General features: G+C 66.1%; 48 protein-coding genes and 5 pseudogenes (2 of these 53 running past the window's edge). 28 read left to right on the forward strand and 25 right to left on the reverse strand.

Annotated features, from left to right (window positions below; all coding sequences use genetic code 11):
• The 5 genes from KY49_RS14580 to KY49_RS14600 form a co-directional block, all read left to right on the forward strand.
• Window positions 1–1,904 carry the 3' portion of an efflux RND transporter permease subunit gene (locus KY49_RS14580; RefSeq protein WP_042585376.1) on the forward strand. Its footprint begins 1,297 nt before the window's first position, so 1,904 of the gene's 3,201 nt are visible here — the last part of the coding sequence; its start codon lies beyond the left edge, outside the window; it ends in the stop codon at window positions 1,902–1,904.
• Window positions 1,904–3,442 carry an efflux transporter outer membrane subunit gene (locus KY49_RS14585; protein WP_042585377.1) on the forward strand — a complete coding sequence of 513 codons (1,539 nt, stop codon included), beginning with the start codon at window positions 1,904–1,906 and terminating at the stop codon, window positions 3,440–3,442. The genes KY49_RS14580 and KY49_RS14585 overlap by 1 nt, the downstream gene beginning before the upstream one ends.
• 222 nt (window positions 3,443–3,664) lie before the next feature.
• Window positions 3,665–4,609, forward strand: a complete 945-nt coding sequence (gene panE / locus KY49_RS14590; protein WP_042585378.1) for a 2-dehydropantoate 2-reductase — start codon at window positions 3,665–3,667, stop codon at window positions 4,607–4,609.
• Between the two features lie 269 nt (window positions 4,610–4,878).
• The gene (locus tag KY49_RS14595) at window positions 4,879–5,292 is read left to right on the forward strand and encodes a DoxX family protein (RefSeq protein WP_042585379.1); all 414 of its coding nucleotides are present in this window, start codon (window positions 4,879–4,881) and stop codon (window positions 5,290–5,292) included.
• Window positions 5,293–5,623: 331 nt separating this feature from the next.
• Window positions 5,624–6,883, forward strand: a complete 1,260-nt coding sequence (locus KY49_RS14600; protein ID WP_442854623.1) for a porin — start codon at window positions 5,624–5,626, stop codon at window positions 6,881–6,883.
• 54 nt (window positions 6,884–6,937) lie between these two features.
• On the opposite strand, the gene KY49_RS14605 is transcribed toward KY49_RS14600, so the two are convergent.
• Window positions 6,938–8,125, reverse strand: coding sequence for a TIGR03118 family protein (locus tag KY49_RS14605; RefSeq protein WP_042585381.1), 1,188 nt, complete (start codon window positions 8,123–8,125; stop codon window positions 6,938–6,940).
• 235 nt (window positions 8,126–8,360) lie between these two features.
• Between KY49_RS14605 and KY49_RS14610 the strand changes: the two genes are divergently transcribed.
• Window positions 8,361–9,287: an ATP adenylyltransferase family protein gene (locus KY49_RS14610; protein WP_042585382.1), complete on the forward strand. Its 927-nt coding sequence runs from the start codon at window positions 8,361–8,363 to the stop codon at window positions 9,285–9,287.
• Window positions 9,288–9,843: 556 nt separating this feature from the next.
• Window positions 9,844–10,140: pseudogene (locus tag KY49_RS35695) on the forward strand (class I tRNA ligase family protein); the annotation flags it as partial.
• Window positions 10,141–10,167: 27 nt separating this feature from the next.
• Here KY49_RS35695 and KY49_RS14615 read toward each other — a convergent pair.
• Together KY49_RS14615 and KY49_RS14620 are read right to left on the reverse strand one after the other, a co-directional pair.
• Window positions 10,168–10,638 carry a YbhB/YbcL family Raf kinase inhibitor-like protein gene (locus KY49_RS14615; RefSeq protein WP_042585795.1) on the reverse strand — a complete coding sequence of 157 codons (471 nt, stop codon included), beginning with the start codon at window positions 10,636–10,638 and terminating at the stop codon, window positions 10,168–10,170.
• A gap of 331 nt (window positions 10,639–10,969) precedes the next feature.
• Window positions 10,970–11,443, reverse strand: a complete 474-nt coding sequence (locus tag KY49_RS14620) for a hypothetical protein (RefSeq protein WP_042585383.1) — start codon at window positions 11,441–11,443, stop codon at window positions 10,970–10,972.
• Window positions 11,444–11,602: 159 nt separating this feature from the next.
• Between KY49_RS14620 and KY49_RS14625 the strand changes: the two genes are divergently transcribed.
• Genes KY49_RS14625 through KY49_RS14635 form a run of 3 tightly spaced genes read left to right on the forward strand, consistent with a single transcriptional unit; the run spans window position 11,603 to window position 14,607 of the window.
• Window positions 11,603–13,261, forward strand: a complete 1,659-nt coding sequence (locus tag KY49_RS14625; RefSeq protein WP_042585384.1) for a site-specific integrase — start codon at window positions 11,603–11,605, stop codon at window positions 13,259–13,261.
• A 59-nt stretch (window positions 13,262–13,320) separates the two neighbouring features.
• Window positions 13,321–13,644 (forward strand): TfoX/Sxy family protein, encoded by a 324-nt coding sequence (locus tag KY49_RS14630; RefSeq protein WP_042585385.1) that lies wholly within the window; start codon window positions 13,321–13,323, stop codon window positions 13,642–13,644.
• A 51-nt stretch (window positions 13,645–13,695) separates the two neighbouring features.
• Window positions 13,696–14,607 (forward strand): hypothetical protein, encoded by a 912-nt coding sequence (locus KY49_RS14635; RefSeq protein WP_042585386.1) that lies wholly within the window; start codon window positions 13,696–13,698, stop codon window positions 14,605–14,607.
• 18 nt (window positions 14,608–14,625) lie between these two features.
• Here the strand turns inward: KY49_RS14635 and KY49_RS14640 are convergent, their stop codons facing one another.
• The 7 genes and pseudogenes from KY49_RS14640 to KY49_RS14670 form a co-directional block, all read right to left on the reverse strand.
• Complete coding sequence (locus KY49_RS14640; protein WP_080340697.1) at window positions 14,626–15,306, reverse strand: MarR family winged helix-turn-helix transcriptional regulator; 681 nt, start codon at window positions 15,304–15,306, stop codon at window positions 14,626–14,628.
• 177 nt (window positions 15,307–15,483) lie between these two features.
• Entirely contained in the window at window positions 15,484–16,431 is a 948-nt protein-coding gene (locus KY49_RS14645) for an alpha/beta hydrolase (RefSeq protein WP_042585797.1), read from the reverse strand.
• A gap of 5 nt (window positions 16,432–16,436) precedes the next feature.
• Window positions 16,437–17,264, reverse strand: a complete 828-nt coding sequence (locus tag KY49_RS14650) for an SDR family NAD(P)-dependent oxidoreductase (RefSeq protein WP_042585387.1) — start codon at window positions 17,262–17,264, stop codon at window positions 16,437–16,439.
• An 11-nt stretch (window positions 17,265–17,275) separates the two neighbouring features.
• Window positions 17,276–18,544, reverse strand: coding sequence for a Rieske 2Fe-2S domain-containing protein (locus KY49_RS14655; RefSeq protein WP_042585388.1), 1,269 nt, complete (start codon window positions 18,542–18,544; stop codon window positions 17,276–17,278).
• A gap of 24 nt (window positions 18,545–18,568) precedes the next feature.
• On the reverse strand, window positions 18,569–19,870 hold the full coding sequence (locus KY49_RS14660; protein WP_042585389.1) for a Rieske 2Fe-2S domain-containing protein: 1,302 nt from the start codon (window positions 19,868–19,870) through the stop codon (window positions 18,569–18,571).
• Between the two features lie 33 nt (window positions 19,871–19,903).
• Window positions 19,904–20,892 (reverse strand): annotated as a pseudogene (locus KY49_RS14665) (PDR/VanB family oxidoreductase).
• A gap of 28 nt (window positions 20,893–20,920) precedes the next feature.
• Window positions 20,921–21,418: a bacteriohemerythrin gene (locus tag KY49_RS14670; protein WP_071738571.1), complete on the reverse strand. Its 498-nt coding sequence runs from the start codon at window positions 21,416–21,418 to the stop codon at window positions 20,921–20,923.
• A 244-nt stretch (window positions 21,419–21,662) separates the two neighbouring features.
• On the opposite strand from KY49_RS14670, the gene KY49_RS14675 reads away from it, so the two are divergent.
• The 6 genes and pseudogenes from KY49_RS14675 to KY49_RS14695 all read left to right on the forward strand — a co-directional run bounded on the left by KY49_RS14675 (window position 21,663) and on the right by KY49_RS14695 (window position 27,729).
• Window positions 21,663–22,811: a porin gene (locus tag KY49_RS14675; protein WP_052495706.1), complete on the forward strand. Its 1,149-nt coding sequence runs from the start codon at window positions 21,663–21,665 to the stop codon at window positions 22,809–22,811.
• A gap of 283 nt (window positions 22,812–23,094) precedes the next feature.
• Window positions 23,095–24,831, forward strand: a complete 1,737-nt coding sequence (locus KY49_RS14680; RefSeq protein WP_042585390.1) for an AMP-binding protein — start codon at window positions 23,095–23,097, stop codon at window positions 24,829–24,831.
• 32 nt (window positions 24,832–24,863) lie between these two features.
• Entirely contained in the window at window positions 24,864–25,103 is a 240-nt protein-coding gene (locus KY49_RS14685; RefSeq protein ID WP_042585391.1) for a hypothetical protein, read from the forward strand.
• Window positions 25,088–25,192 (forward strand): annotated as a pseudogene (locus tag KY49_RS39150) (ABC transporter permease); the annotation flags it as partial. The gene KY49_RS14685 and the pseudogene KY49_RS39150, both read left to right, overlap by 16 nt.
• A gap of 42 nt (window positions 25,193–25,234) precedes the next feature.
• Entirely contained in the window at window positions 25,235–26,182 is a 948-nt protein-coding gene (locus KY49_RS14690) for an ABC transporter ATP-binding protein (protein ID WP_042585392.1), read from the forward strand.
• 374 nt (window positions 26,183–26,556) lie between these two features.
• Window positions 26,557–27,729, forward strand: coding sequence for a hypothetical protein (locus KY49_RS14695; protein WP_042585393.1), 1,173 nt, complete (start codon window positions 26,557–26,559; stop codon window positions 27,727–27,729).
• A gap of 80 nt (window positions 27,730–27,809) precedes the next feature.
• On the opposite strand, the gene KY49_RS39290 is transcribed toward KY49_RS14695, so the two are convergent.
• Complete coding sequence (locus KY49_RS39290; protein ID WP_415867645.1) at window positions 27,810–29,063, reverse strand: formylglycine-generating enzyme family protein; 1,254 nt, start codon at window positions 29,061–29,063, stop codon at window positions 27,810–27,812.
• Window positions 29,064–29,069: 6 nt separating this feature from the next.
• Window positions 29,070–29,777, reverse strand: a pseudogene (locus tag KY49_RS39295) (caspase family protein); the annotation flags it as partial.
• Between the two features lie 241 nt (window positions 29,778–30,018).
• On the opposite strand from KY49_RS39295, the gene KY49_RS14705 reads away from it, so the two are divergent.
• The 8 genes from KY49_RS14705 to KY49_RS14740 all read left to right on the forward strand — a co-directional run bounded on the left by KY49_RS14705 (window position 30,019) and on the right by KY49_RS14740 (window position 41,311).
• Entirely contained in the window at window positions 30,019–30,447 is a 429-nt protein-coding gene (locus KY49_RS14705) for a DUF4399 domain-containing protein (protein WP_042585394.1), read from the forward strand.
• A 42-nt stretch (window positions 30,448–30,489) separates the two neighbouring features.
• Entirely contained in the window at window positions 30,490–30,915 is a 426-nt protein-coding gene (locus KY49_RS14710) for a DUF4399 domain-containing protein (RefSeq protein ID WP_042585801.1), read from the forward strand.
• Between the two features lie 337 nt (window positions 30,916–31,252).
• Window positions 31,253–32,680 carry an efflux transporter outer membrane subunit gene (locus tag KY49_RS14715; RefSeq protein ID WP_042585802.1) on the forward strand — a complete coding sequence of 476 codons (1,428 nt, stop codon included), beginning with the start codon at window positions 31,253–31,255 and terminating at the stop codon, window positions 32,678–32,680.
• A 188-nt stretch (window positions 32,681–32,868) separates the two neighbouring features.
• Window positions 32,869–34,734 carry an FHA domain-containing protein gene (locus KY49_RS39000; protein WP_042585803.1) on the forward strand — a complete coding sequence of 622 codons (1,866 nt, stop codon included), beginning with the start codon at window positions 32,869–32,871 and terminating at the stop codon, window positions 34,732–34,734.
• Complete coding sequence (locus KY49_RS14725) at window positions 34,712–36,121, forward strand: HlyD family efflux transporter periplasmic adaptor subunit (RefSeq protein WP_042585395.1); 1,410 nt, start codon at window positions 34,712–34,714, stop codon at window positions 36,119–36,121. Before KY49_RS39000 ends, KY49_RS14725 begins: the two co-directional genes overlap by 23 nt.
• A 22-nt stretch (window positions 36,122–36,143) precedes the next feature.
• On the forward strand, window positions 36,144–36,896 hold the full coding sequence (locus KY49_RS14730; RefSeq protein ID WP_042585396.1) for a peptidylprolyl isomerase: 753 nt from the start codon (window positions 36,144–36,146) through the stop codon (window positions 36,894–36,896).
• Window positions 36,897–36,914: 18 nt separating this feature from the next.
• Window positions 36,915–39,986: a peptidase domain-containing ABC transporter gene (locus KY49_RS14735; RefSeq protein WP_042585397.1), complete on the forward strand. Its 3,072-nt coding sequence runs from the start codon at window positions 36,915–36,917 to the stop codon at window positions 39,984–39,986.
• Window positions 39,983–41,311: a sigma-54 interaction domain-containing protein gene (locus KY49_RS14740; RefSeq protein ID WP_042585398.1), complete on the forward strand. Its 1,329-nt coding sequence runs from the start codon at window positions 39,983–39,985 to the stop codon at window positions 41,309–41,311. Before KY49_RS14735 ends, KY49_RS14740 begins: the two co-directional genes overlap by 4 nt.
• 25 nt (window positions 41,312–41,336) lie before the next feature.
• Here the strand turns inward: KY49_RS14740 and KY49_RS14745 are convergent, their stop codons facing one another.
• Window positions 41,337–42,107 carry a PP2C family protein-serine/threonine phosphatase gene (locus KY49_RS14745; RefSeq protein ID WP_042585399.1) on the reverse strand — a complete coding sequence of 257 codons (771 nt, stop codon included), beginning with the start codon at window positions 42,105–42,107 and terminating at the stop codon, window positions 41,337–41,339.
• Between the two features lie 319 nt (window positions 42,108–42,426).
• On the reverse strand, window positions 42,427–42,711 hold the full coding sequence (locus tag KY49_RS14750; RefSeq protein WP_042585400.1) for a hypothetical protein: 285 nt from the start codon (window positions 42,709–42,711) through the stop codon (window positions 42,427–42,429).
• A 522-nt stretch (window positions 42,712–43,233) separates the two neighbouring features.
• On the opposite strand from KY49_RS14750, the gene KY49_RS14755 reads away from it, so the two are divergent.
• Complete coding sequence (locus tag KY49_RS14755) at window positions 43,234–43,713, forward strand: lecithin retinol acyltransferase family protein (protein ID WP_052495707.1); 480 nt, start codon at window positions 43,234–43,236, stop codon at window positions 43,711–43,713.
• A gap of 42 nt (window positions 43,714–43,755) precedes the next feature.
• Window positions 43,756–43,989 (forward strand): hypothetical protein, encoded by a 234-nt coding sequence (locus KY49_RS14760; protein ID WP_042585401.1) that lies wholly within the window; start codon window positions 43,756–43,758, stop codon window positions 43,987–43,989.
• A 39-nt stretch (window positions 43,990–44,028) separates the two neighbouring features.
• Here KY49_RS14760 and KY49_RS14765 read toward each other — a convergent pair whose 3' ends face one another.
• Complete coding sequence (locus tag KY49_RS14765; RefSeq protein WP_042585402.1) at window positions 44,029–44,247, reverse strand: hypothetical protein; 219 nt, start codon at window positions 44,245–44,247, stop codon at window positions 44,029–44,031.
• A 582-nt stretch (window positions 44,248–44,829) separates the two neighbouring features.
• Here KY49_RS14765 and KY49_RS14770 point away from each other — a divergent pair.
• A complete protein-coding gene (locus KY49_RS14770) occupies window positions 44,830–46,908 on the forward strand; it encodes a serine/threonine protein kinase (RefSeq protein WP_042585403.1) in 2,079 nt (692 codons plus the stop codon).
• Window positions 46,909–47,233: 325 nt separating this feature from the next.
• Here KY49_RS14770 and KY49_RS14775 read toward each other — a convergent pair.
• The 3 genes and pseudogenes from KY49_RS14775 to KY49_RS14785 all read right to left on the reverse strand — a co-directional run.
• Window positions 47,234–47,677: pseudogene (locus KY49_RS14775) on the reverse strand ((2Fe-2S)-binding protein); the annotation flags it as partial.
• On the reverse strand, window positions 47,605–49,989 hold the full coding sequence (locus KY49_RS14780; protein WP_042585404.1) for a xanthine dehydrogenase family protein molybdopterin-binding subunit: 2,385 nt from the start codon (window positions 49,987–49,989) through the stop codon (window positions 47,605–47,607). The gene KY49_RS14780 and the pseudogene KY49_RS14775, both read right to left, overlap by 73 nt.
• A 237-nt stretch (window positions 49,990–50,226) precedes the next feature.
• Window positions 50,227–50,487, reverse strand: a complete 261-nt coding sequence (locus tag KY49_RS14785) for a hypothetical protein (RefSeq protein WP_042585405.1) — start codon at window positions 50,485–50,487, stop codon at window positions 50,227–50,229.
• Window positions 50,488–50,859: 372 nt separating this feature from the next.
• Between KY49_RS14785 and KY49_RS14790 the strand changes: the two genes are divergently transcribed.
• Complete coding sequence (locus tag KY49_RS14790) at window positions 50,860–51,597, forward strand: BON domain-containing protein (protein WP_042585406.1); 738 nt, start codon at window positions 50,860–50,862, stop codon at window positions 51,595–51,597.
• Window positions 51,598–51,639: 42 nt separating this feature from the next.
• Here KY49_RS14790 and KY49_RS14795 read toward each other — a convergent pair whose 3' ends face one another.
• The 7 genes from KY49_RS14795 to KY49_RS14825 form a co-directional block, all read right to left on the reverse strand.
• Window positions 51,640–52,179 carry a hypothetical protein gene (locus KY49_RS14795; RefSeq protein WP_042585407.1) on the reverse strand — a complete coding sequence of 180 codons (540 nt, stop codon included), beginning with the start codon at window positions 52,177–52,179 and terminating at the stop codon, window positions 51,640–51,642.
• Window positions 52,180–52,197: 18 nt separating this feature from the next.
• Window positions 52,198–52,605, reverse strand: a complete 408-nt coding sequence (locus KY49_RS14800; RefSeq protein ID WP_042585408.1) for a hypothetical protein — start codon at window positions 52,603–52,605, stop codon at window positions 52,198–52,200.
• 205 nt (window positions 52,606–52,810) lie between these two features.
• The gene (locus tag KY49_RS14805; protein WP_042585409.1) at window positions 52,811–54,514 is read right to left on the reverse strand and encodes a cyclic peptide export ABC transporter; all 1,704 of its coding nucleotides are present in this window, start codon (window positions 54,512–54,514) and stop codon (window positions 52,811–52,813) included.
• 6 nt (window positions 54,515–54,520) lie between these two features.
• Window positions 54,521–55,051 (reverse strand): YbaK/EbsC family protein, encoded by a 531-nt coding sequence (locus KY49_RS14810; RefSeq protein ID WP_010095740.1) that lies wholly within the window; start codon window positions 55,049–55,051, stop codon window positions 54,521–54,523.
• A 48-nt stretch (window positions 55,052–55,099) separates the two neighbouring features.
• On the reverse strand, window positions 55,100–55,579 hold the full coding sequence (locus tag KY49_RS14815) for a hypothetical protein (RefSeq protein WP_042585806.1): 480 nt from the start codon (window positions 55,577–55,579) through the stop codon (window positions 55,100–55,102).
• A 53-nt stretch (window positions 55,580–55,632) separates the two neighbouring features.
• On the reverse strand, window positions 55,633–56,289 hold the full coding sequence (locus tag KY49_RS14820; RefSeq protein WP_042585410.1) for a glycosyltransferase family 25 protein: 657 nt from the start codon (window positions 56,287–56,289) through the stop codon (window positions 55,633–55,635).
• Window positions 56,286–57,671: the 3' end of a non-ribosomal peptide synthetase gene (locus tag KY49_RS14825; protein ID WP_042585411.1), read on the reverse strand. 8,121 nt of this gene lie beyond the right edge of the window; the window shows 1,386 of its 9,507 coding nt (coding positions 8,122–9,507); its start codon lies beyond the right edge, outside the window; it ends in the stop codon at window positions 56,286–56,288. Before KY49_RS14825 ends, KY49_RS14820 begins: the two co-directional genes overlap by 4 nt.

Here is a 57,671-nt window from a genome sequence, read left to right on the forward strand (position 1 = left end):
AGGCGATGGGCCAGATCACCGGCGCGCTGGTGGGCGTCGCGCTCGTGCTGTCGGCGGTGTTCGTGCCGGTCGCGTTCTCGGGCGGTTCGGTGGGCGCGATCTATCGTCAGTTCTCGCTGACGATCGTATCGGCGATGGTGCTGTCGGTGCTCGTCGCGCTGATCCTGACGCCGGCGCTGTGCGCGACGATCCTCAAGCCGATTCCGAAGGACCACCACGAGGAGAAGAAGGGCTTCTTCGGCTGGTTCAACCGAACCTTCGACAAGAGCCGCGACCAGTACCACGTCGGCGTGCACCACGTGATCAAGCGCTCGGGCCGCTGGCTCGTCATCTACCTGGCCGTGCTCGTCGCGGTCGGCCTGCTGTTCGCGCGCCTGCCGAAGTCGTTCCTGCCGGATGAGGACCAGGGCTACATGTTCGTGATCGTGCAGACGCCGTCCGGCTCGACGCAGGAAACCACCGCGAAGACGCTCGCGAACATCAATGACTACCTGACGACCCAGGAAAAGGACGTGGTCGGCGCGGTGTTCACCGTGAACGGCTTCAGCTTCGCGGGCCGCGGCCAGAACTCGGGTCTCGTGTTCGTGAAGCTGAAGGACTTCTCGGAGCGCCAGCGTTCGGATCAGAAGGTGCAGGCGCTGCTGCGAAGGACCGCCGCGCATTATGCGAAGTACAAGGATGCGATGGTGATTCCGTTCAACCCGCCGTCGATCCGGGAACTCGGCAACGCGTCCGGCTTCGACTTCCAGCTGACCGACAACGGCGGTCTCGGCCACGACGCGCTGATTGCAGCACGCAACCAGCTGCTCGAGATGGCGTCGAAGGACCCCCTGCTCGCGCTGGTGCGCCCGAACGGCCTGAACGACACACCGCAGTACAAGGTGGACATCGATCGCGAGAAGGCGGATGCGCTCGGAGTGAGCCCGGATGCGATCGACCAGACGTTCTCGATCGCGTGGGCGTCGAAGTACGTGAACAACTTCCTCGACACCGACGGCCGGATCAAGAAGGTCTACGTGCAGTCCGACGCGCCGTTCCGGACGACGCCGGAAGACCTGAACGTCTGGTACGTGCGCAACGGCTCGGGCGGGATGGTGCCGTTCAGCGCGTTCGCGACCGGCCACTGGACCTACGGTTCGCCGAAGCTCGAGCGCTACAACGGCGTCTCGTCGTTCGAGATTCTGGGGCAGGCGTCGCCGGGCAAGTCGACCGGCCAGGCGATGGCGGCGATGGAAGCGCTCGCGAAGAAGCTGCCGGAAGGCGTCGGCTATTCGTGGACGGGGCTGTCGTTCCAGGAAATCCAGTCGGGTTCGCAGGCGCCGATCCTGTATGCGGTTTCGATCCTCGTCGTGTTCCTGTGTCTCGCGGCGCTGTATGAAAGCTGGTCGATTCCGTTCTCGGTGATCATGGTCGTGCCGCTCGGCGTGATCGGCGCGCTGCTCGCGACAACGCTGCGCGGCCTCGAGAACGACGTGTTCTTCCAGGTCGGCCTGCTGACCACGGTGGGCCTGTCCGCGAAGAACGCGATCCTGATCGTCGAGTTCGCGCGCGAGCTGCAGGTAACGGAGAAGATGGGGCCGATCGAGGCCGCGCTGGAAGCGGCGCGCCTGCGGCTGCGGCCGATCATGATGACGTCGCTCGCGTTCATTCTCGGCGTGCTGCCGCTCGCGATCAGCAACGGCGCGGGCTCGGCGAGCCAGCACGCGATCGGCACCGGCGTGATCGGCGGGATGATCACCGCGACGTTCCTCGCGATTTTCATGATCCCGATGTTCTTCGTGAAGGTACGCCAGATCTTCAGCGGCGAGCAGGAGGATGCCGATGTCGCGCTGCGTCTCGCGCAGGATCACATGCACCAGGCGGAGAAAGGCGACCACGGCGACGACGAGAAGAAGGGACAGTGATGATGCAAAAACACGCTTTGACTGCAAGTGCAGTCGCACTCGCCGCCGCGCTCTTCGCCGCGGGCTGCACGATGGCGCCGCATTACCAGCGGCCGGATGCGCCGGTCGCGCAGGCGTTTCCGTCCGGCGGCGTGTACGCGACGCAGCCGGCCGCGAAGGCCGGCGCGCGCAGCGCGAACGGCCAGGCGGCGGCCGACATCGGCTGGCGCGAGTTCTTCGTCGATCCGCGCCTGCAGCGGCTGATCGAGATCGCGCTGAACAACAACCGCGACCTGCGGGTCGCGGTGCTGAACATCGCGGCCGCGCGTGCGCAGTACCAGATCACGCGTGCGGACCTGTTCCCGACGCTCGACGCGGTCGGCACAGGCGATCGCCAGCGGCTGCCGAACGCGCTGACGGCGGTTCCGGGACGCAACATCACGACGACCTACAACGTCGGGCTGCAGGCGTCGTGGGAGCTCGACCTGTTCGGCCGGATCCAGAGCCTGAAGGACCAGGCGCTCGCGAAATACCTCGCGACCGCGCAGGCCCGCAAGGCGTCGGAGATCGCGCTGGTCGCGCAGGTCGCGGACCAGTACCTGACGGTGCTGTCGACCGACGACCTGCTGAAGGTGACGGAAAACACGCTGAAATCCGCACAGGCGTCGTACGACCTGACGAAGCTGAAGTTCGACAACGGCACCGGCTCGGAGCTCGACCTGCGCCAGGCGCAGACGATCGTCGAGACGGCGCTCGCGAACCAGCAGGCGCAGGCGCGCGCCCGCGCGCAGGCGGTGAACGCGCTGGTGCTGCTGATCGGCCAGCCGCTGCCGGACGACCTGCCGCCGGGCCTGCCGCTCGACGCGCAGAACTTCCTGACCGACATCCCGGCCGGGTTGCCGTCGGACCTGCTCACGCGCCGTCCGGACATCATGGAAGCCGAGCAGAGCCTGCTCGCGGCGAACGCGAACATCGGCGCGGCGCGCGCGGCGTTCTTCCCGCGCATCTCGCTGACGGGCGCGTTCGGCACCGCGAGCCCGACGCTCGGCGGGCTGTTCAAGGCCGGCACGGCGGCGTGGTCGTTCGCGCCGCAGATCACGATGCCGATCTTCGAGGGCGGCGCGAACCTTGCCAATCTCGATCTCGCGAACGTGCAAAAGCGCATCGAGATCGCGAACTACGAGAAGGCGATCCAGTCGGCGTTCCGCGAGGTGGCGGACGGCCTCGCCGCACGCGGCACGTACGACCAGCAGATCGCCGCGCTGCAGCGCAACGAGCACGCGCAGCAGCGTCGCTACGACCTGTCGGACCTGCGCTACAAGAACGGCGTCGACAGCTACCTGTCGGTGCTGACCGCGCAGACCGACCTGTACGCGGCGCAGCAGACGCTGATCAACGCACGGCTCGCGCGCTGGACCAGCCTCGTCGACCTGTACCGCGCACTGGGCGGTGGCTGGATCGAGCGGGCCGGCGAGACGCCGCGCCCGGCCGACCAGCCGGTCGACTACGGCAAGGTAGGCGCACCGGTTGCATCGGCCGCGTCAGCGCGGGCGAACTGACCGCTGCAAGCAGAAAGATGGTTCGCAAGACCAAGGATCGAGGCGGTCTCCATGCGCTGCGGCACGCGTGCGTGCGCCGTGAATCGGGCGGCACGACTCCGATAGCCCGACGTCCGCCGGCGAGCCGGCACGCCGGCGCAATTTGCGCTACCTTTTCGCTCACATGCATTGCGATATCGGCATTCGCCGATGCGATGACGACACGGAGAAATTGAGGCGACTATGAGAATCCTGATACTTGGAGCAGGGGCGACGGGCGGCTATTTCGGCGGTCGCCTCGCGGCGGCCGGGCGCGACGTGACGTTTCTGGTGCGCGATTCCCGCGCGCGGACGCTCGACCGCGACGGCCTGGTCATCCGCAGCCCGCGTGGCGATCTGACGCTTTCCGACGTGAATACCGTCAGCGCGAGCGACCCGGCCCAGCCGTTCGACCTGATTTTCCTGAGTTGCAAGGCGTACAGCCTCGACGATGCGATCGCCGCCATCGCGCCGTTCGTCGGCCCGGCCACGATGATTCTTCCGGTGCTCAACGGGATGCGTCACCTCGACGTGCTGCAGGCGAAGTTCGGGCCGTCGCGCGTGCTGGGCGGGTTGTGCGTGATCGCCGCGACGCTCGATGCGCAGCAGCACGTCGTGCACCTGAACGATGCGCACAGCGTGTCGTTCGGCGAGCTGGGCGGCGGCGTGTCCGCCCGCACGCAGGCGGTGGCCGACGTGCTCGGCGACGCCGGTTTCGACGTCACGCTGAGCGACGCGATCATCGCGCGCATGTGGGAGAAGTGGGTGTTTCTGGCCACGCTCGCGGCGGGCACGTCGCTGTTTCGCGGCTCGGTGGGCGACATTCTGGCCGCGCCGGACGGCAGGCGCCTGCTCGAAACCCTGCTGGACGAATGCGTGGCGATCGCCCGGCACAACGGCTACGCGCCGAGCGGCGAATTCGATGCCCGCACGCAGAAGACGCTGTTCACGCCGTCCAGCCTGACGGCGTCGATGCTGCGCGACGTCGAGCAGGGCGCGCGCGTCGAGGCGGACCACGTGATCGGCGATCTGCTCGCGCGCGGTGGCGACGCGCCGGCGGCGAACGCCGGAATCTCGCTGCTGCGCGTCGCGTACAACCATCTGAAGACTTACGAAGCGCGCTTGGCGCGCGAGGCCGGCACGGCGTAGTGCTTTGTCGGCGGGCCCGTCGGCGATGAGCCAGCGGGCCCTGGTCACGGTTTGGTGCGCGGCCATTGTCCACTAAAGCGAGACGGCGAATCCGATTTCAGGCGATTGATGAATCATGGCAGGACAGTAAACTGCACCTGTGCTTCGCGAGATCCGCTCCGGTTTGCCGGTCGATCGAGCGAAGAAGCAGTCCGCCGTCTACGTATCCCGCCGCATCGGGATGCGGCTGCCGACGGACGCATCGACCCGTCAATTGAAAGAGGCTTGCCATGCGATACGTATCACTGGAATCGAAGAAGGATGGGCTGCTGCTCGCCGCCCGCGTGCTGATGATGGTGCTGTTCATCCTGTTCGGATGGCAGAAGCTGACCGGCTTCTCGGGCACCGTCGCCTACATGGCGTCGACCGGGGCGCCTTCGCCCGAGCTGTCGGCGGTGATCGCGGTCGCGGTCGAGCTGGTCGGCGGCCTGCTGATCGCAATCGGCTTCTACACGCGGCCGCTCGCGTTGCTGTTCGCGGCCTATACGGTCGCCACCGCGTTCATCGGACATCGCTACTGGGCGGCGCACGGGATGGATCAGTACATCGCGATGATCAACTTCTACAAGAACGTCAGCATCGTGGGCGGTCTGTTGCTGCTCGCGCTGACCGGTCCGGGCAAGTATTCGCTCGACAGGAAGTAAGGTCTCGCCGCGTCGTCGGCGATGCAACGAGCCCGGTGCGCGAATGCGCACCGGGCTTCGTCGTTTTGGGGGCGGCGCAACCCGGGATGTTCGAAATGTCTGTACTGGTTCGCACGCGGCGCACAGTGCGATGAAGGTTGTGAACGCAACCGTAAAGGAGGTGGGCCGAGGCGGCACATCGCGCGATTAGTCCGGATTTTGCAGAAGACCTTTTCTGTGCAGCGCGTTAATCGACTGTCGCGCCATCTCCAATAATGGCCGCCGATCCGTCGGTCGATCCACCGCGGTGACACGCCGGCGTTCTCGCCAAAGCAACCTGAAAAAATAATATATGTACTGCGATAGAAACAAGAACACGCGCGACAGGACCCGCGCCAGCGCGCATGGAGCAACCTTCGGTGGCCGGCGGGTGTCCGGCCTCGCCGGGACCGTCGTCGCGGCCTGCCTCGCGGGCTTCGGCGCGGGCGCGGCCCACGCGCAAAGCAGCGTGACGCTGTACGGCCTGATCGACACGTCGATCACCTACGCGAACAACCAGCGCACGCACGGCGCGGGTTCGCCGGGCAGCAGCAGCTGGTCGATGACGAGCGGCGCACAGAACGCTTCGCGCTGGGGAATCCGCGGCGCCGAGAACCTCGGCGGCGGGATGTCGGCGATCTTCGCGCTCGAGAACGGCTTTTCGGGCACCACCGGCGCGCTGTCGCAGAAAGGCGTCGACATGTTCGGCCGCCAGGCGTGGGTCGGGCTGAATTCGAAGACGGCCGGGTCGCTCACGTTCGGCCGCCAGTACGACCTCATCCTGGATTTCGTGACGCCGCTGGGCGCGTCGGGTCCCGGCTGGGGCGGCAACCTCGCCGTCCACCCGTACGACAACGACGATTCCAACCGCAACATCCGCATCAACAACTCGGTCAAGTACACGAGCCCGACGTACCACGGGCTGACCTTCGGCCTGATGTACGGCTTCTCGAACACCGCCGGCCAGTTCGCCAACAACGCGGCGTGGAGCGCGGGGGTGTCGTATGCGAACGGGCCGCTCAAGCTCGGCGCGGGGTATCTGAAGATCAACCGGGACCGCAACCTGGCCAACCCGAACGGCGCACTGAGCACGGTGGACGGCTCGGCGACGATCACCGGCGGCAGCCAGCAGATCTGGTCCGTCGCGGGACGCTACGCGTTCGGCCTGCATTCGGTCGGCCTCGGGTGGTCGCATTCGGCGACCGACGGCGTGACCGGCGTGCTGCAGGGCGGCAGCATCGCCGCGCTCAAGGGCAATTCGCTGGTGTTCGACAACTTCTCGATCGACGGGCGCTACTTCGTCACGCGGGCATTCAGCCTCGCCGCCGCGTATACGTACACGATGGGCCGCTTCGAATCGCGCGCGGGCGAAACCCGGCCGAAGTGGAATCAGGTGGTGGCGCAGGCCGATTACGCGTTCACGAAGCGCACGGACGTGTATCTCGAAGGCGTTTACCAGAGCGTGAGCGGAGGCCGGGGCAATCCGGCATTCAACGCGACGATATGGACGCTGGCGCCGTCCGCGAACGACAACCAGGTGATCGTCGCGCTGGGGCTGCGGCATCGGTTCTGATGCGTGACTGGACTGGGCCAGCGGACGCCGCCGCTGGCCACGTGCGACTGCTGCCTATTGCTCGTTCTGATCAGACCTGTGCGCCTTGGCGCCATTCGATGGCGCGATGGTACCGAACAGGCCATTGGTCTCCTTGTTCGGACCCGCGGTGAAGTACAGCGTGTCCGGGCTCGAGTTGCGGCCGCCACCGAGCGTCAGCGTCCACAGGCCGTCGATCGCGAGCGGATTGCCGGCCGCGTTCCCCAGTTGCTCGACAAAACTGCCGTTGTCGTCGAAGACACCGATTCGCCCGTCGCCGAAGTTGCCGATCAGGATCTTGCCGCTGAAGCGGCCGAATGCAAACGAAGCGCGTGTGATGCCCCACGGCGAGTTGAGCGTGCCTTGGCTGGCGAAGCGGCGCAGCAGGTGGCCGTCCGTATCGAATACGTCGACGAATCCATGACCGTTGCCGGCAACGTCGTCATGCTTCTTATCGTCCTGTTGCGCATAGGTGACGAAAAGGTCGCCATCGATGTTCGCGATGCCAAACGGCGCGTAGCCGGCCGGGATGCGCGGGTCGATGAAGCCGCCGTCCGTCTTCGCGGGCGTGAACATGCCGTTCGCGCCGTTGGGCCCGAATACATCGATCCGTCCCGCGCGGAAGTTCGTCGCGAACAGGAAGGCGCCTTTCGCGTTCACGCCGAAGACGAGACCCTTGTAGACGGCTCCGTTGGCCGCGGATGGCGTGGACGAGTTATCGGCCGCGAGCACGGCGCGGTCCGCGGGATTCAAGCCGCCGGCCCAGGCGGAAAGCGTGCCGTCCTCGGTCGCGAAGATGAATGCGGCCTGAAGCCTGGTGCCGGGCACGAGAAATGCCGACGACGGATTCCACACGATTCCGGTCGGCGCCGCGGGCGCGGGATTCGGCGGATTGATGGACGAGACGGGATGACAGGCGCTGGCCGGTGTCACGTTGCCCGGCAGCGGGATGGAGACCTGCAGCGCGACCTTGGTTCCCTGGCCGTCATACAGCGTGGAGCAGCCGGTGGCATTGTCGTTGACCCAGAATGGACTGCCTGCCGGACTGAAGGCAACCCCCCATGCGTTCTGCAGCACGGGGTCGACCTTCGGGGCCGAGCCGGCCAGATTGGACACGAGTGGCGTGACGACGTAAGCGTCATTGTCAGCGGCATGCGCAATGGTGAAACCGGCGGCGAGGACGATGACGGTCGCCGCCTTGAGACCCCACGAGACCTGGGACATGATGTCCTCCTCAGTCTGACTGGTGAGAAATCGCTCCGCGCGTGAGCGCCCGAGGAAGCTAAACGTTCGCGCCATCGCGAATATTCCCGCGGTTCTCGAATATTCACGGCACGGCTGCACGACGGGTTCGACCTTCAGACGTAGCGGCGAAGCGCGATGACGCGCGAGTACGACGAATGCATGCCGAAGCGGCTAGTATGTGGCGGTGGGCACCGTGAACATTCGAGGCTTTCCCATGTGCGACTCCATGCGTCTTCAGCGCGGCATGCTCTGGCCTGCCGTCCTGCGCCAGACCAAACACGCATTGGCCTATGGCGCGTTGCGTCCGGTCGAGACCACTCGGACGACGATCGAAGACGGCGGCGTACGCTTTCTCGTGCGCCAGGTTTCGAGCCTCGCGCGCAAGGACGAAGAGAGGCAGAAGCGGGAAGCCGGGCGGCCCCAGAAACGCGCATCGATCGATCCGTTTCTGCCCTACGATCCGGACCTCTTCGTCGCCGACATCACGGACACCCATCTCGCGTTGCTCAACAAGTTCAACGTGATCGATCATCATCTGCTGGTCGTCACGCGTCGCTTCGAGCCGCAGGAAGCGCTGTTGAACGCGGCGGACTTCACCGCGTTGTTCGCCTGCATGGCCGAATTCCAGGGCCTCGGTTTCTACAACGGCGGGGCGGCGGCCGGTGCGAGCCAGCCGCACAAGCATCTGCAGATCGTTCCGTTGCCGTTTGCGCAAGGCGAACCCATGCCGCCGATCGCGCCGCTTCTCGCTGCCGCGCGCGACGTCGGTTCCGTCTGCACCATCGCGGGTCTCGCGTTTCCCCACGCGTTCGCAAGGCTGGCGTTGCCGCCCGGCACGCCGCCGAGCGACTGCGCGCAGCGCGCGCTCGGCGTCTATCGCGATCTGCTGGACGCGACGGGGCTGCATGCGATCGACGTCGACGGCGAAGCGCATCAATCCTCGGCCTACAACCTGCTCGTCATGCCGCAAGGCATGCTGCTCGTTCCGAGATCCATGGAGTGCGTCGATGGCATTTCGATCAACGCGCTGGGCTTTGCGGGATCGCTCTTCGTGCGCGACGCCGCGCAGATGCAGGTCATCAGAACGCTCGGCCCGATGGCGGTGCTGCGGCGCGTCGCGGGGGCGTCTGATGCGGCATGACGGATGACACCTGTCATCACAGGTTATCGTGGCGAGTGGAAGCCAGCCGCGCTGATCGCCGCAACGGCAACCCGTTCGATCACTGTCTCCCGCCTCAAGCGCTTGCGCCATTGCGCGCACTCTCGTCACGCTTCCCCCGAACACATTCCCGGCTTTGATGTAGTCCGTCCGCCCGGATGGCGCGTCCCCACGCCGCCAGACTCCGACGACCTGCGACGAAACCGGCTCCGTCTCGCGCGCGCATCGGGCAGCCGCCGCGACACGTCATCCGTCCGACGGCATCGCCGTTGAACGCGGCGATTCTCATCAAACATCCGCATGGTCCACGGATGGACCGCGCTCGCGCCCATTCCGTCCATGCCGCGCCACCCGGTTTCCATATCAAGACGACGACAGGGAAGCGCCACCATGTCTCAACCAACGACACAGCCCATCCACCGCTCCATCCCGGAGAAACCTGGACTCGACGGACTCGAAGTGAAGTGGAGCACACGATGGGAAACGCAGCGCATTTGCGCTTTCGACCGCGCCGCTTTGCGAGGCGCTCGATCGCGCGATGCTCGCGCTTCTCTGGTGGTATTGCGACGATTATGTGGAATGGGTGAAAAGCCGCGCGCAGGGTGGCGATGCGTGCGCCTGCTCCGCGCACCACACGCTGGCTGCATCCCTGTCCGTGTTGCAGCGCTTGTTCGCGCCGTTCCTGCCGTTCGCCGCGGAAGAGTGCTGGTCATGGTGGCAAACGGGATCGATCCATCGTTCGGTGTGGCCCGACGCCGCATCGCTGCGGATGCTCGCCGGAGCGGATGCGGACGCGGACGGTGCGATGAGCGTCGTCGTTTCCGATGTACTGCGTGAGATTCGCCGGGCCTGCCATGCTCTCTTACTTCCGGAACGTACCGAGCAGTTCCGCGTGCGCAACCACATGCCCTTGCATCGCCTTCTCCAGTGCCGCCTTGGTCGGCTTGTGGAGATCGGGCAGCACCGTATCGAGCGCGTACAGCTTGTGGAAATAGCGGTGGCGGCCGATAGGCGGGCAGGGGCCGCCATACGCGACGCGCCGGAAGTCGTTGATGCCTTCGAGCGTGCCCGGCGGCAGCGCGCTGCCGGTGAGCGCCTCCTGCAGCCCGGGCGACGTGGGCGGGATGTTGTACAGCACCCAGTGGACCCATGTCATCTGTGGCGCGGCCGGGTCCGGCGCGTCGGGGTCGTCGACGATCAGCGCGAGGCTCTTTGCGTTGGCGGGCACCCCGGACCACGCGAGCGGCGGCGACACGTCCGCACCCATGCAGGTATGGCGGCGGGGAATCTCGCCCCCTTCGCGAAAGGCCGGCGAAGTCAGGGTCAAGGTCATGGCGTGCTCCTCGGCGACGCTCTGGGCCGCCAATGCGGCGGCGCAGATCAGCGGGATCAACAGGGATGCTGCGCGGCAACGCATCGCAGGTGCTCCATCGGATTGCGCTGCGACGATCGTCGATTCGCGGCCGGCGAGGCGTCGCAGCATCGTTCGGGCATTTAAAAAAGCTAGTGCAGGCCGAGGCCAAATTCAACACGCGGCGCGCGATGGGGCGAACGCGATCGTCTCGTCGGACGAATTGCAAGGCGGGCAGCGGGTCGACCGGTGCGCCGACTTCGGTGGCGATCGGTGCGAACTCGGTGTCATTCGGTTCTCGTTCGGGGCACCGTCACAAGCGCCGCCGTGTCGACCATCCGGCAAGCCGGTAGGCCGCCGCCGCCGTGATCCCGAATGCCAGATGGGCCGCCTGCGTGATGGCGCCGCGAACCGGAACGAACCACGGGAAGACCTCGGTGAAACCGTACAGGTTGATCCCGTAGAGAAGAAGCCCGAACACGGCTCCCACGAGCAGCGCCGGCCGCAGCGACAGCCGATGAATCGCCACCGCCAGCACGGCGGTGTAGGCGAGCGACAGAAACAGATGCACGAGCGTCGCCATGCCCATGACGAGCGGCTCGAAGCCGGCTGGCGGCCCGAGCACGCGTCGGCCCATGACGATGGCAGCCGTGAGGCGCGCGTCGCGATACAGGTTCCGAACGGCATCGTCGCCGTGGAGCCACCACAACAGCAGCTCCACCCATGTCGAGCCGACAGCGGCGCACAACGCTGCCCAGAGGATTCCGAACGAAGCGCCCGGTTTCATTTGTCGTCTGCCTCGGTGGTCGGTTGATTCGTGCGCGCCTGCTTCGCGCTGGTGATCCATTCTGACGGATCCGGCAGTCGGCATCCGCTGCCTTGCGATCGATCCATCAAGATAATGAAAGTTATCTTGATGCTATCGCTTCCATGTCACACTGACAGGATGAACCCGCTCCCACCCCCGCCTCTGCCGACCGAATCCGCTCCCGCCGGCTTTCCCGATGCCGACGAGCTTGCCGCGCTGCGCGCATGGTACGCCGGGATGACGGTCCGCGACGCGGTGGAACGCTATCTGCCGGACCGGCTGGGTGCGCGACGCTCGGCGCGCGGCGTGCTCGGCGGCATTCGCCGCCGCCTCGTGCGCGCCGCGCAATCGGCGCGCCGGCCCGATCTCGCGCATGTGCTGTCGCATCCCGAAGGTGAGCATTTACGGGAGGCAAAGGCAGTCGCCGAAGCGATCGAGATCCTGCGGCATGCGCGCGCGCCGTCGCCGCACATCGGCGACGCCGTCGACGACTGGCTGCCCGCCCGCGCAGTCGCCGCGCTGCGGGCGCACGGCATTGCGACGCTGGCCGATCTCACCGTGCGGATTCCGCGCCGCCGCCAGTGGTGGAAGGCGATTCCCGGGCTCGGCCTCGCCAGCGCGCGCCGCATCGAGGCATTCTTCGCCGCGCATCCGGAACTGACGGCGCGCGCGCGGGCGCTCGTCGCGGTGTCGCCGCCGAGCGGCATCGTGCCGTGGGAACAACTCCGGCTGCCGCATGAAGTCGACGGATCGGCCGGGACCTTCCGCGCGCCGCGCGCCACCTGCACGCTCGACGCGGACAACGACTACCAGGCGGTGCAGGCGTGGCTGTCACTGCACGAATCCACGGCGACCCGGCGCGCGTACCGGAAGGAGGCCGAGCGGCTGATCCTGTGGGCGATCGTCGAGCGCGGCCGCGCGCTGTCGTCGCTGACCACCGAGGACGCGGTCGCGTACCGCGCGTTCCTGCGCCGCCCGACGCCGGCCGAACGCTGGATCGGGCCGGTGCGGCCGCGCGGCGCGGCCGACTGGCGCCCGTTCTCCGGCGGCCTGTCGGCGCGCTCGGCCGCGTACACGCTGTCCGTGCTCGGCGCGCTGTTCCGCTGGCTGATCGAGCAGCGCTATCTGCTCGCGAATCCGTTCGCCGGCGTCAAGGTGCGCGATACGCGCCGGTCGATCGTGCTCGACACGTCGCATGCGTTCACCGAAGGGGAATGGCTGCTCGTCAGGACGATCGCCGACGGGCTCGAATGGTCGTACGGCTGGGAGCCGGCGGCGGCGCAACGGCTGCGCTTCATCCTGGACTTCGGCTATGCGACGGGATTGCGCGCGAGCGAACTGGTCGGCGCGACGCTCGGCGACATCGAGACCGACGCGCACGGCGATTCGTGGATCAAGGTCGTCGGGAAAGGGCGCAAGGCGGCCAGGGTCGCGCGCCGCCTGCCGGTCACGCCGAGCCGCTGGCGGCCCGATACGCCGCTGATCCCGAGCCTGGCCGAGGACGGCGACGCCGCGATCACCAGCGTGCGGCTCTGGAAGGTGCTGCAGCGCTTCTTCGGGCAGACGGCCGATCTCGTCGACGCGGACAACCCGTCGCTCGCCGCGAAGCTGCGGCAAGCCAGCCCGCACTGGATGCGCCACACGCACGCGACCCACGCGCTCGCGCGCGGCGCCGAGCTGACGACCGTGCGGGATAATCTGCGTCACGTATCGATCTCGACCACGTCGATCTACCTGCACGGCGACGACGTGAAACGGGCGCGCCAGTTGTCGGACGCGTTCTCGGCGGAAAAGTGACGGCGGCGCGAGTGCGTCGCGCATCGCATCAACCTGGCTTGTTTTTTTCGAGGAAACGCATGGCATCGAGCCAAAGCACCGTGGATTTCATCGTCGAACAGATGGCGGCGGCCGGCGCCGTGTCGGCGCGGAAGATGTTCGGCGAATACGGCATCTATTGCGACGGAAAGATGGTGGCGCTCGTCTGCGACGACCGGCTGTTCGTCAAGCCGACGCCCGACGGCAAGGCCTTTCTCGGCGAATGCGAGGAAGGCCCGCCGTATCCGGGTGCGAAGCCGTGCTTCGTCATTTCGGGCGAGCGGTGGGACGAGCGCGAGTGGCTGTCCCGGCTGATCCGGATCACGGCTGCGCAGTTGCCGCCGCCCAAGCCGCGCAAGCGCTGACGCAAGAGGGGTAAGCTTGTTCAGACCGGCGCCGCCGGCCGGAGCCTGCCAATGTCGACCGCTGAAAATACCGAAGTGAACCGACTGTTTTGGGCGGGATGCCGCGCCATCCTTGCCGCATGGTGTCTGTGCTGGAGCGCGCTGTCGTTCGGCGCGGACGCCGCCGCGACGCTGCTCGACCGATACCACGACCTGTCGGAGCAACTGAAGCACAATCCGTTCCGACGTCCGCTCTACCTCGAGTCGTCGGAGGGAAAGTCGACGCTGCGGGGCGACATCTACGCCGTCGTCGACTATCCGTTCGCCGTGGTCAACGGCAGGCTCAACGACCCCGCGCGGGGGCCGGCCAACTGGTGCGACGTGCTGATCCTGCACCTGAACGTCAAGTACTGCCGCGCATCGTCGAGCAGCGACGGCGCGACGCTCGACGTCAACCTCGGCAGGAAGGTCGAGCAGAATCTGGACGACACCTATCGCGTGACGTTCCGCTATCGTGCGGCGCCCGCGACGCCGGGCTATTTCCAGGTCGATCTCGATGCCGACAGCGGGCCGATGAGCACGAAGGACTACCGCATCGCACTGGAAGCGATCCCGGTCGGCGACACGCGCACGTTCCTCCATCTGACGTACGCGTACGGCTTCGGCACGGTCGGGCGCTTGGCGATGAAGGCCTATCTGGGGACCATCGGGCGCGACAAGGTCGGCTTTACCGTCGCAAGCGCGCCCGCCGCGACGCCGCCTGCGTATATCGGCGGCGTGCGCGGGCTGCTGGAGCGCAACACGATGCGCTATTACCTCGCGATCGACGCGTACCTCGGGACGCTCGACAAGCCGCTCGACCAGCGTCTTGCCCGCTGGTTCGACGCGACCGAGCAGTACGCGCGGCAGCTTCACGAGCTGGACCGGCAGGACTACCTGCAGATGAAGGCGAAGGAAATCCAGCGGCAGCAGAGCGTGCGGTAGGCGGCGTTGGCCCGCCGCTTACTTGCGGCTGCGCGGCGTGCGCCGCGTTTGCCTGGTTCGCGGCGCGGACGGCACGCTTGGCGCGTCGTCGAGTTCCTGGAGCACGGTTTCTTCCATCAACGCCAGCGTGCGCAGGCAGAATTCGTTGCCGGCTGCGCGCTCGGCATCCGAAAAATGCGCCATCGCCGGTGCGATCGACGATTCGTTCGCGAGCTTCACGACGGCCTTTTCGACGACGTCGAGCCCTTTCCTGGTCAAGTGGACGATGAATCCGCCGGCGTGGCTCGGGTCCGGCTGACGTTCCACCATCCCGAGGCTCGCGAGGCGGTCGATCTTCTTGGTGATCGCGCCCGACGTCACGAGCAGCGCGCGGTACAGATCGGTCGGACGCTTCGCGTACGGGTGCCCGCTGCGGCGCAACGCGAGCAGCACGCGCATGTCGGACCCGCTGATGCCCCACATGCGCTGGCACATCTTGTCGAACGACTGCTCGACGAGCGTGCCGAGTCGCATGAAGTAGATCGCCAGCAGGAAATTCGAAAGATCGAGATCGCTGTGCTCGTGTTGCCACTGCAGCGTGATCAGCTCGATCAGGCTGTTACGCGGAAGACTCGGCTTGGGGGCGAATTCTGTCTGCGTCGAAGCTGTTTTTGCCCCGGTTCGGGGGCGGGCGGGCTGCTTCGCGTCTGCGGTGCTCATCTCGATGACTTCCTTGGAAGGGCGTGCGACCGGATCGATCGTAAAGGGGCGGCGGCCGGCATCGCTGTCCGCCATTGTACGTAAGTTTCCCGGCGTCGCAGCGCTCGCCCCGGCCGCCCACGCCGGTATGCCCGGATACCCCGCCCGTCGATTGCAATCGCACGACCGCATCCATCGCTAACCGGTCTGCACGGCGGCACGCAGCGCGTCGGCAACCTGCCGCTGGGCCAGCGCGGCGGCGTCGACCTCGCCGCGCATGCCGTAAAACGTGTGCAGCATGCCCGTATAACGCACGCACGTCGTCGGAACGCCTGCTTCGGCGAGCTTGCGCGCGTAGGCTTCACCGTCGTCGCACAGAACGTCGCACTCGGCGGTGATCACGAGGGCCGGCGGCAGGTTCGCGTGGCTGTCCGCATGGAACGGAGACAGGGTCCAGGTCGACGGCGATATGCCGTGATCGAGCGCGTACTCGCGGAACGCATGCGCGACGTCGGCGGTGCGCTGCACGAAGCCTTCCGCATAAACGGACAACGACGCGTGCTGCTGACGAGCGTCCGTCGCCGGATACACGAGCGCCTGCGCGAGCAGGCGCGGCCGGGCCTGCTCCCGCGCGAGCAGGCACACGACGGCGGCGAGATTGCCGCCGGCCGATTCGCCGAACACCGTCAGTCGACCGGTCGGAAGCCCGTGCTCGTGACCGTGCTCGGCGGCCCACAGGGTCGCCGCCCACACGTCTTCCAGCGCCGCGGGGAACGGATGCTCGGGTGCGAGCCGATAGTCGACGCTGATCACGGCCAGCCCGGAGTCGTTGGCCAGATGCCGGCAGACGGCGTCGAAGCTGTCGAGATTGCCCATCCGCCATCCGCCGCCGTGAAAGGCCATCGTCACCCCAACGGCGCCGCCGGGATGGTAGATGCGCACCGGGATGCCGCCGCCCGGGCCGGGAATCGCGAGGTCGAAGACCTTGTCGATGCGGGGGCCGGGCGCCCGCGAGGCGGTGCGCGCGGCGATGCCGGCGCGTGCCTCGCCGGCGCTGATCTGCGCGAGGCTCGGCCGCGCGGCGGCCGCGTCGGCGAGTGCACGCAGCGACGGATGAATCCGGTCGCGCAGGGACGAATGTGTCATCGTGGTCATGGAGTGGGCGTTGCCGACGGGGCAAACCTGATGGCGGGAATGGCGGCTTTCACACTGAGGCCGCCATCGACGGTGACGATTTCGCCGGCCATGTGGGCGCTCAGGTCGGATGCGAGGAACAACAGGTGACCCGCGATTTCGGCGGGCGTGGCTGCGCGCCCGATCGGAATCGCATCGCCGACCCGCGTCCAGGTCGCTTCGTCCAGACGCTGATTCAGTCGCGGTGTGCGGACGAACCCCGGAGACACCGCGTTGATGCGCACGTTGTACGGCGCATACTCGACGCCCGCGCAGCGCACGAGATGATGCAGCGCGGCCTTCGACGCCGCATACGCGACCTCGTTCGGCACCGAGCGATCGCCGGCGAGCGAGCCGACGAACGCGAACGTGCCGCCGCCGTCGGCCTTCATCATCTCGCCGCCGATCTGCAGCGCGAGGTACGCATGGCGCACGACGATGTCGAACTGCTGATCCCACGATGCATCGTCGACGGCGGCCAGCGGCTTGATGCCCGCAACGCCGATGATGTCGACGACGCCGTGGATGCGGCCGAAGTGCTTGCGCGCCGTGTCGAACACGCGCTGCATGTCGGTGCGCGACGTTGCGTCGGCCACGCAGGGAATGCCGCCAGCGGCTTCGGCAATGCGGTGGGCGAGCGCTTCGTCGCAGTCGACGCAGAGCACGCGCGCGCCGGCCTGGGCAAGCGCGTGAACCGCCTGCTCGCCGATGCCCCGGCCCGCGCCGAGCACCACGAAACCGCGTCCGTCGAGCCGCAGCAGCGACAGGTAGTCCGGTGTGCGGCTGCCCGTTTGATCGTTCGTCATCAGGGTTCTCCTCAGGCTTCGATGGTTTCGCGATGCGCCGGCAGCAGATCCTGCCAGGCCGCGCCCTCGGCGAGCGGCCGGTCGCACGCGCTGACGCCGCGCAGATCGAGGCCGAGCGCCACCGGCTGCTCGTTGTTCATCACGCGCCTGACCGCGGCCAGCAGCACGCGGCGCACGCGCACCACGGCCTGGTCCGCGGGCACCAGATGCTCGCGCGAACGGTCGTAGAGCGGGCCTTGGGACAGCCCGATCGTCGCGTCTTCGACTTCGACGCCGCGCAGGCCGGTCCAGTTTTCCTTCATCAGCGCGCGGCTCTGGCCGAACGAATCCGCCCAGCTCGCGTTGAACGTGCAGTTCTTGCGATCGTAATACTTCGGATCGTCCAGGCCGAGCAGCGCGATGATCTTTTCCTCGGTGACCGGCGAGTCGCCGTGCACGACGATGTAGGTGCTCGTGTGCGTGTCGTCTTCGGGAACCTCGAGCACCGTGAACAGGAACGCCGGCGCGGGAATGATGCGGCCGTACGGCACGATGAACGGAACGACGCGCGCGTTGCGCACGCCCGGCTCGTCGGTCTTGCGCAGCGCGACGTAGTGGAAGCCGAACGCCGTGTCCTCGATCTTCAGCGACGGTTCGAGATCGTTCGACGCGAGCGCGGCCGGATTCACGACGTCCGGATTGCGCGTGAACGCGTCGTCCTTCCAGCCGGGCCGCGCCATATTGGTGTGCAGCACGCCGACGTGCGAGCTGTCCTCGCCGCCCTCGACCAGTTGAAGGTAGTTGCACGCGACGTTGATGCGCAGCACGACGCGATGGCTCGGTTCCGCATCCATGAATGCGTAGCGCGAGAACACGGGTTCCTGCTCCTTCGGCCCGACGTATGCCCAGACGATCCCGCCGGCTTCGCGCACCGGGAACGCCGGCGCCTTCATCCGCGCCGCATACTTCGGATCGGCATGGTTCGGCGTTTCCATCACGGCGCCGGCCACACTGAACTTCCAGCCGTGATACAGGCAGCGAATGCCGCCTTCCTCGACGCGTCCGAGCGCGAGCGATGCGCCGCGGTGCATGCACAGCTCCTCGAGCAGGCCGACCTGGCCGTTCGTGTCCCGGAACGCGACGTATTGCTCGCCGAGCAGCCGCACGCGCAGCGGCGCGCAGTCCGCGCCGGGCAGTTGCGCGGACGTGCAGACCGGATGCCAGAAACGCCGCATCAATGCGCCGCCGGGCGTGCCTGGGCCGACGCGGCACAGCATCTCGTTTTCTTCGTGGCTCAACATATCGAACTCCTCTTCAAAGCCGGGTTATGAGTTGCGCTGCGTGCGCGCGCCGGACGGCGAAACGATCCGGTGGTGCGGAACCAGTTGCCGCCAGTCCTCGCCCGGACCAACCTCTCCGGAGATGCCGATCGCGCGGCCCGATTCCGCGCGCAGCGCCGGAATGTCCTGCTGATCGCGCTGCGCGCGCGCGCACGCGAGCAGCGTGCGATGAAGGCGGCTGATCGCGAGATCCGCGCTCGACAGCATTTCCTGCGACCGGTCGCGGATCGGGCCGCTCGAGATGCTGCAAGCGGCGTCTTCCTGCGTGATGCCGTCGAAGCCGGTGAAGTGGCCGTTGCGCTGCGACTGGCGATCCTGCCGGTAGCCGTTGACGAACAACATCGCCGCCGGCGAGTCGCAGGTGTCGAGCGTCATCCCGTATTTGCGCAGCGTCGGCTCGTCGAGGCCGACGAACGTGAGCTGCGCGCTGCGCAGCGGCTCTTCGCCAATGGGCTTCTCGGCATCCCACCACACGTGGAAGAAGTAGCAGCGCTCGTCGTTGATCGGGACCACGGCAAGCCACACGTCGCCGTTCGCGTTGGCGATGAAGCTCGGCGCGATGAACGACGTGACGCGGGCGATGCGGTTTTCGCCGGCCTGACGGATCGCGACGTAGTGAAAGCCGAAATCCGTTTCGTCCGCCTCGATCGTCGGGGCGGCGTCGAACTGCATGTGCGTGATCTTTCCCGCGTAGTCCAGGTTGGAGTGGTTGGTCTGGGCCAGTGCGGAGCTGTGCAGCACGCTCAGATGCGACGAGTCGACGAGCCCCTCGATCACCTGCACGAAGTTGCAGTTGACGATCGCGCACACGTTGATGCGATGGGAATCCGGCTGGTCCATGAATGCCCGGTGCGGGAACGGCGGCTCCTTGTCCCGCGGGCCGAGGTAGGTCCACATCAGGCCGCCCGCTTCGCGAACCGGGTACGTGCGGCCCTTGAGGCGCTCCTTGAATTTCGGATCGGGGACGTTCGGCGTTTCGAGCACCGTCCCGTCCACCGCGAATTTCCAGCCGTGATAGATGCAGCGCAGGCCATCGCCGTCAGCGCGGGCGAGCTGCATCGACGCGCCGCGGTGCAGGCAGCCCTCGTCGTAGAGGCCGGGGCGTCCGTCCTGGTCGCGCCAGACCACGAACCGCTGCCCGAGCAGCTCGATCGTTTTCGGGTCGCCGTTCGGCGGCGGGAGGTCGGACGACTGGATCACGGGCAGCCAGAAGCGGCGCATCGCACCGCCCATCGCGGTGCCCGCGCCGGTGCGGCACATCAGTTCATTGTCCTGCTTGGTCAACATGTCAATCTCCTCAGGAGAGCGCGCGCGGCGGCGTCAAAGATCGAGGACCAATCGCGCGGATTTGGCACGCGAGCAGCACGGCATGAAGCAATCGTTGCGCGCGCGCGCTCGTCGTCGGTCAGGTAAAGGTCCCGATGGTCGGGTTCGCCGGCCAGCACCGTGGTCATGCAGGTGCCGCAGACGCCTTGCTCGCAGGACAGCGGCAGGTCGAATCCGGCATCGAGCAGCGCGTGCGCGACGCTCTGGTCGGCCGCTACCTCGATGACTTTGCCGCTGCTGTGGATTTCGACTTCGAACGGTGCGTCTTCGTCCGACGACTCGACCGGCGCCGCCGCGAAATATTCGCGATGCAGATGCGCATCGTCCCAGCCGAGCGTGCGCGCGGCCTGCAGGATGTGATCCATGAAGCCCGTCGGCCCGCACACGTACAGGTGCCGGTCCCCGGACGGCGCGCCGATCGCGGCGCGGGCATCCAGTTGCTGCTCGGTCGGACCGTCGTCGGCGTGCACGTGTGCCTGCGTGCCGTCCCCGATCTGCCGCACCTCGTCGACGAGCGCCATCCGCGACAGCGAACGGCCGCAGTAGTGCATCTCGAACGGCCGGTTCTCGCGCGTCAGTTGCCGGGCCATGCAGAGGATCGGCGTGATGCCGATGCCGCCGGCAAACAGGATCGACCGGTCTGGGCCGTCGTGCAGCGCGAAGTGATTGCGCGGCGCGCTGATCGTGAGCGTATCGCCGGCCCGCACGCTGTCGTGAAACGCGACGGAGCCGCCGCGGGATTGCGGATCGCGCAGCACGCCGATCCGGTAGCGCTGCCGGTCGTCCGGCAGGTCGTAAAGGGAATACTGGCGCACCAGTCCGCCGGGCAGATGCACGTCGATGTGCGCGCCGGCTTCGAAGCGGGGCAACGGCGTGTCCGACAGCGGCGCGAGCTCGTAGCCGTAGATGTCTTCGGCCAGCCACGTCTTCGCGCAGACGCAGACTTGCAACGTGGCGTTGATGGGAGTGTGGGACGTTTCCATGACGACTTCCGGATAAATGACAGACATTTCAGGCGGCACGCTGCAGGTGGCGCCGGATGACGACCGGGGCCGCACCCAGTTGGCGCTGAATCAGCCAGCGCGCAAGGCCCATGTCCATGACGCGCACATGCTCGGGAAACCAGTCCGCGAGCGCGCTCGCAAACGCGCGGACGACCTGCGGGCGGCCTTCGGCCAGCGCGGCGCGCACCGCGTCGAGCGACCGGAGCACGGCGGCGTGCTCGTCGATATGGCAGCCGGCCGATCCGTAGGCCGTGTCGCGCATCGCGTCGTCCTCTTCGCCGAAGTGGCGGCATGCGTGCTCGGCAAACGCTTCGAGCGCGGCCGCGAGGTTGGCGTCGGCCGTCGTGAGCAGCGTATCGACGCATTCGACGAACTCGTGATGCGTGTCGTCCATCGACCGATGGCCGAGCGCGTAGTCGTCGGTCCAGACGAAGCCGGCGGCTTCGGCCGGCGACGGCGTGCCCCGGGATCGGGTGGCCGCCTGGTGATCTCCTGATTCTTTCATTTCCATGCCTCGTTCCATGATACGGATCAGACGAATCGCATTCGTCTTCCATGGAAGGTAAATGTCCGAGCGACGGATGTCGAGGTAGGGAAAACTATGACGGCGCCCATGTTCGGAGAATACGCCCGCAAATATGCCGTTCGGAGCAGGCATACGGGTAACTCACGACCCGGTTGTCAATTGACATGGAAGATGATGGATTTGTATCTTCCAAGGAAGACGATAACTACATGGAGGTTGCGCAATGAATCTTCGGATAAAAGGGTTTGGAGAAGGGTTTGCGCGGCGCACGGCGTTCTGGTGCGGTCTTTCGACGCTCGCGGCGTGTGCGTCGGGAGCGGCACACGCGCAATCGAGCGTGACGCTGTACGGGATCATCGATACCGGCGTCGAATACGTGACGAACGTCGGGCCCCGGAAGCAGAGTGTGGTGAAGGTGCCGCAACTCACCGGGTCGTTGCCTTCGCGGTGGGGCATTCGCGGCAAGGAGGACCTGGGCGGCGGCTGGAGCGCGGTCTTCGTGCTCGAGTCGGGCTTCTCGCCGGGGCAGGGGACGCTCAACCAGAGCGGCCGCCTGTTCGGCCGGCAGGCGTACGTCGGGCTGTCGGGGCCGTGGGGCACGCTGTCGTTCGGCCGTCAGTATTCCCAGATCTATCTGGCGCTGCCGGGCGATACGATGGGGCCGAACATCTATGCGGCCGGGCTGCTCGACACGTATCTGGCCCAGGCGCGTCTCGACAACGCGATCGTCTACAGCTATTCGTCGTCGGGCCTGACTTTCGGCGTCAGTTACTCGCTCGGGCGGGACGCGGTGGCGCCGGCCGCCGCCGGCGGATGCGCGGGCCAGTCGCCGACCGATTACCGCGCGTGCAAGACGATATCCGCGATGGTGAAGTACGAGGCGGCGAGCTGGGGTATCGCGGGCGCGTTCGATCGGAACTACGGCGGCGGCGGGGCCGGCTCGCCGCTGCCGAGCAGCGCGCAGACGGATACGCGAGCCGTCATCAACGGCTACGTGAAGTTCGGCACGGCGACGATCGGTGGCGGCTTCCTGCACCGCATCAATCACGGGGAGCTGGCGCCGGGCGTCGTCGATGCGAACAGCAATTTCTGGTGGCTCGGGGCGACCTATCTGCCGGTTCCGCAGATCGTCCTCGACGCGCAGTACGGCCATCTGACCGTGAGCGGCCACGATGCCGGAGCTTCCGTGATCGCGGCGCGCGCGATGTATCTGCTGTCGAAGCGCAGCGCGGTGTACGTGACCGCGGGGCACATATTCAATCAGCGCAGCTCCGTGCTCACGATCGACGGCGGCACCGCCGGCACTTCTTCGTGGCCGGCGCCGGGCGTGGATCAGACCGGGGTGATGCTCGGCATTCGCCATACGTTCTGAAGAATCGGCGTACCCATTGCGATGCGTGTGACGTCGAAGGACGTCCATCGGGAAATCCGGTGCTCCCGAAATTTCTTCCTCGGATGATATGGCATCGACCGCCAATAGAGTGACTGTGCATCATTCTCCATCATTTCATGGGCTAGATGAGCGGCGGTATGTGAGTAAAATCCCGCCTTGACGTCTTCCAAGGAAGATATGAGGATCGCTCTGGAAACCTATCGGAGAGAGACCCACGCGACAGGCGTGGCGACCTTTCGCCGGTGAAACTCTGGAGACAACCATGAAGATGCCGTCTGGAACATCCGGGCCTGCCGCCGGCGCGACGCTGCCGGTCAGTGGACTGTCCTACGTCAAAGGTGACACCGGCTCCGCGCTGAGCGAACTGACGGTGCCGGCACTGCTGGCCGAGACCGTGGAGCGCCACGGAAAACGTCCCGCCGTCGTATTTCGCGAGCAGGGCGTTCGCTGGAGTTGGCAGGCGTTTTCCGACGAGGTCGATGCCATGGCGGCCGGCTTTCATGCGATGGGGCTGCGCCGAGGCGACCGTATCGGCATCTGGTCACCCAACCGGTTCGAGTGGACGGTGACACAGTTTGCGACCGCCCGGCTCGGTCTGATACTGGTCAACGTCAATCCGGCCTATCGGCTTGCGGAGCTTGAATATGCGCTGAACAAGGTGGGCTGCAAGGCCATCGTCGCGCCCGAGTCATTCAAGACATCCCGTTACCTGGAAATGCTGCAGACCCTGGCTCCCGAACTGCGGCACTGCGAACCCGGCGATTTGCGTGCGGCGAAGCTGCCCGCGCTGCGATGGGTGATTCGCATGGAGGACGTATCCACGCCGGGCATGCTGACGTACCGGCAGGTGCTCGAGCGTGGCGCGGGCGTATCGATGGCCGAGCTGGATGCGATTGCCGCAGGGCTCGATGCCAACGACCCGATCAACATCCAGTTCACCAGCGGCACCACCGGCGCGCCCAAGGGCGCCACCTTGACGCACCGGAACATCATCAACAATGCACGGTTCGTGGCCGCGGCCATGAACTTGCGGGAAGAGGATCGGCTCTGCGTGCCCGTGCCGCTGTATCACTGCTTCGGCATGGTGATGTCGGTGCTGGCGTGTGCCGTCAGCGGCGCGTGCATGGTCTTTCCGGGTGAGGCGTTCGATCCGTTGACCACCATGGCGGCCGTGAGCGAGGAGCGCTGCACCGCGCTGCATGGCGTCCCGACGATGTTCATCGCGCAGCTCGACCACCCGGACTTCGATCGATACGATTTCTCCAGCCTGCGCACCGGCATCATGGCCGGCGCGCCGTGCCCGATCGAGGTGATGAAGCGGGTGGTGGCGGACATGCACATGGCGGAGATCACCATTGCCTACGGGATGACGGAAACCAGTCCGGTGTCGTTCCAGAGCGCCACCGACGATCCGCTCGACAAGCGGGTCTCGACGGTCGGGCGCATCCAGCCGCACCTCGAGTGCAAGGTTGTCGATGTGGACGGGAATGTCGTGCCGGTTGGAGAGACGGGCGAGCTGTGCACGCGTGGCTACTCGGTCATGCTCGGCTACTGGGATGACGAGGCGCGAACCCGGGAATCGATCCGCGACGGCTGGATGTTCACCGGCGACCTGGCGACGATCGATGCCGACGGCTACTGCAATATCGTCGGGCGTGTGAAGGACATGCTCATTCGCGGAGGCGAGAACGTCTACCCGCGCGAGATCGAAGAGTTTCTCTTCCGCCATCCGAAGGTGCAGGCCGTGCAGGTATTCGGGGTGCCTGATCAGAAATACGGCGAGGAGATTTGCGCGTGGATCGTGCTCAAGCCGGGCCAGGATGCCTCCGAGGACGAGATCCGTGCCTTCTGCCGAGACCGGATCGCACACTTCAAGATCCCGCGTTATATCCGCTTCGTCGAAGACATGCCGATGACGGTGACCGGAAAGGTGCAGAAGTTCGCCATGCGCGAAAGCATGATCCGGGAACTCGATCTGCGCGCAAGCAAGACTGCCTGAGCCCCCGCACCACCCATAGCCAGGAGACGAACATGAAATCCATCCGTTTCGAGCGTCACGATTCCGTCGGCCACATCGTGCTGGCGAATCCGCCGCTCAACCTTATCGCCACCGCGTTCTCCGAACGCCTGAGCGAGGCCGTCCACGAGGCCAGCGAATCGGAAATCCGCGCGCTCCTTATTCGCGCCGAAGGCCCGAACTTCAGCCAGGGCGGCGACATCCTCGACTTCATCGACAAGGAATTCAACGCGTGGCGCACGCGGCGATCCTGATGATCGGCCTCATCGGCCTCGGCACCGACGTCGTGCTCGCGCTGCTCGGCCGCAAACTGTTTCCGTGGGACCGCACGCTGAAAGCGTGACGGCCCGCTACGACTCACCGAACGATTTCCGACGAGGCGATCATGCTGAATCCCCAGGCCATTCCCGACTACCTGATCCAGTCCGACGCGGTGCGCGAGCGTTTCGCTCGCCTGAAGGCGCGCGACGTGATTCTCGACGTGCGGCACGTCGGCAAGCGCTTTCGCACGCCGCAAGGCGACACCGTCGCGCTGCACGACATCAGCTTCACGACACACCGGCGCGAGTTCGTCTGCGTGATCGGCCCGTCCGGATGCGGCAAGTCCACGCTGATCCGCATCCTGGCCGGACTCGAAGCGCAGACGAGCGGCGACGTGCTGCTCGACGGCAAGCCCGTGCGGGGGCCGGGCGCCGACCGAGGGATGGTGTTCCAGGGCTACACGCTGTTTCCGTGGCTAACCGTGAAGAAGAACGTGATGTTCGGACTGCGGATGAACGGCAGCAGCGGCGGCGAGGCGGAGCGCGAGGCGCTGCAGTGGCTCGACCTCGTCGGGCTGACGCGCTTCGCGGACGTCTACCCGCATCAGCTGTCGGGCGGGATGAAGCAGCGCGTCGCGATTGCGCGCGCGCTCGCGAACCGGCCGCGCATCCTGCTGATGGACGAGCCGTTCGGCGCGCTCGACGCGCAGACCCGCGCGAAGATGCAGACCCACCTGCTCGACATCTGGCGCAACATCGACGTCACGATCCTGTTCATCACGCACGATCTCGACGAAGCGATCCTGCTCGCGGACCGCATCCTCGTGCTGAAGGCGCATCCGGGCGAAGTGCAGGAACTGATCGAGGTGCCGGTGCCGCGGCCGCGCGGCTATGCGCAGGTCAATACGCAGGAGTTCGTCGCGACGAAGGCGCGGCTGGAGGCGCTCATCCATCCGCAGGGGGCGGGTGACGATCAGGCGGCAGGCGATCCGGCGGCCGGCGACCCGTCGGCAGGCGACCCGGCGCGGCCGCACATGATCCGGATGACCGATGTGACCGACAACGTCGAGTGACGGCGGCTCCGCGTTGCTTCAAATCCGACAAGTTGCTGGCGTCGCAATTCATGCGACAGATGGGGAGAGTGCTGCGCGGTATGCCCGGATCGGGTCCGGATGACCGGGTCGTCCTTGCGAATAGCTGTCTTCGCCGACCCGACTTCTGACTGGAAAAATGTTGTTCGTGCATCAACACTTTCGCACACCAGACTCGGCGAAGCGATTGACGTGTCCGCCGGAAAACGGTGTTGGCGCGATGGCACGATAGATGCGTCAGCACGGCCGTCCAAGTCGTAAAAACCTTGGCAACATTGGTTGAATTGGAGGGCATCATGTGTAGCGGAAACTTTGTTGGGTCATCTGTCGGAAATCTGCTGGAGGATTCCGAACGAATGCTGACATACGCGGCTCGCGCCGGAAAAATGATCGAACCGGATATACCCGCAACGATTGCGGTGGTTCGCGAAGCCGTGGCTGGCGGCAAATTGACGGCCGATCTCGAGGGGCAACTGTATTGCGCGCAAAGCCGTCTGGCCGGTGCAATCAAGCCGGTCAGCGCCGAGACGCTCGATCCGAAATCGACGGAAGACGCGAAGAAGGCGACTCGGCGCTACTTCGTGTTCACATCCATCCTGGCTGTGCTCATTGTTCCCGCATCGATGGTCATGTTCGTCGACTCAAAGCTATCCGCGAGCGGGAAAGCGCTGGTCGAAGCGAACGACAAGATCGCCATTCCTCTCCACGAGGCACTTGAGACGCAGCGAAACCATATTGTCTCAATGGAAAAGCGATACGGCGCCTACGATGCCGACAGGGTACTGGTGCGAGGGGGAAAGCCTGACCTGGACACTTCAGCTAGCCAACGCACGGTGTCCGTGGCCGATGAAAGACGCGACATCGACTACGAACAGGCGCTGACGCCGTCCGCGCTCGCGATAAAGGAGCAGCTCCAGGCTTTCGCCCGCAACAATCGCCAACTCTACGCGGAAACAAGATGGCTGGAACTGCTCTCGCTTCACGGTCGTGACGAGAATCCCTACGATTCGCCGTGGATGCGGAACAAGGCGACCCAGAGAGAAAATCTCGAACTGACTCTGCCGATGCTTGTGCGTCACGATCATTCACGCGACGGCAGCAAGGACGATCAAAAACCCCAAGGACCCGAGCACTCGATCGACGATGGCCTCCAGAAACTCGCGGTGTATCAGGACATTCGGGCGATGGCACAGAATGCCCAACATACCAGCGATTTTCTTTGGAGCGCCATCGCCGTCTATGTGCTGCCGGTGTTATATGCGGTTCTCGGCACGTTGGCCTTCATTCTTCGGGACTTGTGTACCCGGACTCGAAACCAGACGTATCACGCGTCGCATGCGCAATGTGCTTACTGCACGCGCATGATTGTCGCCGTGATTGTAGGGACAGTAATCGGGCTGTTCGACAAGTTCATGAACGGGTCCATTTCGGCATCACCCCTCGCCATCGCATTCGTGGCCGGCTATGCGGTGGATCCCTTCTTTGCGTTCATTGATCATGTCGCCTCGGTCGGACGAACCCGCGTGTGACGTGCCCTGAACCGCCGGGAGGGCCGAACTCCGGCCCTTCCAGGCTTTCCGCGCAATTTTCCGACCAGAGCGCTATCGCTCTACTTCATGTCCCTGGCCACGCGAAACCCGTTTGCCGAATACCGTACGCTGCTGTCGTATTTGAAGCGTGTAGAAACCGGCATGTAGCTCGCCCCATCCCGCCACGAGCCGCCGCGGATGACGCGTACCTGGCAATTCGGCTCGTCCCACGAGCGGCCGTCGGCAGGCGCATTCTTGTACGAGTTGTGCCAGCAATCGCTGACCCATTCCCATACGCCGCCACCCATGTCGTAGAAGCCGAGCGGATTGGCCGCGAACGACCCGACGTTGTCCGGCGCCTCGGCGTGCCACGGCGGCCCACAGTCCTTGCAGTTCGCGTTGCCCGGGCGCATCTCGTTGCCCCACCAGTAGCGCGTCGCGGTGCCGCCGCGGGCCGCGAATTCCCATTCGGCCTCGGTCGGCAGGCGGTAGGACTTGCCGCTGATTTTCGACAGCCACTTCACGTACTGTTGCGCATCGTCCCAGCTCAGGTCGCGTACAGGCGCGTTCGGCGCCGTGTTGCTGTCGCCGGGCAGGCGCGGGCAGGCGCCCGCATCGCGGCACGCGTTCCACTGCGCGACGGTCACCACGTACTTCGCGAGCGCGAAGGAATGATCGAGCGTCACGCGATGCGCGGGTTTTTCCGACGGATCGCCCGAATTGCTGCCCATCGCGAATGTCCCCGGGCTGACCGCCAGCATCGCGGGGCAGGCAGGGCAATCCCGGATTTCATTGGCGGCCGTCGCGACGCCTTTCTGCTGCGGGGCCGACGGGGCCGCCGCTGCGGCGGGAGGCGGCGCTTTCGCCGGCGAGCCGGGCGTGTGCGCAGGCTGTGCCGCTGCTGCTGATGCCGGCGCTAGCGCCGGAACGGGGGCGGGGGCTGGCGTGGGGCTCGCCGTCTGTGCAGGCGCGGACGCCGCGGGCGCCTTGGGCGCGGCCGCGCGCAGTCGCGCAAGACGGGCCTGCGCCAACGACGCGAAGCGGCCGTTCGGGTAGGTCTTCAGATAGGCTTCGTAGTCGCCCGCCTCCTTGCTGTCCTTGATCGACTCCCAGAACGTGATTTCATACTGCTCGGCGCTGTCTTTCGGCATCACGCCACGGCTGTCGAACGCGACGACGCCGACGTCGGCCAACACTTCGTCGCCGGCATGCCCCGCGCCGGTTCCTGCGCGACGGGCCCCGGGAAACGCGAACGTCGTCGCCGCATCGGAAAGGGCGGAAAGGGACGACGCGACCCACGGCGTCTGCCGATGCCCGGTGGCGCTTTCGACCATCGCGCCTGCATGGTCGAACACCTGGGCGATGCCGAGTCCCGGCAACGCGAGCGTTCGCAGCAGCGCCGCCGTGTAGACACCATGCGTTGCACCGTCGGCCGCGTTTGCGCCGGGCGCTGCCGCGTAGGCGACGAGCGTGTGCGGCGGCGGCTGGCGGGCCGCCATGTTGCCGGCGCCGGGTGGCGCACTCAGGCAGGAATCCAGAATGATCAGATCAATCCGGTCGCCATGCCGACGCGACGTCGCATCGAACACGGTTTGCAGGTCGATGCCCGTTCGCGACAGGCCGGCCGGAGAGCCGACGTCGGCATCGACCGGTGCGAGCCACGTCGTGCCGCCGACGCTGGCGCCGTGGCCCGCAAAATAGACCAGCCCGGTGCCGTCGGCCGCGATGCGGCGCTCGAACGCGGCGAGCCCGTCGAGCATTTGCTGCCGTGTGGCGTTGCGCAGCGTGACGACGTCGAAGCCGAGCGCCTGCAACGCAACGCGCATCGCATCGGCGTCATGGACCGGATTGGCGAGCGGATGGCCGCGATATGCGCCGTTGCCGATCACGAGCGCGACGCGACGCGGTTCGACGGCTGGGGCGCGCGCGGACGCTGCCGGTGGCGCGGCAAACGGATGCATGTCCTCGCCGGAGCAGACGCTCGATGTCACCGCGATCGACGCAAACAGGCATGCGGGCAAGAGTATTCGCCACATATTCAGCCCCATAGGGTCTGCTTACATATGGAACGCACATGCGTTGCCACGATGCCGGCCTGCGGCGGGCGCGGGCACGGCCAGGACACATTCAAGATAGCACGCGCATTCGGCGGCGATCACCGGAACCACCCGAGGGTCTTGCAAAAAAAGCAGACATGCGTGCACGCCTTCCCGTCGATTACGTCCTAAGCTGTTAGACACGCTCCACTGTCCGACGCCGCGCGCCGCCACCAACGCGAGGAGCAATACGATGCGAAGAAGGGCTACGCTGTTGGTCATGGCCGCCACCGTCCTGGCGCCGAGGATCGTATTTGCCGCGGGGCGCACGCCTTCGCCGCCCGGCGCCGAGGCGTACATCATCTGGCCGTCGGACGGTGCAACGATCACGGGCGGCAAGTTCTGGGTGCGCATGGGGCTGCGCAACATGGGCATCTGCCCGAAAGGCATCGAGCGGCCCAACGTGGGCCATCATCATCTGCTCATCGATGCCGATCTCCCGCCGCTGGACCAGCCGATACCGTCGGACCGGAATCACCTCCATTACGGCGCCGGTCAAACCGAGGCGCGCATCGAGCTGCCACCCGGCAAGCACACGCTGCAGATGCTGATGGGCGACCACGATCACGTGCCGCACGATCCGCCGGTGTATTCGAAGAAGATCACGATCACGGTCAAGTAGCGCGGCATGCCGCGCCCGCCGCACGAACCGGGAACCGATGCCATGAACAAGCTCATCCTCGTCGCCGCTGCCGTGGTGCTGCTATGGACGGGTGCGACGACCGCCGAGACCGGCGCGCATTCCGCGAAGGCCATCGCCTATATCGGATGGCCCAACGATGGCCAGGTGCTGCCGGCCGGACGTCCGTTCCGCGTGTGGTTCGGCTTGCGAGACATGGGCGTCGCGCCGTCGCACGTGCAGTTTCCGAACACGGGCCACCATCACCTGCTGATCGATACGGACCTGCCGCCGCTGGACCAGCCGATTCCGTCCGACCGGAATCACCTGCATTTCGGCGCGGGCGAGACCGAAACCACGCTGGAGCTTCCCCCGGGCAAGCACACGTTGCAGCTGTTGATGGGCGACGCCAACCACGTGCCGCAAAATCCCCCCATCTATTCGAAGAAAATCACGATCTACGTGAAGTGACGTCGCGCACGTCGAGCGACGGTCGCGTTGCGTGCGCGCGGCGACGCTGTCGCCAATGGCATGAATGGCGCGAGTGTCTGTGCGATCCCGACATGCCGGGCCGGAACTGTCGGCGGCGACCCGTCACGCATCGTTGATCCGTGTGCCGCGCTTACGTCGCCCCCACCACCTTCTTCATCGCCCGGACCCGCATCGGCAAGCCGCCCGGCATGATTTCCGCCGATCCCGCGAGCGGCTGGCACATCCTATGCGGTATGAGATGCGCCGCGTTCCTCCGAAGGAGTCGACCGTGAACACCCGCCTGTCGCCGAGCGTCACGCGCAACCGCCGTGGTCTCATGCGTTCGCTGGCCCGCATGGCCGGTTCCGCCGGCGCATGCGCGGCGTTGCTGTCCGGCTGCATGGATCTGAACATACCCGCGTACCAGCGCCCGGAAATGCCGGCAAAGGCCACGTGGGCGCACGCGCAAGGGCCGGTATCCGCGTCGGACGCGGTCAATCCTGAATGGTGGAAGAGCTTCGACGATCCGACTCTCGACGCGCTCATCGACAAGGCCATCGCGGGCAACGTCGACATCAAGGTGCTGGCGGCCCGCATCGGCGTGGCCGGCGCGCAGGTCGGCGAAGTCCAGGCGGGCGCGCTGCCGAGCGTCGACGTCGGCGCGGGCGCGGACTTCGAGAAGAGCACGCATCAGAAGCTGTCGAGGACCTACAACCTCGGCAGCCAGGTGAACTGGGACATCGACGTCTGGGGCAAGGTCGAGAAAGGCGTGCAGGCGCAGAAGGCCGAATTTCACGCGACCGAGGCCGACTGGCGTGCGGGCTACCTGACGCTCGTTGCCGACGTGTCGAGCACGTATTTCCGGATCCTCCAGTTCGACGACCAGATCGAGCAGGAACAGCGCACGCTCGACAAGAACCGGCAGATCCTCGCGATCTACCAGTCGATGTTCGCGAACGGCGTCGCGCCGCAGACGGAAGTGCTGCGGCAAAGCGCGGAGATCAACGGGCTGGCGAACGAGCTGATCGAGCTGCACCGTTCGCGCGACAACGCCGAAAACGCGCTCGCGACGCTGCTGGGCGTGCCGGCCGGCGAATTCAGGATGCCTGCCGGGCATCTGCGGCAACGCGTCAAACTGCCGGACGTGCCGATGGGGCTGCCCGCGCAACTGCTCGCGCGCCGGCCGGATGTCGTCGCCGCGCAGTATCGCGTGCTCGAATCGTATGACGAAGTGGGCGCGGCGAAGCTGGCGCAACTGCCGTCGATCAGCCTGACGGGGCGCGGCGGCACCGCGGCGTTCGCGCTGTCGGACCTGTTCAGGGCGTTCACGTTCAGCTTCCTGCCGAGCATCAACCTGCCGATGTTCGACCCGGGCGTGCGCGCGCACATCAAGACGACCGAGGCGCAGACGAAGGTCGCCGAGCAGCAGTACCGGCAGACCGTGTTTACCGCGTTCAAGGAGGTGGAAAATGCACTCGTCGATCTCGACGCGCACAAGCGGCAGCGCGTGCAGCTTCAGCAGCAGGGCGAGCGCCTGCGTACCGTCGCTGCGCAGGTCGAGGCACAGCTCAAGGAAGGGCTCGTGTCGCAACTCGAAGTGCTCGAATCGGAACGTTCGGTGGCGTCCGCGGAGCTCGCGCTGCTTGCCAATCATCAGCAGATTTTGAGCGACACGGTCACGCTCTACAAGGCGATCGGCGGCGGCTGGCGCGCGGTCGAAATCTCGAATGCAAGCAGCGAGCCGGCCGGCCACGCGATGCAATGAACACGCCAGCCCTGCGCGGCCGCGCGATCGGCGCCGGCCGATTGACTACCGTCATCGGTCGCCTAAACTTTTTTCACGCTCTTGCTGCCATGTGCCTTGGCGGAGCGGCTTCACTAGAGTGGTTCGCAAGCGCGCGTTTCCTGCGCCGCGTGCCCATTGGCAGGCGCATGTCGATCGTTGGCCGAATCATGGTTCCAGACGCCGCTCCGATAGCCGAGAAACAGGCCGCGCTCGATCGGCAGTTCGACATCGTGCTCAAGCCGGTTTCCCATCCGGAGCTGGGCGAGATCCGGATCGACAACGCGCTGTTCGCGGTCGGGCGGACGAACACGCCGTTCGCGTCCGCGCGGCCAGAGCTGGTGGCCGACCTGTCGCGCCGGCACGCGCGCATCTTCTTCGAAGGCAGCGCGGCTTATGTCGCCGATCTCGGCAGCAAGAACGGGACGGCCGTCAACGGCGTCGACGTCGGCGACAAGCCGCACCTGCTGCGCGACGGCGACGAACTGCGTTTCGCCGGCATGCTCGCGTACCGCGTCGCGTTCATGCCGCGCGCGACGCATCAGCCGGCGCGGCCGGCCGTCGTCACGCTGTCGCCGGAGCGCGGCGATCTCGGCCTGCAACCGGTCATCATTACCGCCTTCCCGTTCCTCGTGAGCAAGACCGACGACACGTTCGCGTGCTACCGGAACGCGTATCCGCATCAGGTGAACTACCTGTCGCGGCGTCACGCGCATATCTACATGCAGGACGGCGATGTCTTCGTCGAAGATCTCGGCAGCACGAACGGCACGTTCGTCGACGGCCGGCGGCTCGACGAGCATGCTGTGCCGCTCGGCGACGGCGCGCTGCTCGCGTTCGGCGGCGATCACTTCGTCTATCGCGTCGGCGTGCGTCGCGAGCCGGCACCGGACTCCACGGTGACGGCCGCGTCGCCCGGAACCGGCGCGAATGCGGCCGCCGCGGACGCCGACCGGACGACCTTCGTCGATACCGCGCATTCGTTCCTCGACATCTTCTGCACGGTTCCGGCCGTTCAGCAGGACGACGAAGTCAACCCGCACGCCGCGCATGGCGCCGCCGAAACCGTGCATGATGCGCGCCGCCGGCGCGGCAGGTTCGAAGTCTTCCTGTCGGAGCTGAGTGAGGCGTTCGGCGGCAGCGGGCACGTGAACCTGCGCCGGCTCGGCTGGTGGAGCGGCGGATTGCTCGCCGCGGTCGTCGTGCTGCTCGCGACGCTGTATTTCCAGGACGCGCCGCTGCGCGAGATGCGCGCGCTGCTGGCGCGCGGCGACACCGTGCACGCGGCGCAACTCGCCGACCGCCATCTCGCGAACCATCCGGACGACACGGCGTTCCTCGCGCTGGGCACCGAGGCGCTCGTCCGTTCGACGATGCCGGACTGGATCGCCGCGATGAACGTGCGCGCATTCGAGCGCGCCCGCGCCGTCGTGCAGGACATGCGCACGCTGGCGCGCCACAACCCCGACGCACGGCCGCTCGTCGACGAAGTCGCGTGGATCGGCGAGCTGCAGGCGTTCGTTGCCGGGCGCGGCGGGCCGGACGCGCCGATCCGCATCTACCGCGACGAAGCGCCGATCAAGGCATTGACGGGCCGCTGGAACGACGACCCGGGCGCGCACCAGCGGCTGCTCGACCGGATTTCGTCATACGTTCCCGCGTTCGCCGTGCCGTATGCCGACGCGCTCAGCCAGGTGCGCAAGCTGCAAACCGACAACGCCGTCTACGTGGCCGCGCTCGAACGGTTGCAGCGCGCGATCGCATCGGCGCTCGACGACGACCGGCTCGACGGTCTCCCGGCGCTGCTCGCCGATTACGAGCAGCGCTATCCGCGCCTCGGCGGCCTCGACGCCGTGCGCGCCGATCTGCAGCAGTACGCGCAGTTCGAGAGCGACGCGCGGGCCGGGCGCGGGCCGGCCGTGCTGGATCGCCTCAGGCAGTTCCGCTTTGCGACGCCGCCATTCGCCGCGCATGCCGCCACGCTGGAACGGCTCGCTTCCTCGGGAGGGCGCGGTGAAGCTCGCCAGTCTCCTTAAGCGCGCGCGCCAGGCGGCGCCGCCGGAGCCGCCGCGCTCGCTCGGCGAGGCGCTGGAGGATCACAGCGCCGAAGGGATCGCGATCCTGACGGCGCGGCCGTGGCGGCTCACGCAGGCGACCATCCTCGCGATGGTCGGGCTCGTCGTGTGCGCGCTGCTGTGGTCGTTCGTCGGCCGCGCCGACGTGATCGTGACCGCGCAGGGCGCGCTCGCGCCGGAGTCGGAGGTGCGCCGCATCTACGCGCCCGTCGACGGCGAGCTGGTGGACATCTACATCGCCGAAGGCCAGCCGGTCGAGAAGAACGACGTGATCGGCCGGATCAACGCGCGCGGCGCGATCGAGGCGGCGACCAACGCGCTCGATGCGCGGCTCAAGCTCGACGACGCGGAGCGCGAATGGAAGCAGTTTCCGGACAAGAAGCAGCTGATGGAGCGCAAGGCCGACGCGCTGAAGCAGCAGATCGAGGTCGAGGAGCACCTGCACCAGAACCGCATTGCCGAAGGCACCAGCAAGCTCGCGCAATCGCAGCGCGCGCAGGTCGACGAAGCGCGCAGCAACATCGACAACGCGCGCCACGCGCTCGATCTCGCGAAGGACGAACAGGACAAGTACGCGCGCCTGTTCGCGCTGCCGGGCGGCGGCGGCGTGTCGCAGAGCCAGGTGGAGCAGAAGCGCAGCGCGTACCTGCAGGCCCAGGACAGCTACCGCGTCGCGCAGGCGCGGCTCACGCAGCTCGAGGCGCAGCAGAGCCACGAGTTCACGCAGGCGAAGGCGCAGCTCGAGGGCAGCGGCGAGACGCTGGCCGGGCTGCGCATCCAGTACGACGCGACCGTGCGCGACATCGCGAACACCGAGGAGAAGCTGCGCCTGCAGGTGCAGACGGCGCGCCTCGCCGCGGATGCCGCCGCGCGCATCCGCTTCGAGAACATCGACAAGGACAATTTCCTGCTCGTGCTGGCGCCCGTGTCCGGCGTGATCACCGATGTGACCACGACGCAGCCCGGCGACAAGATTCTCGCCAACACGCCGCTCGGCAGCATCGCGCCGTCCGATGCGCGGCCGGTGGTGAAGGTCGCGATCGCGGAGCAGGACCGCGCGTTCCTGCACGAAGGCTTGCCGGTGAAGCTGAAGTTCAACGCGTTTCCATATCAGCGCTACGGCGTGATCGACGGCACGCTCGAATACATCTCGCCGGCGACGAAGCCGCAGGCGCAGACGAAGGAACCCGTCTACGAAGGCCGCGTGGCGCTTGCGCGTGACGCGTACCTGATCGCCGGCACGAAGTACCCGCTGCGCTACGGGATGACGGCCACGGCGGAAATTGTCGTACGCGAGCGGCGGCTGATCGGGTTCGCGCTGGACCCGTTCAGGCAGATCGCGGGCTGATGGACAAGGGAAGGGGAACGAGATGACGGCAATAGTGCGTATCGACGACGACGTGATCGGCACCGACGACTTCATCCGCGTGCTGAAGCTCACCGGGCAGTTCGAGGGCCTCGTCGAACAGCAGGTCCGCGACCGGCTGACGGTGATCGCGGCGAGGAAGATGGGCATGCAGGTGAGCCCGGAAGAAATCCAGGCGCGCGCCGACCAGTTCCGCCGCGTGCGCGGCCTGCACCGCGCCGCGGACATGAACCGCTACCTGGACGTGTTCGGCATCAGTCTCGACGAGTTCGAGCGGTTCATCACGGACACGCTGTACCAGGAGAAGACGTTCGACACCGTGTGCAGCGACGCGGCCGTCGAAGCGTACTTCAAACTCAATTCGCCGAAGTTCGACAGCATCGAGGTCAGCCACATCGTGCTGGATTCGGAAGGCAAGGCGCGCGAGATGATGGCGACACTGGAGGACGACCCGGACTGCTTCGGCGACATGGCGCGCGAGCATTCGATCGCCGACACGAGCGAGCGCGGCGGCGTGATCGGCAAGGTGCTGCGCGGCTCGCTGAAGACGGACATCGAGGCCAAGGTGTTCAACGCGCATGTGGGCGACCTGCTCGGGCCGTTCGCGGCGCCCGACGGCTCGTTCTTCGAGATCTTCTCGGTCACCGCGAAACACCCGGCCGCGCTCGACGCCGACGTCGCGTCCGAGGTGCGCCGCCTGCTGCGCGAGGAATGGCTCGCCGAGCGCGCGCAGGAACACATCATCGAGGCACGCTGAACACGGAGAACCGCACCGATGGACGCACAAGCCCCCGCTCCGGCCAGCACCCCGTCGCTCGCGGCGTTTCTCGCGTCGGTGGAGCCGCTGTCGCTGTTCTCGCGCGACGAACTCGACCGCATGGCCGCGCATGCGCAGGTGCGCACCTACGCGTTCGGCGACACCGTCTGCAACCGCGGCGAACCCGCCGAGGGCCTGTATGTGCTGCGAAGCGGGGCCGTGCGCCTGATCGCCGACGAGCGCGGCAAGGAAACCAGCGTCGGCGTGCGCAAGGAAGGCGAGGTATTCGGCGAAATGGCGATGCTGCGCGACTGCTGGCACGAGGTGTCGGTGCGCGCGTCGAAGAAGGCCGAGGTGCTGTGCATCCCGCGCAGCGCGATCGAACCGATCCTGCGCGACAACCCCGCCGCGCAGGCATTCGTGACGAGCTATGTCGCGATCAGCTCGGCCGGCGGTTTCGTGACGCGGCTGTTCGACCTGCGCGGCAAGCTGACGCGCGCCGAGCTCGAGGAATACGTGTCGAGCGTCGGCGTGAAGCGCGTCGCGGCCGGCAAGGAGATCGTGCGGCAGGGGCCGGGCGGCGACCTGCGGCTGTACGTGGTGCGCCAGGGCGAGGTGAGCGTGTCGTGCCGGGAGGACGGCAACGACTATCCGCTCGCGACGCTCGGCGCGGGCGAGATCTTCGGCGAGCGCGCGTGCCTGCTGCGGCAGGAGCAGGCGGCGACCGTCACCGCCGTCACCGATACGCGCCTGCTCGTCATTCCGGAAAAGACCGTGCACTTCATGCTCGAGCGCAACCCGAAACTGCGCGAGGTGCTCGAGGAGCGCATCCGTTTCGTGGATCAGGAGCTGCAGCGGCAGAAGAAGCTCGCCGAGCGGCGCCGCCACCCGCTGCAGATCGACATCGGCGCCGACGCCGCGTTCGGCGAGCGCATGATCAAGCGTTTCGTGCTGGTCGAGCAGGCGGAGGAAATGGATTGCGGGGCGGCGTGCCTCGCGATGATCTGCCGCCACTACGGCATCGCGATGACGCTCGGCAAGCTGCGCGATCTCGCGAACGTGACGACGCAGGGCGCGACGCTCGACAGTCTCGCGCGCACCGGCGAGGCGGTCGGCTTCGCGACGCGCGGCGTGCAGTGCACGTACGAGGCGCTGCTCGGGTTCGACCTGCCGTTCATCGTGCACTGGGAGGGCTACCACTACGTCGTCGTGTACGGCGTGTCGAAGTCGTGGGTGCGGATCGCCGATCCGGCGCTCGGCTTCAGGAAGCTGAGCGTCGAGGCGTTCGAGCGCGGCTGGAGCGGCACCTGCCTGCTGTTCACCGCGAGCGCGACGGCCGCGGCGCCGGTCGAGTCACGTTCGCCGTGGGTGCGCTTCATCGGCTACCTGCGCCCTTACAGGAAGATTCTCGCGCACCTGTTCCTGGCGACGTTCGTGATCCAGGTGCTCGGCGTCATTCCGCCGCTGATCATCCAGAGCGTGCTGGACGGGGTGATCGTGCACCAGAACGTCAGCCTGCTGCACCTGCTGATTGCCGGGCTCGTCATTTCGCACGTGTTTACCCAGTTGATGACGACGATCCGCGCCCACCTGTCCAACTTCATGGTGCGCAGTCTCGATTTCGCGATGATGTCGCAGTTCTACAAGCACACGATGTCGCTGCCGTATTCGTTCTTCGCGCGCCGCAAGAGCGGCGACGTGTTCGCGCGCTTCCAGGAAAACCAGACGATCCGGGCGTTCCTGACGGAGTCCACCGTGACCACCGCGCTCAATCTCCTGATGATCTTCATCTACTTCACGATCATGTTTCTCTACAACGTGAAGATGACGCTGGTGCTGATCGCCTTCGTGATCCCGATCATGGCGCTCACGGCGCTCGCGACCCCGAAGCTGAAAGGCTATGCGCGCGAGGTGTTTGCCGCGTCCACCGATGCGAAGTCGCTGCTGATGGAGACGCTCGGCGGCGTCGAGACCGTGAAGGGCATGGGCATCGAGCGGTCGGTGCGGCTGAAGTGGGAGCGCAAGTATGCGAAGGCGCTCGACGTCCAGTACCGCGCACAGGCATTCAATATCCTGGTGGCGCTCGGCGGCCAGCTGCTGAATGCGGCGACCACGATCGTGATCCTGTGGGTCGGCGCGAACCTCGTGCTCGCGCATGAACTCAGCATCGGGCAACTGATCGCCTTCAATGCGTTCATGGGCAGCGTGCTGGCGCCGCTGATGGGGCTCGTCGGCATGTGGAGCCTGATGAACGACGCGGCGGTGGCGATGGAGCGGCTCGGCGACGTGCTCGACATCGAGCCCGAGCAGCCGCCGTCCGAACTGGCTTCGCGCGTGCTGCTGCCCGACCTGCAGGGCGACATCAGCTTCGACGGCGTGTATTTCCGCTACGGCGGCAACGAAACGCCTTACGTGCTGGAGAACATCAACTGCACGATCAAGCGCGGCGAGATGGTGGCGATCGTCGGGCGCAGCGGTTCGGGGAAAACCACGCTGGCGAAGCTGCTCGTCGGCTTCTATGCGCCGACGGACGGCAAGATCGTGGTGGACGGCTACGACATGAGCGCGATCGACAAGGCTTACTACCGTGCGCAGATCGGCTACGTGATGCAGTCCAACCTGGTGTTTTCCGGATCGATCGCCGAGAACATCGCATGCGGCGACGCGAGCCCCGACTGGCGCCGCATGGAGGAGGTCGCGCGGATGGCCGACGCGCATGCCTTCATCAGCAAATTGCCGCTCGGCTACGAGCAGGTGGTGGGCGAGCGCGGCGTGGGCCTGTCCGGCGGCCAGATCCAGCGGCTTTGCATCGCGCGCGCGCTGTATCACGACCCGCGCCTGCTCGTGTTCGACGAGGCGACGTCGTCGCTCGACACGCAGTCGGAGAGCAACATCCTCGCGAACATGCACGAGATCCTGCAAGGGCGCACGGCGGTGATCATCGCGCACCGGCTCAGCACCATCATGCGCGCCGACAAGATCCTCGTCCTGTACGAAGGCGCGATCGTCGAACAGGGATCGCACGACGAGCTGGTTGCCCTCAAGGGCATGTATTACCAGCTCGTGCAGAAACAACTGGGCGCAACATGAAACTCTTCGACCCGCACGGATTCGGCAACTCCGCGATCTCGTATGCCGGCCTGCTCGAGAAGATCGAGATCCTGCGCTCGATGCTGCGCTGGGCGCCCAGGCTCGAGCGCGCGGACATCGAGAAGCTGCTCAACCAGGCGAACGTGCTGCGCGACGAGGTGATGCAGATGTCGCGCAAGGAGCGCTTCGTCGAGGCGGCCGTGGCCACGCCGCAGACGTCCGACGCTTCAGACACGCCCGACGCGGCGGAGCCGGCCGCGCCTGCGGCGCACCGGCGCCGGCAGGCGCTGATCGAGCGCAGCTTCATCTTCGAGGGGATCTTCGGCGACAACCCGAAGCTGCTCGCCGCGCTCGAAATCGCCGAAAAGGCCGCACCGACCGATCTGCCCGTGCTGATCGACGGCGAGAGCGGGACCGGCAAGGAGCTGATGGCGAAAGTCATCCACGCGAACGGGGCGCGCGCCGACCGGCCGTACATCTCGGTGAACTGCGGCGCGATTCCCGACAACCTGCTCGAATCCGAGCTGTTCGGGCATCGGCGCGGCGCGTTCACCGGCGCGTCGAACGATCGCAAGGGCAAGTTCGAGAGCGCGCACACCGGCACGATCTTCCTCGACGAAATCGGCGAGTTGCCGCTGTCGGGCCAGGTCAAGCTGCTGCGCGTGCTGGAATCGCACGAGATCCAGCGGGTCGGCTCGGACGAGCCGATTTCCGTCGATACGCGCATCGTCGCCGCCACCAACAAGAACCTGCGGCAATTGAGCGAACAGGGGCTGTTTCGCGAGGACCTGTTCTACCGCCTGAGCGTCATTCACCTGACGTTGCCGGCGCTGCGCGAGCGTCGCGACGAAATTCCGCTGCTGCTCGCGTACTTCGGCGACGAGGCGGCGGGGGCGCTGAAGCGCAGGCCCGTCAGGACGACGCCGAAGCTGCGCGACTTCCTGCTGACGTACGCGTATCCGGGCAACATCCGCGAACTGCGCAATCTCGTCTACCGTCTGTCGTGCCTGGCCGGCGAGGTCGCGGACATCGAGCACCTGCCCGAGGACATCCGTCCGAAAGCCGTGTCGGCAGCCATTCGTGCGACGGAAGACGGTACGCCGGGCCGGCCGCTGTCGCTCAGCGACGCGAAGCGCGCCGCGAGCGACGAGGCGGAGCGCGCGTTTCTCGAACGCGGGCTGCAGGAGACCGGCGGAACCGTGGCCGAACTGGCGCGTCGTTGCGAGATGAACCGGTCGCACCTGCAGATGCTGCTCAAGAAGCACGGCATCCGTTCGAAAGCGTTTCGTCATCCGGACGGCACGACGCCCGGCAAGGACGCGTGAACGCAACGCGCGCCCGCTTGCCGGTTCAGCGTCGCACGGCAGGATTGGCGAGCGTGTGGTCCGACGCATCGGGATCGTCGGCGCGGATCACGACGGCGGTGACGTTGTCGCGTCCGCCCTCGCGCAACGCGAGATCGACGAGCGCGTCCGTGGCGCGCGCGCAGTCGCCGCACGCGAGCGCGGCCGAGATGTCGGCTTCGTCCATCTCGTTGCTCAGGCCGTCGCTGCACAGCAGGAACATGTCGCCGTCGCGCACGTCGATGCGTCGCTCGTCGAGATGCAGCCGCTCGGCGGCGCCGACGGCGCGCGTGATCAGGTGCTGTGACGGATGATGGCGCGCCTGCTGCGCGCTCAGGTGGCCCTGCGCCTGCAGTTCCGCGACGCGGCTGTGATCGAGCGTGAGCTGCGTCAGGTGCGCGTCGCGGTACAGGTAGATCCGGCTGTCGCCGGCCCAGAGCCAGCCGCATTGACGGCCGCTCGCGAGCAGCACCGCCACCGTGCTGCCGATCATGCGTACGCCGCGCTGGGCCGCCGATTCGCGCAAGCGCGCGTTGACGGTATCGAGCGCGGCGCGCGCGGCGTCGATGAAGTCCGCCAGCGTGGCCGGGGCGGCCAGCCGTTCCAGCGCACGCACGATGGTCCGGCTCGCGAGGTCGCCGGCCGAATGGCCGCCCATGCCGTCCGCAACGGCCCACAGGCCACGCTGCGGCAACGCGAGGCAGTCGTCTTCGTTGATCTCGCGAACGCGGCCCACGTCAGTGCGTGAAGCCGAGGTCCATTGCAGTTCTGCGCTCACGGCGCGCCATTCCTTTCGTTAGGGTCTGTTTACATACGGAACGCACATGCGTTGCCACGAGAACGGCCGCTCGCGAGGCGCGCGACGCTGCGAATACTGGACGTATCGCCAAGGAGCGCAACGCGGCGAGCGGCCGTTCTCGTGGCAACCCCAAATTGAAAACCCATTCCAGGGGAATGCCCGAAATCGCCCGTATGGCGGCGTCGCGCGTCGCTTGTTTGGCTCGGCCAAACGGCGCTCCTTGCTCCTTGCCCTACGGGCGATTTCGGGCATTCGCATGTGCGTTCCGTATGTAAACAGACCCTAGCGTGAACAGCCGCTAGGCGAGCCGGTTCCTGCCGTCCGCGCCGACGCCGACCACGATGTTCGAACCGGCCGCCGAGTTCGTGACGTCGATGTTCTGGATCTGGTTGAGGACCTGGTTCGCGTAGAACGTGTTGTACGTCTGATAGAGATTGACGACGGGCCCGAACGCCGGAGCCGGCGGCGCGTAGGGCTGGATCCAGCCGAATACCCACGGCGCGCCTGCGCCGCGGATGAACGACATCGTCTTGCGGTCGATGTCGCGCTGCATGTGAAGGTCGGTAATCGCGAGCGAGGTCATGATGCGTCTCCGAATGGGGGCTGGCCGACGGACCGGTACCCGATACGTGCAAACCTCGTGCCATGCATGACGCAACCCGCATGCGCTGCCCGGGCGCGTGCGTCGATCCGGCGAGCGCCGCACGCGGCAAGGCACCGCGTGATCGACACGCGTTGCTTGCATGCTAGTGCGTCGCGGCCCGGTCCTGCAATGGTCGTGCGCAGGCCAACAGTTGCGCGCGCGGACGTCGCCGCGAAACCGACACCTGCGCCGGCGGACGCCGACGGCTGTCCGGCGCGCCAACTGGTGCCGTCGCACCAACGAAATCCCCGTCGAATGGTTGGCCGCGCGACGACAGCGCGGCGCCCGGCGCGCCGCGCGTTTCCCGTCACGCCTGGCGCGACGGGCTGCGGATGATTGGCACGCTCGATGCAGGTTAGTTGGCAACCGGCTAACCCTTCGGCAGCACGGGCGGCCGCCAACCCGCAGATGGAGCCAGTCATGGAACGCGACCTTCAACCCGTGAACAGCGCAGTGTCCCGCATGGCCGCTGGTGCTGCGCAGGGGATCGTGCACGCGGCACTGCCGCTCGGCGCGCACCTGGTTTCCGATCGCGCCGGCTACAGCCATCACGGCATCCATGTCGGCGGCGGGCGCGTCGTCCACTACGCGGGGCTTTGCGCGTCGCTGCATCGCGGCCCGATCGAGGAAGTCACGCTCGAACGCTTCGCCGCCGGTCACGCGGTGCGCATCGTGCCGCATCCGCACGCGGCCTACGCGGGACATGCCGCGGTCCTGCGCGCGCGTTCCCGTCTTGGCGAAAACCACTACCGGCTGCTGACGAACAACTGCGAGCACTTCTGCACGTGGTGCGTGGAAGGCACGGGCCACAGCGAGCAGGTTCGCACGTGCGTCATGCATCCGCGCACGGCGCTTCGGTTCGCGCTGTCCCTCTGCCGCGCGTTGATCGTGGCGCGGCGGGCAGGCGGACGGTGTGCGGCGGCCGCGATCGCAGCCGCATGAGTGACGTCCCGACGCGTTCGACATCGCCACCAGGGGGTTGAAATGAACGGAACCGGATCATCCCTGCGCATGCAGGTCGACAAGTGGCTCGCGCCGAGCGTGTTCGTACCGGCACGCGTCGTGCGTTTCAGCCGCATGGCTGAGCAACGGCGCCGCTATGTCTGCGTCGAGGCCGCGCATCCGGCCGGCACGATCGCGATCTTCTTCTTTCGTCACGACGACGGCTCGTGGTGCGTGTTCCCGCCGGCAGACCGGCGGCTCGCGATGACGATGTGAGCGGCCCGACCGTGCGCGCCGAGCCCAGGGGGGTGTCGATCAACGCAACAGCGTCGGACGCGCGCGGGATGGTGCTGCGTCGGCCGCCGGCGCACGCGTCGAGGCAGCGTTTTGTGCGTCGGTGTGAAGAAACGGGAAAGTCCGCGGCGCGAGCATCGTCTGATGCGCGCGGACCATCGCGCCGCCCGTGATGGCGGCCATCGCCTGCCGGTCGAGGTCGACGCTTTCGGGAAGATCGTTGATGACGAGCACGCCCATGGTTGGCTCCGCGAAATCGGATGGGGGAAGGGCAGCCGCGCGGCATCATGCGATGCGCCGGCGTGCGGGGTTTCTGTCCAGTATAGGTTTCGCCGCACAGGAGCGCGCACTTCGCCAATCCAGGGTCTGTTTACATACGGAACGCACATGCGTTGCCACGAGAACGGCCGCTCGCGAGGCGTGCGACGCCGCGAATACTGGATGTATTCGCAAGGAGCACAACGCGGCGAGCGGCCGTTCTCGTGGCAACCCCAAATTAAAAAATTCATTCCAGGGGAATGCCCGAAATCGCCCGCATGGCGGCGTCGCGCGTCGCTTGTTTGGCTCGGCCAAACGGCGCTCCTTGCTCCTTGCCCTGCGGGCGATTTCGGGCATTCGCATGCGCGTTCCGTATGTAAACAGACCCTAGTCCCGGCACTGATTGCACAGGGCATTGGCGCAGACTAGTATGATTTGTTAGACATCCTGTCGGAAGGCCGGCGGCCGGTGCGGCGCGCAGCCGAATTCGTCTGACGATGGCGTGGTGGCGCCGCGAGGCGCCGAAGCGGGTCGGCAAGCTGAAGCTGAGTAGACGGCATTCGAATGATGAGCTTTACGCAGCTGATTCAAACCTTCCAGAGCGGGGCGCTGTCGCGGGACGCGTTCTTCTCGGAGATCGACCGGGTGCTGGCGACCGACCAGGTCGATTGCGCGCAGCTGCGCGAAGTGCTCGACCAGACGCAAACCACGCAGCCGCTGTCGGACGAGATCTACGCGGAAGTGCTGAGGCGCATCGAACGGTGTCGCGACAAGACGGCATCCGCCGGCGACGCAACCCGGATTCAGGAGAGCCCGCTTCACGCGGACGCTCGTCCGGGCACCCCGCCCGGGCCGTCGAGCGGCGCAACGTTCGTCGACGGCGAGCGCGTGAAAGGCATCGGCGATACGCTGAACGGGCGCTTCGTGCTGGAGGAGTGCCTCGGTGTCGGCGGGATGGGCACCGTGTACAAGGCGCTCGACCTCCGCAAGCTGGAGGCGTCGGATCGCAAGCCGCACATCGCGATCAAGGTGCTCAACGTGCAGTTTCGCGGCCAGCCGACGTCGCTGATCGCGCTTCAGCGCGAAGCCCGCAAGGCGCAGACGCTCGCTCATCGCAACATCGTCACCGTCTACGACTTCGATCGGGACGGCCCGCTCGTCTATCTCACGATGGAGTATCTGTCGGGCAAGCCGCTCAGCAAGGTGCTGCGTGCGCCGGGCTTTGCGGGCATGCCGCTCGATGCCGCATTGCCGATCATCGCCGGGATGGGCCAGGCGCTGGCGTATGCGCATGAGCGCGGCTTCGTCCACTGCGATTTCAAGCCCGCCAACGTGTTCCTCACCGACAGGGGCGAAGTGAAGGTGATCGACTTCGGGATCGCCCGCGCGTTCCAGCGGCGCGACGAGGACCCCGACGTGACCGTGTTCGACCCGGCGAGCCTCGGCGGCATCACGCCGGCCTATGCGAGCCCGGAGATGTTCGAGCATCTCGAACCGGACCCGCGCGACGACGTCTACGCGCTCGCGTGCGTCACCTACGAATTGCTGACCGGACACCATCCGTTCGACCGGCTGTCGGCCACCCAGGCGCGTCATGACCACTTGCGGCCCGCGCGCCCGCCCGGCCTCGATCGCACGCAATGGCGAACCTTGAGCGCCGCGTTGTCGTTCGACCGCGCGACGCGCACGCCCGGCGTCAACCCGTTCCTGGAAGGCATGGGCGTGTTCAAGCGCCGTACGCCGGCATCGGGCGCGCGCGTCGGGGCGGCCGTGGGCGCGTGCGCGCTGGCGGCGATCGCCGTGCTCTGGTACGGCTACCACGCGCTTTCGCGCAGCGGCGAAAGGCGCGCCGCGGCGGACACGCTCGCGCAGGCGCCTGCAAACGGAGGGAATGTCGCGAAGACGGACGCCGCCGGCAGCGCGCCCGCGGCCGCCGTCCCCGCCGCTGCCAGCGCGCCGCCGCCGGCGATCTCGCTGGCGGCCGTGATGGCTGCGCTCGCGCGCATCCCGTGTTCGGCGCTGGATGCCTCCATGCAGGATCACGTGCTGCAGGTGCGGGGATTCGTGGAATCCGGTGTCGGTGTCGCGCGGGTGCGCACTGCGCTCGGCGGCATACCGGGCGGGCAGGCGGCGAATCTCGACGTGCGTCCGATCGATGCCCACAATTGCGAGGTCGTGACCGCGCTCGCGCCGTACTGGCGATCGAATCGGGCGTCGCCGCACACCGCGTCGATCCGCACGCGAGCGCCCGATGCGCGTCTCACGGAAGGCAACCCGCTGGTCATCGACATCACGACACCCGGTTACGACTCGTACGTGAACGTCGACTATTACGTGCTGAACGGGAGCGTCGTGCATCTCGTGCCGAGCAGCCACGCACGCGACAACCAGGCGCCGCCGAATTACTCCGCCACGATCGGCAGCATGGGCGACTGGGTGATCGGCAAGCCTTTCGGGACCGAGATGATCGTGCTCCTCGTCACGCCGGCGCCGTTGTTCGACGGGATGCGCCCGCCCTCCGAGCCGCGCGCCGCCTATCTCGCGGCAATCGATCGACAGTTGAAACAGTTCGAGGCCAGGTACGGCGCGGGGCGCATCGCCGCCGATTTCGTCCAGATCACGACGCGCGCCGGCGGTAACTGATCGGGCGGGTTCATCCGTATGTCAACGGCGTAGGGCCTGTTCACGCTAATAACGGGCTTGCGAACGTGCCTTGCCGGTCGGAGTGCAAGGAGGGAGGAGCGCCGTTTGGCCGAGCCAAACAAGCGACGACCGACGCCGCAATACGGCCGGCAAGGCACGTTCCCCTGATCTTGAAAATTCATTTGTGGGGCTGGCCGCCAGAAGGGCCGATCGCCGCGTCATGCTCCTTGCGAATACGTTGAGTATTCGCTTCGTCCCATTCCTCGCGCTCGGCCCTTCTGGCGGCCAGCGCAAGCCCGTTATTAGCGTGAACAGGCCCTACCGACTCCGCCGCCTTGTGAACGGCCTTGCGGATGCGGGGAAACGTGCCGCACCGGCATGCGATGTTCTTCATCGCCTCGTCGATCTGGCGGTCGTCGGGGCGCGGGCAGCGCATGAGCAGGGCCGTGGCGGCGACCAGCTGGGCGCTCTGGCAATAACCGCATTGCACGACGTCGACGGCGAGCCACGCGTCCTTCAGCGCCCGCGCTTCAGCGCTGTCGAGTCCTTCGACGGTCGTGATGCGCGCGCCGTTCAGCGTGCCGACCGGGATCTGGCAGGCCGGCACGGCCTGATCGTTCAGCAGCACCGTGCAGGCGCCGCAGATCCCGACGCCGCAGCCGAACTTCGTGCCGGTCAGCTTCCGTTCGCACCGAATCACCCAGAGCAGCGGGGTGTCGGGTTCGGAATCGACGTGAGCGGTCTCCCCGTTGATACGGACTGACACCATCGGTCGTCTCCTGGCTGGGGCGGCGGCGGCTTGACGAGCGGCAGCGTGCGATGGCGCACGCCCGTGAGCGCATACAGCGCATTCGCCACGGCCGCTGCAATCGGCGGCGTGCCCGCTTCGCCGACGCCGTGCGGTTCGGCCCCGCCTGTCATGACTTGCGTGACGATCTCGGGACACGTTTCCATGTTGACCAGCGGGTAGCTGTCGAAATAATGCTGCGCGACCTGTCCGTTCTCGATCGTGATCGCCTGCTCGAGCGCGGCCGACAACCCGAAGATGATCCCGCTTTCCATCTGCTGCTCGACGAGATTCGGATTCACGGCCAGCCCGCAGTCGATCACGCAGAACACGCGCGTCACGCGAAAGCCGTCACCTTCCTGCCGCACTTCGGCGACTTGCGCGACCACGCTGCCGAACGCTTCGTGCATCGCGATGCCGCGCGCGCGCCGCGCGCCGGTCTCGTCGCGCCATGCCGGCGGCGAACGCCAGCCGGACAGCGCGACGAGCGCCCGCAGCACGGCCGCATGGCGCTGGTGCGCCGGCTGCTTCAGCATGTCGAGGCGAAACCGGATCGGGTCTTTCCGTGCGAGCACGGCCATCTCGTCGATGAAGCTCTCGACGAAGAACGCCTGATGCGCGTGCCCGACGGAGCGCCAGTAGCCGACCGGAACCGGGAGCGCCACCGTATTGTGCTGGACGTGAACGTTGTCGCATTCATAGGGCTGGTCGAATGCGCCTTCCGCCGTGGTGGCGTCGGGCAGCAGCTTCGCCGCGATGCCCGGCATGCCGAAGGTGCGGGGCATCGCCTGCGCGCTGACCGACTGGCTCGCCGAGATGCCTTTCCATGCGACCAGCCGGCCGCTCGCATCGATCGCGCCGCTGTATCTCGCCACGCAGGCCGGGCGGTAGAAGTCGTGCGTCATGTCCTGCGGGCGCGACCAGATCGTCTGCACGGGCCGCCCCTTCGCATGGCGCGCGATGGCGGCGGCCTGCGCGATGAAGTCGACTTCGAGCCGGCGGCCGAATGCCCCGCCGATCAACTGCTGATTCACGACCACCTTGTCTTCGTCCAGACCCAGCAGCGCCGCGACCGCCTTGCGCGCCAGCATTGGAATCTGCGTGCCGACCCAGATCGTTGCCGCGTCGTCATCGACCCGCACCGTGCAATTCATGGGTTCCAGCGGCCCGTGAGCGAGATAGGGCGCTTCGTACTGCGCGACGAACGGCTTCGCGCGGCTCAGCACGGCATCGGCGTCGCCGGCGGCGTAGAACACGTAGCGGCCCGCGTCGCCGTCGAGGGCGCGCGTCAACGCCGTGCGGACATCCGCGGAATTCACGCCGGCAGCCGGCCCATGGTCCCAGGTGACCGACAACTGGCACAACGTCCGCATCGCGATGAACGGGTTGTCCGCAATGACGGCAACGCCTCCCGTTCCGCCGTGGTACGGCTCGATCCTGAAGATGCCCGTCACGCCTTTCAGGCTGGCGACCCTGGATTGGTCGAAAGCCAGCGCCCTTCCGCCGAGTGTCGGACACATCGTGACGCTCGCATACAGGAGCTGGTCCGGAAGCGCATCGATGCCGAAACGCGCACTGCCGTCGAGCTTCGTGCGCGCCTCGATGCGGCCCAGCCGCTTGCCGACGAGCGTGAACGTCTTCGGGTCCTTGAGATCGACGTGCGTCGGGCGCGGCACGTCGCGCGCGAGCTGGACGAGTTCGCCATACGTCGCCGAGCGTCCCGATCGATGCAGCACCCGGCCGGCGTTCGTCTCGCATTCCGCGACGGGCACGCTCCATAGCTTCGCCGCAGCGCCGCGCAGCATGACGCGGGCCGTGGCGCCCGCTTCGCGCATGGGCCCCCACAGATCGATCATGCTCGTCGAGCCTCCCGTCGCCATCGAACCCGCATAGCGGGCTGCGCGGCGCGCCAGCGCCTCCATGCCGCGAGCGAGCAGGCTGTCGTCATCGGGGCGAAACGGCAGGCCCTCGGCGAGCGTTTCACGGTCCTTGTAGATCGTGTCGAGCGGGGACATGACGATGCGGACGCGGGACCAGTCCGCATCGAGCTCTTCCGCCAGCAGCATGGCCGCGCCCGTATGGACGCCCTGGCCCATTTCGGCTTTGCTCATGACGATCGTCACGTCGTTAGCGGAACTGATCATCACCCAGCCGTTCAACGGCACGTCGACGCGCGACATCGCCAGCTGTGCAGGCGTCGCGAGCCGGTCGTCGGGACGCCGCCATGCCCAGCCGATCGCCAGCACGCCCGCCGCGCCCGCACTGCCCAACAGGAAGGTTCTGCGCTTCAACATGATGTGGCCTGTCGACATGTGGCGATCGAGTCCTTGCAGCCGCAGTCACCTATATTAGTCACTGGCGTCGGAGACTGAGAACCTGAATGTGATTTGACCATGCAAGAAAGCCCGCCAACGGAGAACGGCTTGGCGGGCTTCAACGCCGCGAGGACATACTCGCGGCGGTCTGGAGCGCTTCGGTACAACGCTATCGCTATCGAATACGACTGCCACGGCGACGAAGCAGGGTGGAACTTACAGGCCCAGCTTCCCGATGACCTTGCCGCCGAGGTTGTTGATCGTGTTGGTCACGCTGGTGAGATCCAGGTGCGTCGATGCATCGACCTGCGTCACCGGGGCGGTAATGGTATTGGGGCTGGCGAACGAGAATCCGCCGCCGGATTCGATGGCGTTGACGCCGAAGTTCTGGAACACGCTGCCACCGCTGACGGAAGCCATTTCCTTGCGGCTGAGTTCGTGGGCACGGGACAGGTCGTTGATCATCAGTGCGGACATGATAAATCTCCTTGAGTTTGCTGCGGTTTGGGAAAGAGCACTTTTCGTCGCGCTCGCAGCAACAAACGCATGGGGCGTGCCAGGGCCGGATCATGTGCGCACGGGCGTCGCGCAACCTCATGAAAACAAACAACATTTAATCTGGTCGCCGCCATTTCACATGGCCCGCCGGGCAGGATTGACGAATCACGATGTCTGGTTTTCCCAAACCATTTCCCCGGCGGCTGTTTCCTCTCACCCAACAGGAAAAGGGCGTGGCGCCGGCGGCACGGTTCCTATAATTAACGATACAGCGCCCGCCGGGTGCAGCAGGCACCTGTTCAGTCCGGGACCGACGGCGCTGCTTCATTCAACCTTTGCGCGAGGCAGATCATGCAACGCAGCGACATGGTCTTGAAGCAGGTGATGGCGGCCTTTGAACACGAATCTCACCTGAAGCTACACCATCATCCCATTCACATGAGTTTTGACGGCCACGCGTTGACCGTGTCGGGCGAGGTGCCGGATATCGCATCGAAGAAGCGCCTGCTCGCGCTGACCCACACGTATGGCGGCGGGATGCCGCTGGTCGATCAGCTCCGTGTGGCGGCCAATCCGCCGATGGGTGACGGCGAGCTGCGCACGCGCATCTGCGAGCGGCTCGCGCAGGCGGTCGATTTTCGCAACTGCGTGATTTGCGCCCGCGTCAAAGGGCAGCTCGAAGTGCTGCGCGGCACCATGGATCAGGCGGGCAACGAGGGCAGCGGCGCGATCGAGGTGACGGTCGAGAATGGCGTCGTGAGGCTGACGGGGCAGGTGATCAGCCTGTCGCACCGGCGCCTCGCAGGCGTGATCGCGTGGTGGACGGGCGGCTGCCGCGATGTGGAGAACCTGCTGGAACTGGTGCCCGCAGAAGCCGACGGCGACGAGGAGATTTCCGAAGTGATGCATCTCGTGCTGGAGACGGACCCCCGAGTGCGGGCCGACCAGATAACCGTCAGCGTGAAGAATCATCAGATCACGCTGGCGGGCTGGGTCCCGACCGACGCGGAACGGCTGATGGCCGAACAGGACGCCTGGTGCCTCGATGCGATCGCGGGGGTCGTGAACCGCATCGAAGTGAGGGCGTGATGCCGCGGCGTCGGGGTGGGCAGGAGGCGGCGCCGGCACGCGTCATTCGCGTTTGAAATATTCCACGTCCTTGTCGCGGCCCAGCGCGGCCGCAATGGCCAGCGGGTTCAGGCGGCGCACCACGTCGGGCTCGCCGGGAACGGTGGCCTTCGCGCCGATTGTCGAAAGATCCACGGATGCGTTGAAGCTGACGAAGCGGAAGCCGTAATCCGGGTCGTTCGCGATCAGCGCTTCGACTTTCTTCAGGATGTCCGGCGGGATCTGCGCGTCCTCGAGGACGACTTCGGCGCGGGACGGGCTGGTGTGCTCGCGTTCGGCACGCGCGAAGAACAGATCGACGTCGCCGTGCATCAGCGCGGATTCCTTGGTCAGGCCGGCCTTGAGCATCGCGTCCGCGCCAGTCTTGCACTGGTCGAGAAAGCGCTGAAGGATGTCCTTGGGCGGCCTGGCATTGGCGGCCTGCCAGTCGTCGACCGATCTGGCCAGCATGTTCAGCCAGTCGGTTTCACGCTCGACACCGAAGAGCGGATAGAGCCGCGTGCTGTATCGCGGGCAGACGACGGACGCCGGCACGAAACGCACGTCGTAGTTCGATTGTCCCTAGGCCAGTTCGTCCTGGCTGTAGCGGGGCTCCTTGATCGAATCGACGAGGGACCGTTTGATCCAGGTCGTGGTGGTGTCGTGCGTGTCGTCGAATTGCCGGCTGTCGAGCGTGAAGGTGGGGCTCAGGATCAGCGCGAGCAGAAAGCACGCGATCCAGGCCAGCGCTTGCACGGGCACGGGCGGTCTGGGGCGGTCCTGCACGATGCGCTGGGTGGTGACGTACCAGATGGGCAGGGTGGCGAAGAACACGCAGCCGCCCAGACAGGCCATCGCGAGAATGTGGTTGAATGCGCCGACGATCAGCATCGCCAGGCCGATCCATCCGGGCCAGCGCAGCAGCGTGCGCCGCGACGCGGCGCGCCAGTTGAGGAGGTCCTGGACGGGAGTGGGGGAGTCTGTCGTCATGCGTGTTCTTGTCGTGATTGTCTATCGGGCCGGCCTGCTCGGTTTCCGGCGCGACGCGCGTCATCGTCGGATGAAGACGGACGATACGTCGCGCCGAGCGGAAACAGCGGCATTCTATCTCGACCACGAAACCCTCGCCGCCCGCACTCGAGACGACCATTGCGGGTTTGACCAGGCGGGCCTCACGATTCGACCCGCCGCCAGCTCACCCCGCGACTGTCGATCGGACGTCATTCATGGCCGTATCCGAGAAAATGCGGCCGCTATCCAGGCGAATGACGCGATCCGCCAGTTTGAAATACTGATCGTCGTGGGTAATGATGATCACGCATTTCCCACGGGATTTCAGATCGGGAACCAGCACCTCATAGAAGAATCGCTTGAACACCGGGTCTTGATCGGCAGCCCATTCGTCCAGGATATAGATCGGACGATCCTCGATGTACGCGCAAAGCAGCGCCAGTCTTTTGCGCTGCCCTGTCGACAAGGCCTTGGTCGTCGAGTAGGTCTTGCCGTGAATCTCGATCTTGTCGGCCAGCTTCAGGGTTTCAAGGTACTTTTGGGCAAGTTCGATGCGCGTATTTTTCTGGTCCGGCCCGATGATGCGATTGAACAGATGGAAATCGGTAAACACGGCGGAAAACAGATTCCGGTACCGTTCCCTCGAATCGTCGTCGATCACCTTCCCGTCAAGGGCAATATGGCCTTCGGTCGGCGCGTAGAGGCCGCTGAGTATCTTGGCCAACGTGCTCTTGCCGCTGCCGTTGCCGCCGATCACATAGACGAGCTCCCCCGCATGAATCGTCATGTTGATGGGGCCAAGCACGAAGTCGGACGACGACTCATGGTCGTGGTAATTCATCTTCACGTCCTTCAATTCGATGCGTCGCCACGACTCCATCGGTGAGGATTCCGTTGCGCCCGGATGGTGAAGTTTTCCGGGCGAGTCTTGCGTGTCATCGATCAGGAAGCCGAATTCCGCGAGTCGGGCGAGCGCGGTCTTGCCTTCGGCCATGATCGGCAGAATATTGATCAGCATGGTCAAGGGCCCCATCATGTAAAGCACGGCCAGAATGCTCGCCGTGAGCACGGAGGGGTCGACGACGCCGAGCGAAGGGACGCCGAACAGCAAAGATCCGAGCAGGACCGCCACGGTGATCTGACCGATGCTGTCGCCGCTCATGAACCAGAAGCGTTCGATGTAGTTGTAGCCCGCCACGCGCCGCGACGACAGTTCGATCGCCGCCTTGGTAAACCAGCGTTGTCGGGCCCGGTTGAGCTTGAGTTCCTTGATGCCGAACACGAGGCTATGGGTGTACTCATTGAACTGGACGAACTCGTCACGCACTCTTTCAGTGAAATCGACCGCCCTCCGGTAGAAAGACAGATAGAGCACCAGGCCGGCGATCGTCAGGATCATCGTCGAAGCAAAAACGACCCACGAGAGATAGGCCAGATAGACGATGCTGCAAATCAGCACGACGGATTGAACGATGATCGTCGGGATGGTGAGCAGTGTCTGGCTCAGCTGCGGAATGTCTTGCGTCAGCATGGTCAGGACATTGGGCGCGCCGCGTCTGTCGATTTCCTCCAGTGGGGTCGCGAGGATCCGCTTGCACAGGTTGACGCGCAGTCTCGTCATCACTTTCATGCAGACGTAGGACGGCATCACGGCAGCCGCGCTCCTGCACAACACCGCAATGCCGTTCACCGCAATGAAGATCAGCAACAGCGTCTGTCGATCGTCCTGGCCGTGAAGCGCCCTGCTGATCAATCCGACGCCCACGATCGACGCGATGCCGCTGATGAGGCCGGTCAGGACCGTGCCTAGAGTCAGCCAGGGATGACTGCGCCACATCAGGGTGACGGCCGAATGCCACGGCGGTGATTGGTTTTGAGCAAAGTCCATGTGTCGCTATTCGGAGATACTGCCGATTTGATGTCGTATCGCATTCAGATAGATGCCGGTGTCGACGCCGATCGATACGTCGAGCCGTCCCGCGCTGAATACGATTTCCGGGGTGGGCAGCAGGTCGCGATCGACCACCACTTGAAGACGGTCGTCGAAAGAGATGGGCGGCACGGCGCCCATCATGCACCGGGTCAATTGCGACGCCACATGGCTCGGCGCCAGCTTGGCCTTGACCCCTCTGAAGCAGTCGGCCACCTTTTTCAAGGCCACTCTCCTGTGTCCGGATACGACCGCCAGCGCATAGGAAAGCTCGCCGTTGTCGTGCTTGACTTCCACCACCATGCATTTCGCGGCCTGTTCGACGCTGTGTCCACGCAGCAGGCTGGCGGCAACGGTTTGTCCTTCCGGGGGATGGACCATGACCCGGTGATTGATTTTTTCGGCGATCAGAAAATCCATGATTCGCCTGAAGGAAAATCCCGGATCTTCTCCGGGCACCCAGGGAACGATTGCCGTTTCGTTGGCTTGAGACATGATTTCTCTCCGCGATCATGCATGCTGCCGATGTCGAGCCGGGCTTGCTCAGTTGATCAGGTGGCTGAGCTCGATGTTCTTGGCCGCCGATCTCAACCTGAACGAGGTCTCGGGCTTGCCCAGGCACGCGATGCTTTCCACGATCTCCAGCGGCGAATCGGAAAACAGGATGCAGCACTTCAGCAGGCGCTGCGCATGGTCCCAGCCGAGATTCAACGCGTCGGCCACGCTGCGCAGCGATGCGTCGACCGACGCGACGGTCCAGCTTTCGTTCTGTGCCAGCCGCGCTTCGGCCAGTCGAAGAAATTGCAGGAGGGTGCGAGGATTGCTTTCTATGCTGCACAAAAGTACATAATCGATCCGCAATTTCTTCGTGATCAACGGGAAAATCAGGTCCATCACGCCGGCGGGCGATTCGCATTTTCCATAAGCCAGCGAGATTGCCTCGCCGAGCTTGCCATCCCGGTGGAGCGAATCGAGCACGGACTGTACGAACTCCGCTTCGAGGTCAACGGTGGTGATTTGCATGATCTTCAATGGCCTGTCGAGAGATTGATCGCGGCGAGCACCGGCCGCAGGCGTTACCAGCCGTCCGGAATCGGGAACGAATAGGTCAGCGGCTTTTCCGGCATGACTTCTTCCATGATGTCGGAGTAGCCGGACTCCTGTCCGACCAGATTGGGTTCGAAGCAGTAGCAATTGAACGTCTGCTGCAGCACGAGGTTGTTGCGGTCGATGATCGCCGGCGGGTTCTCGTTGATCTCGATGAATGCGTCGTAAAGCGAGTCCCTGACGACGTACGCGTGCGCGGTGAGCGTCTCCACCGTCTTGACGATGTTGGGCGCGACGGGAATCGGCTGGGTGAAGTGATAGGCGCCCAGGAACAGCATGTGCCAGTCGTCCGGCACTTGCGCGATGAATTCAGGAAAGCGCGCGGTGAAGTCGGCGTCGAAGAACGCGTCGTCCTCGAAGATCAGGACTTCGCTCGCGCCGGCGGCCTTGGCCTGCTTCACGGCGGCGAGATGGCTCATGGTGCAGCCGTAGTCCTGCGGGCGCATATGGCTCAAGTGCTCCGGCACGGCCACCTGCTTCGCATCGACGGCGGACAGGCGCTCCACCGTGAGGATGTTCTGCTCGGCGAATTTTCTTTGCATGGCTTCCCAGCGATCGGGACGCCGGTCCAGGTTGATGCAGACCTTGCGCGCGAACGTGTTGTCGATTGTCGGTGTTGCTTTCATGAGCGGCTTTTCTCCAGAAACTGATTGAGATGGGTCGCGAGGACGCCGGCGTGCGGATCGAGCAGCATGGTCAGGTGGTCGCCGGGTACGTCCACCACGTCGACGGGGAGCGTCGAGAAGCGGGACCATCCCCAGGTCGGGTCCAGGCGGAGCTGCGCGACCTCGGGTGACGGATCGTAGTCGCCGGGGTCCCGCTCGGTGCTGCGGAACAACGCGATCGGCACGGGAAGCGGGGCGGCTTCCGGCGCGTAGCGCGATTTGAAGTTGGCCTGATAGACGCGCAGATAGGCGCGCAGGCGGTCGGAGCCGGCATCCGCGAACCAGCTGCCGCGGTCGCCGATTCGGTCGAGGATCAGGCCGGCCTGGCCGTCGGGGTCGAGATCGACGAGGTCTGCCCGCGTCACCTGAAGGTCGGTCCCGAGGAAGGTGCCGATTTCGTGGGCGATCGCGACCAGCCACTCGGTGTCGTCCCAGTCTTGCCAGTAGGTCTCGGCCGAGCTGTCGACCGGCGCGGATGCGTCGAAGATCGCCAGCAGTTTCACCGCGGCGCCCTTGGCGACGAGCTGCCGGCTCATTTCGAGCGCCACCTTCGCACCGAAGGAGTGGCCCGCCAGATAGTAGGGGCCCGCGCCCACCAGCGGCCAGATGCGTTCGATATGACGGGCCGCGATGTCTTCCACGCGGGTGAGCGGCAGGCACGCGCCGTCGAGGCCGAGCGCTTCCAGCCCGTGAATCGCGTGGGTCTCGGCCAGGTGGTTCGCGAGCGGGTGGAAGTAGACCACGTTGCCGCCTGCGCCCGGAAGGAGGAAGAGCGGCGCGGCGGGACCGCCGTCCCGGATCGGCACGAGTCCGCCGGCGGGGGCGGACGACTCTTTGCTGGCGAGCGCCGCCGCGAGTTTTTCGATCGTCGGATTCTCGAAGAGGCAGGATATCGGCAGCCGGCGATCGAATGCCTTTTCGACATTGGCCATCAGCTGGATGGCGATGATCGAGTGTCCGCCGAGGTCGAAATAGTTGTCGCTGAGCTTGATGTCGTCTCGTTTGAAGATTCGCTGCCAGATCTCCAGCAACGTGCTTTCGTCCGCCGTCGGCGCGACGGCGCGTGCCGTCGCGGCCGGGCCGGCGGCGGGTTCGACGGCAGGGCTGGCCGCGCCGCCCGTCGCGCGCTGCTGGCCGTCGGCACGATCGGCCGGAGCCGGCGCATCGGCGAGCTGGCCCGTAAGCTGGGCCGGGTCTTCGGCGAATCGTTCGAGCAGCTCGCGGATGGCGCCCAGCATGTGCCGCACCACGTCGGGGGCGAAGCGGTGCGCATCGTGCGAGATGCGGAAGGCGAGGCGCGTATCCGGGTGCACGGTCAGGGTCAGCGGGTAATTCGATTCGGC

Origin of the sequence: Burkholderia sp. MSHR3999 (genome assembly GCF_000833595.1) — a bacterium.
Taxonomy (GTDB): domain Bacteria; phylum Pseudomonadota; class Gammaproteobacteria; order Burkholderiales; family Burkholderiaceae; genus Burkholderia; species Burkholderia ubonensis.

Coding starts and splice junctions, on each gene's coding strand:
- KY49_RS14585 (WP_042585377.1), top strand. CDS start 1,904: ATGATGCAAAAACACGCTTTGACTGCAAGTGCAGTCGCACTCGCCGCC.
- panE (WP_042585378.1), top strand. CDS start 3,665: ATGAGAATCCTGATACTTGGAGCAGGGGCGACGGGCGGCTATTTCGGC.
- KY49_RS14595 (WP_042585379.1), top strand. CDS start 4,879: ATGCGATACGTATCACTGGAATCGAAGAAGGATGGGCTGCTGCTCGCC.
- KY49_RS14600 (WP_442854623.1), top strand. CDS start 5,624: ATGTACTGCGATAGAAACAAGAACACGCGCGACAGGACCCGCGCCAGC.
- KY49_RS14605 (WP_042585381.1), bottom strand. CDS start 8,125: ATGTCCCAGGTCTCGTGGGGTCTCAAGGCGGCGACCGTCATCGTCCTC.
- KY49_RS14610 (WP_042585382.1), top strand. CDS start 8,361: ATGTGCGACTCCATGCGTCTTCAGCGCGGCATGCTCTGGCCTGCCGTC.
- KY49_RS14615 (WP_042585795.1), bottom strand. CDS start 10,638: ATGACCTTGACCCTGACTTCGCCGGCCTTTCGCGAAGGGGGCGAGATT.
- KY49_RS14620 (WP_042585383.1), bottom strand. CDS start 11,443: ATGAAACCGGGCGCTTCGTTCGGAATCCTCTGGGCAGCGTTGTGCGCC.
- KY49_RS14625 (WP_042585384.1), top strand. CDS start 11,603: ATGAACCCGCTCCCACCCCCGCCTCTGCCGACCGAATCCGCTCCCGCC.
- KY49_RS14630 (WP_042585385.1), top strand. CDS start 13,321: ATGGCATCGAGCCAAAGCACCGTGGATTTCATCGTCGAACAGATGGCG.
- KY49_RS14635 (WP_042585386.1), top strand. CDS start 13,696: ATGTCGACCGCTGAAAATACCGAAGTGAACCGACTGTTTTGGGCGGGA.
- KY49_RS14640 (WP_080340697.1), bottom strand. CDS start 15,306: ATGAGCACCGCAGACGCGAAGCAGCCCGCCCGCCCCCGAACCGGGGCA.
- KY49_RS14645 (WP_042585797.1), bottom strand. CDS start 16,431: ATGACACATTCGTCCCTGCGCGACCGGATTCATCCGTCGCTGCGTGCA.
- KY49_RS14650 (WP_042585387.1), bottom strand. CDS start 17,264: ATGACGAACGATCAAACGGGCAGCCGCACACCGGACTACCTGTCGCTG.
- KY49_RS14655 (WP_042585388.1), bottom strand. CDS start 18,544: ATGTTGAGCCACGAAGAAAACGAGATGCTGTGCCGCGTCGGCCCAGGC.
- KY49_RS14660 (WP_042585389.1), bottom strand. CDS start 19,870: ATGTTGACCAAGCAGGACAATGAACTGATGTGCCGCACCGGCGCGGGC.
- KY49_RS14670 (WP_071738571.1), bottom strand. CDS start 21,418: ATGAAAGAATCAGGAGATCACCAGGCGGCCACCCGATCCCGGGGCACG.
- KY49_RS14675 (WP_052495706.1), top strand. CDS start 21,663: ATGAATCTTCGGATAAAAGGGTTTGGAGAAGGGTTTGCGCGGCGCACG.
- KY49_RS14680 (WP_042585390.1), top strand. CDS start 23,095: ATGAAGATGCCGTCTGGAACATCCGGGCCTGCCGCCGGCGCGACGCTG.
- KY49_RS14685 (WP_042585391.1), top strand. CDS start 24,864: ATGAAATCCATCCGTTTCGAGCGTCACGATTCCGTCGGCCACATCGTG.
- KY49_RS14690 (WP_042585392.1), top strand. CDS start 25,235: ATGCTGAATCCCCAGGCCATTCCCGACTACCTGATCCAGTCCGACGCG.
- KY49_RS14695 (WP_042585393.1), top strand. CDS start 26,557: ATGCTGACATACGCGGCTCGCGCCGGAAAAATGATCGAACCGGATATA.
- KY49_RS39290 (WP_415867645.1), bottom strand. CDS start 29,063: ATGGTCGAAAGCGCCACCGGGCATCGGCAGACGCCGTGGGTCGCGTCG.
- KY49_RS14705 (WP_042585394.1), top strand. CDS start 30,019: ATGCGAAGAAGGGCTACGCTGTTGGTCATGGCCGCCACCGTCCTGGCG.
- KY49_RS14710 (WP_042585801.1), top strand. CDS start 30,490: ATGAACAAGCTCATCCTCGTCGCCGCTGCCGTGGTGCTGCTATGGACG.
- KY49_RS14715 (WP_042585802.1), top strand. CDS start 31,253: ATGCGTTCGCTGGCCCGCATGGCCGGTTCCGCCGGCGCATGCGCGGCG.
- KY49_RS39000 (WP_042585803.1), top strand. CDS start 32,869: ATGGTTCCAGACGCCGCTCCGATAGCCGAGAAACAGGCCGCGCTCGAT.
- KY49_RS14730 (WP_042585396.1), top strand. CDS start 36,144: ATGACGGCAATAGTGCGTATCGACGACGACGTGATCGGCACCGACGAC.
- KY49_RS14735 (WP_042585397.1), top strand. CDS start 36,915: ATGGACGCACAAGCCCCCGCTCCGGCCAGCACCCCGTCGCTCGCGGCG.
- KY49_RS14740 (WP_042585398.1), top strand. CDS start 39,983: ATGAAACTCTTCGACCCGCACGGATTCGGCAACTCCGCGATCTCGTAT.
- KY49_RS14750 (WP_042585400.1), bottom strand. CDS start 42,711: ATGACCTCGCTCGCGATTACCGACCTTCACATGCAGCGCGACATCGAC.
- KY49_RS14755 (WP_052495707.1), top strand. CDS start 43,234: ATGGCCGCTGGTGCTGCGCAGGGGATCGTGCACGCGGCACTGCCGCTC.
- KY49_RS14760 (WP_042585401.1), top strand. CDS start 43,756: ATGAACGGAACCGGATCATCCCTGCGCATGCAGGTCGACAAGTGGCTC.
- KY49_RS14765 (WP_042585402.1), bottom strand. CDS start 44,247: ATGGGCGTGCTCGTCATCAACGATCTTCCCGAAAGCGTCGACCTCGAC.
- KY49_RS14770 (WP_042585403.1), top strand. CDS start 44,830: ATGATGAGCTTTACGCAGCTGATTCAAACCTTCCAGAGCGGGGCGCTG.
- KY49_RS14780 (WP_042585404.1), bottom strand. CDS start 49,989: ATGTTGAAGCGCAGAACCTTCCTGTTGGGCAGTGCGGGCGCGGCGGGC.
- KY49_RS14785 (WP_042585405.1), bottom strand. CDS start 50,487: ATGTCCGCACTGATGATCAACGACCTGTCCCGTGCCCACGAACTCAGC.
- KY49_RS14790 (WP_042585406.1), top strand. CDS start 50,860: ATGCAACGCAGCGACATGGTCTTGAAGCAGGTGATGGCGGCCTTTGAA.
- KY49_RS14800 (WP_042585408.1), bottom strand. CDS start 52,605: ATGACGACAGACTCCCCCACTCCCGTCCAGGACCTCCTCAACTGGCGC.
- KY49_RS14805 (WP_042585409.1), bottom strand. CDS start 54,514: ATGGACTTTGCTCAAAACCAATCACCGCCGTGGCATTCGGCCGTCACC.
- KY49_RS14810 (WP_010095740.1), bottom strand. CDS start 55,051: ATGTCTCAAGCCAACGAAACGGCAATCGTTCCCTGGGTGCCCGGAGAA.
- KY49_RS14815 (WP_042585806.1), bottom strand. CDS start 55,579: ATGCAAATCACCACCGTTGACCTCGAAGCGGAGTTCGTACAGTCCGTG.
- KY49_RS14820 (WP_042585410.1), bottom strand. CDS start 56,289: ATGAAAGCAACACCGACAATCGACAACACGTTCGCGCGCAAGGTCTGC.